Annotated in this window: 52 protein-coding genes; 28 read left to right on the top strand and 24 right to left on the bottom strand. The window is 68.6% G+C overall.

Features of this window, described 5'->3' with window-relative positions; all coding sequences use genetic code 11:
• The 3 genes from ACH65_RS07640 to pdhA all read right to left on the bottom strand — a co-directional run.
• A partial coding sequence (locus ACH65_RS07640; protein ID WP_049621985.1) for a biotin/lipoyl-containing protein occupies nucleotides 1–548 on the bottom strand: 548 nt, incomplete at its 3' end.
• A 150-nt stretch (nucleotides 549–698) separates the two neighbouring features.
• Entirely contained in the window at nucleotides 699–1679 is a 981-nt protein-coding gene (locus ACH65_RS07635; protein ID WP_049621984.1) for an alpha-ketoacid dehydrogenase subunit beta, read from the bottom strand.
• A gap of 13 nt (nucleotides 1680–1692) precedes the next feature.
• Nucleotides 1693–2772 (bottom strand): pyruvate dehydrogenase (acetyl-transferring) E1 component subunit alpha, encoded by a 1080-nt coding sequence (gene pdhA / locus ACH65_RS07630; RefSeq protein ID WP_049621983.1) that lies wholly within the window; start codon nucleotides 2770–2772, stop codon nucleotides 1693–1695.
• A gap of 200 nt (nucleotides 2773–2972) precedes the next feature.
• Between pdhA and ACH65_RS07625 the strand changes: the two genes are divergently transcribed.
• Nucleotides 2973–3821: a tryptophan 2,3-dioxygenase gene (locus ACH65_RS07625; protein ID WP_082190192.1), complete on the top strand. Its 849-nt coding sequence runs from the start codon at nucleotides 2973–2975 to the stop codon at nucleotides 3819–3821.
• Between the two features lie 113 nt (nucleotides 3822–3934).
• Nucleotides 3935–5443, top strand: coding sequence for a peptide MFS transporter (locus ACH65_RS07620; protein WP_049621981.1), 1509 nt, complete (start codon nucleotides 3935–3937; stop codon nucleotides 5441–5443).
• Between the two features lie 60 nt (nucleotides 5444–5503).
• Here ACH65_RS07620 and ACH65_RS07615 read toward each other — a convergent pair whose 3' ends face one another.
• Nucleotides 5504–5983, bottom strand: coding sequence for a MarR family winged helix-turn-helix transcriptional regulator (locus ACH65_RS07615; RefSeq protein ID WP_237561471.1), 480 nt, complete (start codon nucleotides 5981–5983; stop codon nucleotides 5504–5506).
• Between the two features lie 111 nt (nucleotides 5984–6094).
• Here ACH65_RS07615 and hppD point away from each other — a divergent pair, with 111 nt between their 5' ends.
• The 6 genes from hppD to tpx all read left to right on the top strand — a co-directional run bounded on the left by hppD (nucleotide 6095) and on the right by tpx (nucleotide 12263).
• Nucleotides 6095–7189, top strand: a complete 1095-nt coding sequence (gene hppD, locus ACH65_RS07610; RefSeq protein ID WP_049621979.1) for a 4-hydroxyphenylpyruvate dioxygenase — start codon at nucleotides 6095–6097, stop codon at nucleotides 7187–7189.
• Nucleotides 7190–7259: 70 nt separating this feature from the next.
• Nucleotides 7260–8561, top strand: a complete 1302-nt coding sequence (gene hmgA, locus ACH65_RS07605) for a homogentisate 1,2-dioxygenase (protein ID WP_425478271.1) — start codon at nucleotides 7260–7262, stop codon at nucleotides 8559–8561.
• Between the two features lie 5 nt (nucleotides 8562–8566).
• Nucleotides 8567–9136, top strand: a complete 570-nt coding sequence (locus ACH65_RS07600) for a lectin (RefSeq protein WP_237561470.1) — start codon at nucleotides 8567–8569, stop codon at nucleotides 9134–9136.
• A 22-nt stretch (nucleotides 9137–9158) separates the two neighbouring features.
• Entirely contained in the window at nucleotides 9159–10142 is a 984-nt protein-coding gene (locus ACH65_RS07595; RefSeq protein ID WP_049621977.1) for a fumarylacetoacetate hydrolase family protein, read from the top strand.
• A 138-nt stretch (nucleotides 10143–10280) separates the two neighbouring features.
• Nucleotides 10281–11678, top strand: a complete 1398-nt coding sequence (hemN, locus tag ACH65_RS07590) for an oxygen-independent coproporphyrinogen III oxidase (protein ID WP_049621976.1) — start codon at nucleotides 10281–10283, stop codon at nucleotides 11676–11678.
• Between the two features lie 84 nt (nucleotides 11679–11762).
• The gene (gene tpx / locus ACH65_RS07585; RefSeq protein ID WP_049621975.1) at nucleotides 11763–12263 is read left to right on the top strand and encodes a thiol peroxidase; all 501 of its coding nucleotides are present in this window, start codon (nucleotides 11763–11765) and stop codon (nucleotides 12261–12263) included.
• 147 nt (nucleotides 12264–12410) lie between these two features.
• Here the strand turns inward: tpx and gap are convergent, their stop codons facing one another.
• Entirely contained in the window at nucleotides 12411–13415 is a 1005-nt protein-coding gene (gap, locus tag ACH65_RS07580; protein WP_049621974.1) for a type I glyceraldehyde-3-phosphate dehydrogenase, read from the bottom strand.
• Between the two features lie 196 nt (nucleotides 13416–13611).
• Here gap and ACH65_RS07575 point away from each other — a divergent pair, with 196 nt between their 5' ends.
• Both ACH65_RS07575 and ACH65_RS07570 read left to right on the top strand, forming a co-directional pair.
• Nucleotides 13612–14487 (top strand): S1/P1 nuclease, encoded by an 876-nt coding sequence (locus tag ACH65_RS07575; RefSeq protein ID WP_064504832.1) that lies wholly within the window; start codon nucleotides 13612–13614, stop codon nucleotides 14485–14487.
• Between the two features lie 239 nt (nucleotides 14488–14726).
• Complete coding sequence (locus ACH65_RS07570; RefSeq protein WP_153242512.1) at nucleotides 14727–15602, top strand: hypothetical protein; 876 nt, start codon at nucleotides 14727–14729, stop codon at nucleotides 15600–15602.
• Nucleotides 15603–15718: 116 nt separating this feature from the next.
• Here ACH65_RS07570 and ACH65_RS07565 read toward each other — a convergent pair whose 3' ends face one another.
• On the bottom strand, nucleotides 15719–17209 hold the full coding sequence (locus tag ACH65_RS07565; protein WP_049621971.1) for a mannitol dehydrogenase family protein: 1491 nt from the start codon (nucleotides 17207–17209) through the stop codon (nucleotides 15719–15721).
• A gap of 201 nt (nucleotides 17210–17410) precedes the next feature.
• Between ACH65_RS07565 and pyk the strand changes: the two genes are divergently transcribed.
• From pyk to ACH65_RS07550, 3 genes are all read left to right on the top strand, one after another.
• Nucleotides 17411–18886 carry a pyruvate kinase gene (pyk, locus tag ACH65_RS07560; protein ID WP_049621970.1) on the top strand — a complete coding sequence of 492 codons (1476 nt, stop codon included), beginning with the start codon at nucleotides 17411–17413 and terminating at the stop codon, nucleotides 18884–18886.
• A gap of 76 nt (nucleotides 18887–18962) precedes the next feature.
• Nucleotides 18963–19400, top strand: coding sequence for an energy transducer TonB (locus ACH65_RS07555; RefSeq protein ID WP_049621969.1), 438 nt, complete (start codon nucleotides 18963–18965; stop codon nucleotides 19398–19400).
• A 125-nt stretch (nucleotides 19401–19525) separates the two neighbouring features.
• Nucleotides 19526–20533 carry a class I fructose-bisphosphate aldolase gene (locus ACH65_RS07550; protein WP_049621968.1) on the top strand — a complete coding sequence of 336 codons (1008 nt, stop codon included), beginning with the start codon at nucleotides 19526–19528 and terminating at the stop codon, nucleotides 20531–20533.
• Between the two features lie 76 nt (nucleotides 20534–20609).
• Here the strand turns inward: ACH65_RS07550 and ACH65_RS07545 are convergent, their stop codons facing one another.
• Entirely contained in the window at nucleotides 20610–21200 is a 591-nt protein-coding gene (locus tag ACH65_RS07545) for a porin family protein (protein WP_049621967.1), read from the bottom strand.
• 228 nt (nucleotides 21201–21428) lie between these two features.
• Nucleotides 21429–22085: an outer membrane protein gene (locus ACH65_RS07540; RefSeq protein WP_082190190.1), complete on the bottom strand. Its 657-nt coding sequence runs from the start codon at nucleotides 22083–22085 to the stop codon at nucleotides 21429–21431.
• A gap of 259 nt (nucleotides 22086–22344) precedes the next feature.
• On the opposite strand from ACH65_RS07540, the gene tkt reads away from it, so the two are divergent.
• Entirely contained in the window at nucleotides 22345–24345 is a 2001-nt protein-coding gene (gene tkt / locus ACH65_RS07535; protein ID WP_049621965.1) for a transketolase, read from the top strand.
• Nucleotides 24346–24785: 440 nt separating this feature from the next.
• On the opposite strand, the gene ACH65_RS07530 is transcribed toward tkt, so the two are convergent.
• Both ACH65_RS07530 and ACH65_RS07525 read right to left on the bottom strand, forming a co-directional pair.
• On the bottom strand, nucleotides 24786–25424 hold the full coding sequence (locus ACH65_RS07530) for an HAD hydrolase-like protein (RefSeq protein WP_049621964.1): 639 nt from the start codon (nucleotides 25422–25424) through the stop codon (nucleotides 24786–24788).
• Between the two features lie 11 nt (nucleotides 25425–25435).
• The gene (locus tag ACH65_RS07525; protein ID WP_049621963.1) at nucleotides 25436–26614 is read right to left on the bottom strand and encodes a phosphoglycerate kinase; all 1179 of its coding nucleotides are present in this window, start codon (nucleotides 26612–26614) and stop codon (nucleotides 25436–25438) included.
• A gap of 147 nt (nucleotides 26615–26761) precedes the next feature.
• Here ACH65_RS07525 and maiA point away from each other — a divergent pair, with 147 nt between their 5' ends.
• Nucleotides 26762–27439 (top strand): maleylacetoacetate isomerase, encoded by a 678-nt coding sequence (gene maiA / locus ACH65_RS07520; protein ID WP_049621962.1) that lies wholly within the window; start codon nucleotides 26762–26764, stop codon nucleotides 27437–27439.
• Between the two features lie 198 nt (nucleotides 27440–27637).
• On the opposite strand, the gene ACH65_RS07515 is transcribed toward maiA, so the two are convergent.
• Entirely contained in the window at nucleotides 27638–28753 is a 1116-nt protein-coding gene (locus tag ACH65_RS07515) for a PilT/PilU family type 4a pilus ATPase (protein ID WP_049621961.1), read from the bottom strand.
• Nucleotides 28754–28883: 130 nt separating this feature from the next.
• Here ACH65_RS07515 and ACH65_RS07510 point away from each other — a divergent pair, with 130 nt between their 5' ends.
• The 6 genes from ACH65_RS07510 (at nucleotide 28884) to ACH65_RS07485 (ending at nucleotide 35195) form a co-directional block, all read left to right on the top strand.
• Complete coding sequence (locus tag ACH65_RS07510; protein WP_237561469.1) at nucleotides 28884–29411, top strand: DUF4398 domain-containing protein; 528 nt, start codon at nucleotides 28884–28886, stop codon at nucleotides 29409–29411.
• Complete coding sequence (locus tag ACH65_RS07505) at nucleotides 29408–30055, top strand: hypothetical protein (protein WP_049621960.1); 648 nt, start codon at nucleotides 29408–29410, stop codon at nucleotides 30053–30055. Before ACH65_RS07510 ends, ACH65_RS07505 begins: the two co-directional genes overlap by 4 nt.
• A 317-nt stretch (nucleotides 30056–30372) precedes the next feature.
• A complete protein-coding gene (locus ACH65_RS07500; protein WP_049621959.1) occupies nucleotides 30373–30606 on the top strand; it encodes an HP1242/YdcH family protein in 234 nt (77 codons plus the stop codon).
• A gap of 153 nt (nucleotides 30607–30759) precedes the next feature.
• Nucleotides 30760–32130: a pyridoxal-phosphate dependent enzyme gene (locus tag ACH65_RS07495; RefSeq protein WP_049621958.1), complete on the top strand. Its 1371-nt coding sequence runs from the start codon at nucleotides 30760–30762 to the stop codon at nucleotides 32128–32130.
• Nucleotides 32131–32360: 230 nt separating this feature from the next.
• Complete coding sequence (gene glmS / locus ACH65_RS07490) at nucleotides 32361–34193, top strand: glutamine--fructose-6-phosphate transaminase (isomerizing) (RefSeq protein ID WP_049621957.1); 1833 nt, start codon at nucleotides 32361–32363, stop codon at nucleotides 34191–34193.
• A gap of 288 nt (nucleotides 34194–34481) precedes the next feature.
• Nucleotides 34482–35195, top strand: coding sequence for a hypothetical protein (locus ACH65_RS07485; protein ID WP_153242511.1), 714 nt, complete (start codon nucleotides 34482–34484; stop codon nucleotides 35193–35195).
• Between the two features lie 270 nt (nucleotides 35196–35465).
• Here the strand turns inward: ACH65_RS07485 and ACH65_RS19735 are convergent, their stop codons facing one another.
• The 7 genes from ACH65_RS19735 to ACH65_RS07460 all read right to left on the bottom strand — a co-directional run bounded on the left by ACH65_RS19735 (nucleotide 35466) and on the right by ACH65_RS07460 (nucleotide 38798).
• Entirely contained in the window at nucleotides 35466–35618 is a 153-nt protein-coding gene (locus ACH65_RS19735; RefSeq protein WP_049621993.1) for an antibiotic biosynthesis monooxygenase, read from the bottom strand.
• A gap of 13 nt (nucleotides 35619–35631) precedes the next feature.
• Nucleotides 35632–35814: a hypothetical protein gene (locus ACH65_RS20545; RefSeq protein ID WP_202594161.1), complete on the bottom strand. Its 183-nt coding sequence runs from the start codon at nucleotides 35812–35814 to the stop codon at nucleotides 35632–35634.
• Nucleotides 35811–36173: an SDR family NAD(P)-dependent oxidoreductase gene (locus tag ACH65_RS21000; RefSeq protein ID WP_272913763.1), complete on the bottom strand. Its 363-nt coding sequence runs from the start codon at nucleotides 36171–36173 to the stop codon at nucleotides 35811–35813. Before ACH65_RS21000 ends, ACH65_RS20545 begins: the two co-directional genes overlap by 4 nt.
• 23 nt (nucleotides 36174–36196) lie before the next feature.
• Entirely contained in the window at nucleotides 36197–36424 is a 228-nt protein-coding gene (locus tag ACH65_RS20995; protein WP_202594160.1) for an SDR family NAD(P)-dependent oxidoreductase, read from the bottom strand.
• Between the two features lie 152 nt (nucleotides 36425–36576).
• The gene (locus ACH65_RS07470; RefSeq protein ID WP_049621955.1) at nucleotides 36577–37293 is read right to left on the bottom strand and encodes a type 1 glutamine amidotransferase domain-containing protein; all 717 of its coding nucleotides are present in this window, start codon (nucleotides 37291–37293) and stop codon (nucleotides 36577–36579) included.
• Between the two features lie 282 nt (nucleotides 37294–37575).
• Entirely contained in the window at nucleotides 37576–37758 is a 183-nt protein-coding gene (locus tag ACH65_RS07465; protein ID WP_049621954.1) for a hypothetical protein, read from the bottom strand.
• A gap of 89 nt (nucleotides 37759–37847) precedes the next feature.
• The gene (locus ACH65_RS07460) at nucleotides 37848–38798 is read right to left on the bottom strand and encodes a LysR family transcriptional regulator (protein ID WP_049621992.1); all 951 of its coding nucleotides are present in this window, start codon (nucleotides 38796–38798) and stop codon (nucleotides 37848–37850) included.
• A 99-nt stretch (nucleotides 38799–38897) separates the two neighbouring features.
• Here ACH65_RS07460 and ACH65_RS07455 point away from each other — a divergent pair, with 99 nt between their 5' ends.
• From ACH65_RS07455 to ACH65_RS07445, 3 genes are read left to right on the top strand one after another with little or no spacing between them, the layout of a single operon-like run.
• Entirely contained in the window at nucleotides 38898–39911 is a 1014-nt protein-coding gene (locus ACH65_RS07455) for a zinc-binding alcohol dehydrogenase family protein (protein ID WP_049621953.1), read from the top strand.
• Nucleotides 39912–39914: 3 nt separating this feature from the next.
• Nucleotides 39915–41054 (top strand): L-dopachrome tautomerase-related protein, encoded by a 1140-nt coding sequence (locus ACH65_RS07450; protein WP_053096201.1) that lies wholly within the window; start codon nucleotides 39915–39917, stop codon nucleotides 41052–41054.
• Nucleotides 41051–41833, top strand: coding sequence for a glycine betaine ABC transporter substrate-binding protein (locus tag ACH65_RS07445; RefSeq protein ID WP_082190188.1), 783 nt, complete (start codon nucleotides 41051–41053; stop codon nucleotides 41831–41833). Before ACH65_RS07450 ends, ACH65_RS07445 begins: the two co-directional genes overlap by 4 nt.
• A gap of 405 nt (nucleotides 41834–42238) precedes the next feature.
• On the opposite strand, the gene ACH65_RS07440 is transcribed toward ACH65_RS07445, so the two are convergent.
• The 6 genes from ACH65_RS07440 to rfbB form a co-directional block, all read right to left on the bottom strand.
• A complete protein-coding gene (locus ACH65_RS07440; protein ID WP_049621951.1) occupies nucleotides 42239–43801 on the bottom strand; it encodes a methyl-accepting chemotaxis protein in 1563 nt (520 codons plus the stop codon).
• Between the two features lie 125 nt (nucleotides 43802–43926).
• The gene (locus ACH65_RS07435) at nucleotides 43927–45339 is read right to left on the bottom strand and encodes a mannose-1-phosphate guanylyltransferase/mannose-6-phosphate isomerase (RefSeq protein WP_049621950.1); all 1413 of its coding nucleotides are present in this window, start codon (nucleotides 45337–45339) and stop codon (nucleotides 43927–43929) included.
• A 2-nt stretch (nucleotides 45340–45341) separates the two neighbouring features.
• Nucleotides 45342–46277: a dTDP-4-dehydrorhamnose reductase gene (rfbD, locus tag ACH65_RS07430; protein WP_049621949.1), complete on the bottom strand. Its 936-nt coding sequence runs from the start codon at nucleotides 46275–46277 to the stop codon at nucleotides 45342–45344.
• The gene (gene rfbC / locus ACH65_RS07425) at nucleotides 46274–46831 is read right to left on the bottom strand and encodes a dTDP-4-dehydrorhamnose 3,5-epimerase (protein ID WP_049621948.1); all 558 of its coding nucleotides are present in this window, start codon (nucleotides 46829–46831) and stop codon (nucleotides 46274–46276) included. The genes rfbD and rfbC overlap by 4 nt, the downstream gene beginning before the upstream one ends.
• A complete protein-coding gene (gene rfbA, locus ACH65_RS07420) occupies nucleotides 46828–47715 on the bottom strand; it encodes a glucose-1-phosphate thymidylyltransferase RfbA (RefSeq protein ID WP_049621947.1) in 888 nt (295 codons plus the stop codon). Before rfbA ends, rfbC begins: the two co-directional genes overlap by 4 nt.
• On the bottom strand, nucleotides 47712–48761 hold the full coding sequence (rfbB, locus tag ACH65_RS07415; protein WP_082190186.1) for a dTDP-glucose 4,6-dehydratase: 1050 nt from the start codon (nucleotides 48759–48761) through the stop codon (nucleotides 47712–47714). The genes rfbA and rfbB overlap by 4 nt, the downstream gene beginning before the upstream one ends.
• 212 nt (nucleotides 48762–48973) lie before the next feature.
• Here rfbB and ACH65_RS07410 point away from each other — a divergent pair, with 212 nt between their 5' ends.
• The 4 genes from ACH65_RS07410 to ACH65_RS07395 are packed head-to-tail and all read left to right on the top strand — an operon-like array spanning nucleotide 48974 to nucleotide 55136.
• On the top strand, nucleotides 48974–50158 hold the full coding sequence (locus ACH65_RS07410) for a cystathionine gamma-synthase (protein WP_049621945.1): 1185 nt from the start codon (nucleotides 48974–48976) through the stop codon (nucleotides 50156–50158).
• A 43-nt stretch (nucleotides 50159–50201) separates the two neighbouring features.
• Nucleotides 50202–51047 (top strand): ABC transporter permease, encoded by an 846-nt coding sequence (locus ACH65_RS07405; RefSeq protein ID WP_153242510.1) that lies wholly within the window; start codon nucleotides 50202–50204, stop codon nucleotides 51045–51047.
• Nucleotides 51037–52410, top strand: a complete 1374-nt coding sequence (locus tag ACH65_RS07400; protein WP_049621944.1) for an ABC transporter ATP-binding protein — start codon at nucleotides 51037–51039, stop codon at nucleotides 52408–52410. The genes ACH65_RS07405 and ACH65_RS07400 overlap by 11 nt, the downstream gene beginning before the upstream one ends.
• A 44-nt stretch (nucleotides 52411–52454) precedes the next feature.
• Nucleotides 52455–55136, top strand: coding sequence for a methyltransferase domain-containing protein (locus tag ACH65_RS07395; protein ID WP_161805598.1), 2682 nt, complete (start codon nucleotides 52455–52457; stop codon nucleotides 55134–55136).
• Nucleotides 55137–55253: the final 117 nt, after the last annotated feature.

The raw sequence follows: 55253 nt of genomic DNA, 5'->3' as shown, positions 1-55253 counted from the left end.
ACGCCGCCGGCGCCGCTCGGCGCCACGCGGGCGAGGTCCACCTTGAGCTTCTTCGCCAGCGCGCGCACGGCGGGCACGGCCTTCACGCCGCCGGCGGTGCTCACCTGCTCGGTGTGCACGTGGTTGCCGCTGACCATGGCGCCGACCACGGTGCCCTCGTCCGCGCGCTCGGCGGCCTGCTCGTCGCGGAGCTCGCCGCCCTCGTCGGAGGCGACCACCTTGTCGGCGGCCACCGGTGCGCCGGTCTTCTTCGGCGCGTGGTGGTGACCGGTGGACTCCGCCTCGGCGCGCTGGCGCGCCTTGGGGTCGGGCGCGAAGTCGGCCAGCGGCGCGCCGGTGTCGATCACGTCGCCGGCGGCGCCGTAGAGCTTCACCACCTTGCCGGTGTAGGGCGAGGGCACGTCGACCACGGCCTTGGCGGTTTCCATCGAGGCCAGCGGCGCGTCGAGCTTGATGTCGTCGCCTTCCTTGACGTGCCACTCGACGATGGTGGCGTCGGGCAGGCCTTCGCCGAGGTCGGGCAGGTGGAAGGTTTTGATGTTGGCCATGGGGGTGGAGTCCGGAAAGGGTGGGAAATTTTTGGGGCGGAGAATCGGGAATGGGGAATCGGGAATAGTGATAGAGCGTCGCCAGTGCACCGTGCGCTGCTTTTCCTATTCACCCTTCCCGATTCCCTCGGCCAGCTTCAGCTGGCCGCCTCAGCTGACCGCCAGCGTCCGCTTGGCCGCGTCGACCACGCGCTGCACGCTCGGCAGGTATTTCATCTCCAGCCGGAACAGCGGGATGTGCACGTCGTAGCCGGTGACGCGCTCGACCGGCGCCAGCAGCTCGTACAGGCATTCCTCGGCCAGGCGCGCGGCGATCTCGGCGCCGAAGCCGGCGGTCTTGGGCGCCTCGTGCACGATCACGCAGCGGCCGGTCTTGGTCACGGATTCGGCGATGGTGTCGAAGTCGAGCGGGGTCAGCGTGGCCACGTCGATCACCTCGGCGCTGATGCCCTCCTCGGCCAGCGCGTCGGCGGCCTCCAGGCATTCCTTCACCTGCGCGCCCCAGGTCACCAGGGTGACGTCGGTGCCGTCGCGCAGCACGAAGCACACGTCCAGCGGCAGCGCCTCGCCGTCGTCGGGCACTTCTTCCTTGTACTGGCGGTAGATGCGCTTGGGCTCGAAGAACACCACCGGGTCCGGGTCGCGGATCGCCGCCAGCAGCAGGCCGTAGGCGCGCGCCGGGGAGGAGGGCAGCACCACGCGCAGGCCGGGGATGTTGGTGAACAGGTGCTCGTTGGCCTCCGAGTGGTGCTCGGGCGCGCGGATGCCGCCGCCCCACGGCGCGCGGAACACCGCCGGCACCGTCAGGCGCCCGCGCGTGCGGGTGCGCATGCGCGCGGCGTGGCAGGCGATCTGCTCCATCATCGGGTAGATGAAGCCCTCGAACTGCGCCTCGGCCACCGGCTTCATGCCCTGCGTGGCGAGGCCCACGGTGACGCCGGCGATGGTGGTCTCGTCCAGCGGCGTGTCGAGCACGCGCAGCGGGCCGAACTTCTCCTGCAGGCCCACGGTGGCGCGGAACACGCCGCCGTTGACGCCCACGTCCTCGCCCAGCACCACGACGCTGTCGTCGTGCGCCATCTCGTAGGCGAGCGCCTGGGTCACGGCCTCGATAAGAGTGATTTGTGCCATGTGAGTGGAAGCCTTACTTGGATTCGAGCGAGAGCGCGTAGTCGCGCTGCTTGGCGAGGTCGGCGGGGACTTCGGCGTAGGTGTAGTCGAACATCGCCGTGACCGGCTGCGAGCGGGTCTGGAGGTAGGCGTTCACCTCGTTGTCCATCCACTCGTCGCACTCGGCCTTCCAGGCCTCTTCCCTGGCGTCGTCCCACACGCCCTTGGCCACCAGCCAGGCGCGCAGGCGCTTCACCGGCTCCTTGGCCCAGGCTTCCTTCACCTCGGCCTCGTCGCGGTAGCGGCGGGCGTCGTCGGCGGTGGTGTGGTCGGAGAGGCGGTAGGTGACGGCCTCGATCACGCTGCCGCCCTGGCCGCTGCGGGCACGCTCGAGCGCGTCCTCCATCGCCTTGCGCACGGCGATGATGTCGTTGCCGTCCACCTGGATGCAGTACAGGCCCGCGGCCAGGCCCTTCTGGGCCAGCGTGGGCGCGCCGCTCTGGATCTTGCGCGGCACCGAGATGGCCCACTGGTTGTTCACGATCACCGCCACCAGCGGCAGGTTCTGCGCGCCGGCGATGTTGATGGCGCCGTAGAAGTCGCCCTTGGAGGAGCCGCCGTCGCCGATGCAGCACACCGCCACGCGCGGCTCGTTGCGGATCTTGAACGCCAGCGCGGAACCGGCCGCGTGCAGGCACTGCGTGCCGATCGGCACCGACCAGGCGAAGTCGTGGCGGGCGGGCTCGTTCTGGTAGTCGTTGCCGCGCTCGTCGCCGCCCCAGTACATGTACACCTCGCGCGGCTGCACGCCGCGGTAGAGCTGGGCGCCGTACTCGCGGTAGCTGAGCGCGAGCACGTCCTCCGGCTTCATGGCGCTGCCGATGCCCACGTGGGCGGCCTCGTGGCCGAGGCAACTGGCGTAGGTGCCGAGCTTGCCGGTGCGCTGCATGGCCACCGACTTGGCGTCGAACACGCGGGTGGAGATCATCAGCTTGTACAGCTCGACCATGTGCTCCAGGTTCTTGGCGAACTCGGGCAGGGCGTCACGGACCTGCTGGCCCTCGGCATCGAGGTATTGCAGGTATTCGATCTCGAACTTGGCGGCGATGGACACAACTCGCTCCGCAATGGGGAAGGGGGAAAGTGGGTGCGCAGGCTCGTCGGACAAGGGCTGGCGCGCACGGTTCCAAAAGAAAGCTGCACTTGGTAGCAGGCGCCTATGTTAGGCCACAAGGCGGCGCGCAGCATGCGCGGGCGTAGGGCGCCAGCCGCCAGTGGGGCTAACATATGGATTTTGCAGGTTGGCGAACGACCATGAGCGACAACCAGCGCGACCTCGAAGCCGGCATCCAGACGGACCTCGCGGGGCGCCTGACCTACAGCGGCTACCTCAGGCTCGACGTGCTGCTGACCGCGCAGCAGCCGCTGAGCCAGCCGCCCAACCACGACGAGATGCTGTTCATCGTGCAGCACCAGGTGGCCGAGCTGTGGATGAAGCTGATGATCCACGAGCTGGGCGCGGCGATCGGCTTCCTGCGCCGCGACCAGGTGTGGCAGACGCGCAAGGTGCTGGCGCGCTGCAAGGTGGTGATGAACCAGCTCACCGACCAGTGGTCGGTGCTGGAGACGCTCACGCCGGCGGAGTACCTGGAGTTCCGCCAGGTGCTCGGCCCCTCGTCCGGCTTCCAGTCCCTGCAGTACCGCATCATCGAGTTCCTGCTCGGCAACAAGAACGCCGCCATGCTCAAGGTGTTCGAGCACGATGCGGCAGGCCTGGCCTCGCTGCGCGAGGTGCTGGAGTCGCCGAGCCTGTACGACGAGTTCCTGCGCTACCTCGCGCGCTTCGGCCACGCCGTGCCCGCGGCGCACCTGGAGCGCGACTGGTCGCGCGCGCACGTGTCCGACGCCGCGCTGCTGCCGGTGTTCGAGCGCATCTACGGCGACACCGACCGCTACTGGCGCGAGTACGCGCTGTGCGAGGACCTGGTGGACCTGGAGACGCAGTTCCAGCTGTGGCGCTTCCGCCACCTGCGCACGGTGCAGCGGATCATCGGCTTCCGCCCCGGCACCGGCGGCTCCTCCGGCGTGTCGTTCCTGAAGAAGGCGCTGGACCTGGAGTTCTTCCCCGAACTGTTCGAGGTGCGCACCACGCTCGGCCATTGAGCGCGCCGTGGCCTGCTGCGGCGTGTTTGACGGCGCGTGGGGCGAGCGGGTACATCACGCCATTCGGATCCGCGCGCGACGTGCCGATCCCGACGCCCAAGGGGACCCCCTGCATGACCCGAACCTCCGACCCGACGCCGGCCGCCGTGCCCGACTACCCGCAGACCCTCGGCCATCCGCGCCCGCTGTGGATGTTGTTCATGACCGAGTTCTGGGAGCGCTTCGCCTTCTACAGCGTGAGCTGGGCACTGGCGCTCTACGTGGTGGCGCAGTTCTACCACGGCGATCCGGCGGGGCAGGGTTGGGCCAGCGGCATCTACGGCGCCTACACCGCGCTGATCTACGCCACCGGCATCTTCGGCGGCTACGTGGCGGACAAGCTGATCGGCTACCAGCGCTCGATCCTGCTCGGCGCGGCGGTGATGGCCGCGGGCCTGTTCGTGATCGCGGTGCCCGAGCGCACCACCTTCCTGTTCGGCCTGGCGCTGGTGATCGTGGGCGACGGGCTGTTCAAGCCCAACATCTCCTCCATGGTGGGCCAGCTCTACGGTCGCGACGACCCGCGCCGCGACCGCGGCTTCACCCTGTTCTACATGGGCATCAACGCCGGCAGCTTCCTGGCGCCGCTGGTCACCGGCTGGATGGCCGCCACCTTCACCCGCACGCCGCTGGAGCAGAACTACCGCGTGGTGTTCTTCGCCGCGGGGGTGGGCATGGTGCTCAGCCTGCTGTGGTTCTGGTTCGGCCGGCGCGGGTTGCGCGGCGTGGGCCGCCCGGCGCCGGGCGCGGAAGGCCGCGGGCGCGTGGCCTGGGTGCTGCTGGGCATGGCGGCGGGGGTGCCGCTGATCTATCTGCTGCTGTCGCGGATCGGTGCGACCGGCCTGCAGTGGCTGCTGGGGCTGCTGTTCGTGGGCGTGGCGGCGATGCTGCTGGTGGAGGCGCTGCGCGTCGGGCAGGTGCCGTTCCACCGCGTGGTGGCGATGCTGATCATCTTCGCCTTCAACATCCTGTTCTGGATGTTCTACTTCCAGCTCGGCACCTCGTTCAATTTCCTGGCCGCGAACCTGGTGGACAGGAAGATGTTCGGCGGCTGGACGTTCCCGGTGGGCTGGTTCCAGTCGGTGAGCCCGCTGTCGATCCTGCTGCTGGCGCCGCTGCTGACCCTGGTGTGGGCGTGGCTGGACCGGCGCCGGGCGGAGCCCTCGATCCCGCGCAAGTTCGGGCTCGGCCTGGTCTTCAACGGGCTCGGTTTCCTGGTGCTGATGTACGGCCTGTCGCGGCTGCTCGACGCGCGCGGGCTGATCCCGTTCTGGCCGCTGACCGTGTGCTACGTCATGCAGACCGTGGGTGAGCTGTGCCTGTCGCCGATCGGCCTGTCGATGGTGACCAAGCTGGCGCCGCCGCGCCTGGTCGGCGTGGCGATGGGCGGCTGGTTCCTCTCGCTGGCCGAGGGCGGCAACCTGTCGGGCCTACTGGCCAGCCGCATCAGCGGCGAGCACGGCATGACGGCGGTCTCGGCGCTGTCGGGCTTCAGCTTCGGCTTCTGGCTGCTGGCCGGCGCCGGCGTGCTGCTGCTGCTGATCGCGCCGCTGGTGAACCGGTTGATGCATGGGGTTCGTTGAACCCCCGGGAGTCGGGAATAGGGAATAGGGCGGTGTGTGCTTTGCCGATTCCTTTATTCCTTATTCCCTATTCCCTAATCCCTGCTCCAACTTGTCGAGGATGCGCACCAGCCAGGCGCGTTCCTCGGCGTCGAGCTTCTTCAGCACCGCGCGCTCGTGCGAGCGGGCCATCGGGGCGACCGCGTCGTGCACCGCCCAGCCGGCCTCGGTGAGGCTGAGCACGGAGCGGCGCTTGTCGCCGTGGTGGGTGGCCCGGTGCACCCGGCCGGCGGCGACCAGCCGCGCCAGCGCGCGGCTCACCGCGACCTTGTCCATCGCGGTGCGCTCGGAGACTTCGCGCGCGGAGAGGCCGTGGAAGCGCGCCAGCACCGCCATCACGCGCCACTCGGTCACCGAGAGGTCGTAGTGGCGCTGGTAGTCGTCGGCGATCGCCTGGCTGATGGTGTTGGAGAGGATTGACAGCCGGTACGGCAGGAAGCGCTCCAGTTCCAGGGGCGCGTGCTCGGCATCGGCGGGGGCGGGACGACGTGGGGGCGACACTGCTGCGGTGTTCCTTGCAATAGGTTTCATTTGAAACTATAACGCTGCGCACATCCGGATGATGGCACGCTCCGCAGCCTGCCATCGCACGTCGATCGACAGGAGCGCGCCATGAACGCCCAACCCAACCTCGGCATGCAGGTCACCACCTTCGAGAACCCGACCGGCATCGACGGCTTCGAGTTCGTCGAGTTCGCCGCCCCGCCCGGGCGCGCGGGCGAGCTGCACGCCCTGTTCGAAGCCATGGGTTTCGGCGCCGTGCTGCGGCACCGCTCGCGGCCGATCACCGTGTACCGCCAGGGCGAGGTCAACTTCCTCGTCAACGAAGACCCGCAGGGCTTCGCCGCCGACTTCGCCGCCGCCCACGGCCCCTGCGCCTGCGGCTTCGCCATCCGCTTCAGGAAGCCGGCCGCCGAGGTGTACCAGGCGGTGCTCGCCAAGGGCGCCGAGCCGGTGACGGCCAAGCCCGAGAGCCGTGCGGTGGACGCGCCGATCATCCAGGGCATCGGCGGCTGCATGCTCTACCTGGTGGACCGCTACGGCGAGCAGGGCTCGGTGTACGAGGGCGACTACCTGCCGCTGCCGGGCGCCGCGCCGCACCCACCGGGCTTCGGCCTCACCTTCATCGACCATCTCACCCACAACCTCTACCTCGGCCACATGGGGCAGTGGGCGGACTACTACGAGCGGCTGTTCAACTTCCGCGAGATCCGCTACTTCGACATCAAGGGCGCCAAGACCGGCCTGGTGTCCAAGGCGATGACCGCGCCGGACGGCATCGTGCGCATCCCGCTCAACGAGTCGGCCGACCCCAAGTCGCAGATCAACGAGTACCTCGACCAGTACCACGGCGAGGGCATCCAGCACATCGCCTGCTTCACCGACGACATCTACGCCACGGTGGAGGCGATGCGCGCGAAGGGCGTGGCCTTCCTCGACACGCCGGAGACCTACTACGAGGTGATCGACCAGCGCATCCCCGGCCACGGCGAGGACGTGCCGCGGCTGAAGAAGAACAAGCTGCTGATCGACGCCGACCGCGAGACCGGCAAGAAGCTGCTGCTGCAGATCTTCACCCAGAACGCGATCGGGCCGATCTTCTTCGAGATCATCCAGCGCAAGGGCAACGAGGGTTTCGGCGAGGGCAACTTCCAGGCCCTGTTCGAATCCATCGAGCGCGACCAGATGCGTCGCGGCGTGCTGTAGCCCCAGGCCCTTTTCCCATCCCGGCCCGCTTCGCGCGAAGCGGGCCCAGCGGCGGACGACGATGAGCGCGATGGCATCCCGCGGTTACCAATCCGGCTTCGGCAACGAGTTCGCCAGCGAGGCGCTGTCCGGCGTGCTGCCCACCGGGCAGAACTCGCCGCAGCGCGTGGCGCACGGGCTCTATGCCGAGCAGCTCTCGGGCACCGCCTTCACCGCGCCGCGCCACGCCAACCGGCGCAGCTGGCTCTACCGCATCCGCCCGGCGGCGGTGCACCAGCCGTTCCAGCCGCTGGCGCCGGCGCGCTTGCACAACCGCTTCGAGGAGGCGCCGGCCACGCCCAACCAGCTGCGCTGGGACCCGTGGCCGCTGCCCGAGCGGTCCACCGACTTCATCGAAGGGCTGGTGACGCTGGCCGGCAACGGCGGCCCCGCCGAGCAGGCCGGCTGCGGCATCCACCTCTACGCCGCCAACCGCGCCATGGAAGGGCGCTACTTCTACGACGCCGACGGCGAGCTGCTGATCGTGCCGCAGCAGGGGCGGCTGGAGATCGCCACCGAACTGGGCGTGCTGGGGCTGGCGCCGCGGGAGATCGCGGTGATCCCGCGCGGCGTGCGCTTTCGCGTGGCGCTGCCCGACGGCGCCGCGCGCGGCTATGTGGCGGAGAACTTCGGCGCGCTGCTGCGGCTGCCGGACCTGGGGCCCATCGGCGCCAACTCGATGGCACTGCCGCGCGACTTCCTCGCGCCGCACGCGGCCTACGAGGACGCGGAGGGCGAGTTCGAACTGATCGCCAAGTTCCAGGGCGCGCTGTGGCGCGCGGCCATCGACCACTCGCCGCTGGACGTGGTGGCCTGGCACGGCAACTACGCGCCGTACAAGTACGACCTTGCGCGCTTCAACACGGTGGGCTCGATCAGCGTGGACCACCCGGACCCCTCGATCTTCACCGTGCTCACCTCGCCCAGCGACACGGCGGGCACGGCCAACCTGGATTTCGTGATCTTCCCGCCGCGCTGGCTGGTGGCCGAGCACAGCTTCCGCCCGCCGTACTTCCACCGCAACGTGGCGAGCGAGTTCATGGGCCTGATCGAGGGCGCCTACGACGCCAAGGCCGGCGGCTTCGCGCCGGGCGGCGCCTCGCTGCACAACTGCATGAGCGGCCACGGGCCGGACGCGGCCAGCTTCGAGAAGGCCAGCGCGGCCGACACTTCGCGTCCCGACCACCTGGTGGATACGCTCGCCTTCATGTTCGAGACGCGCAAGGTGATCCGCCCCACGCGGCAGGCACTGGAAGCGCCGCAGCTGCAGGCGGACTACTACACGTGCTGGCAGGGGCTGGCCAGGCACTTCGACGCGGGCCCCGGCGCGTGAGGCGCGTGGCACTCGCGCTTGGCCTGCTCGGGCTCGCGGGGTGCGGCGAGCATGCGCCGTCCGCCATTGCCGCCGCGCAGGCCGACCGGCCGGCGGCGCCGGCCGGTGTGCCGGCGGAAGCCGCCGCACCGGCGCGCTACGACGGCTACGGCGACATGCGTTTCGGCATGGACGAGCGGGCCTTCGCCCGGGCCTGGGGCGGGGAACTGAAGGGCGCGCCGTCGCCGGGCTCGAGCTGCCACTACAAGACGCCGGCGTGGGCGGCCTCGCCGCCCGCGCTCGCCTTCCTGTTCGAGCACGGCCGCTTCGTGCGCTACGACGTACGCACGGTCAGGGAAACCGCCCCGGGCGGCGGGCGGATCGGCATGGATGCGGCGCGGCTCCACGCCCTGTACGGTGCGGCGGCGACCGAGCAGCCGCACAAGTACCTGGCCGGCGCCAGGATGCTGCGCGTGGCCGCGCCGCAGGGGGCGGGCGTGCTGGTGTTCGAGCTTGGCGCGGACGGCAACGCGACGGTGACGGCCTGGCGCGTCGGCGTGCCGCCGCAGATCGACTATGTGGAAGGCTGCGGATGAGCGCGGCCGACGGAGCGGATGCATGAAACTGGGCAGTCTCAAGGAAGGCGGCCGCGACGGCACGCTGGTGGTGGTGAGCCGCGACCTCGCGCGGGCGACGAAGGCCGCGGGCATCGCGCCCACGCTGCAGGCGGCGCTGGACGACTGGTCCAGCGCGGCGCCGCGCCTCAAGGCGCTGTACGGGGACTTGAACGCCGGCCGCGCGCCGGGCGCCTTCGCGCTCGACCTGGCCGCGCTGGCCGCGCCGCTGCCGCGCGCCTACGAGTTCGTCGACGGCTCGGCCTACCTGCCCCACGTGGAGCGCGTGCGCCGCGCGCGCGGCGCCGAGGTGCCGGCGAGCTTCTACACCGACCCGCTGATGTACCAGGCCACCAGTGCCGGTTTCCTGGGCCCCCGCGACCCGGTGGTGGTGCCGAGCGAGGAGTACGGCATCGACCTGGAAGCCGAGGTGGTGGTGGTGACCGACGACGTGCCGATGGCGGTGACGCCGGCGCAGGCGGCGCGCCACATCCGGCTCGTGGGGCTGGTCAACGACGTGAGCCTGCGCAACCTGATCCCCGCCGAACTCGCCAAGGGCTTCGGGTTCCTGCAGAGCAAGCCGCGCTCGGCGCTCTCGCCGGTGCTGGTCACGCCCGACGAACTGGGCGAGGCGTGGCGCGGCGAGAAGCTCCACCTGCCGATGCGCACCTGGTTGAACGGCGCCTGGTTCGGCGAGGCCGAGTGCGGCGTGGACATGCAGTTCAGCTTCGCCGAGCTGGTTGCCCACGCGGCCAGGACGCGCCCGCTCACCGCCGGCACCCTGGTCGGCTCCGGCACCATCGCCAACGCGGACACCGGCAAGGGCGCCTCCTGCCTGGCCGAGCAGCGCACGGTGGAGACGCTGCGCGACGGCCAGCCGTCCACGCCGTTCCTGAAGTACGGCGACACGCTGCGCATCGACGTCACCGACGCGCTCGGCGCCTCGATCTTCGGCGCCATCGAGCAGCGGGTGGTGCCGCTGCGCTAGGCGCGGTGGCGCGCCCGTGGGCCATGCGCCAGGGCGGTGCGTCTGGGCGGTGGGGCGCATCGCCGCACGGAGCGCGACGGCGGCGCCGGCTTGACCGCGGTCAAGACCCGGCGCCGCGCGGGTGCCCACACTCGCGCCATGAACGCCGCCTTCGCCGCCCCCGAATTCGATCCCGCCCTGGTCGCCCGCTACGACGTCGACGGCCCGCGCTACACCAGCTACCCCACCGCGCCGCACTTCCACGCCGGCTTCGACGAAGCGGCGCTGTGCGAGGCGATCCGCGCCTCCAACGAGGAGCCGATCCCGCGCGACCTGTCGCTCTACCTGCACGTGCCCTTCTGCGCCAGCCCGTGCTTCTACTGCGGCTGCAACCGGGTGATCACGCGCGACCCGGGCAAGGCGGACGCCTACCTGGGACACCTGTGCCGCGAGATTGCGCTGACCGCGCCGCTGTTCGACCGCGACCGGCGCGTGCGCCAGCTGCACTTGGGCGGCGGCACGCCCAACTTCCTCGACCTGCCGCGCCTGCGCGTGCTGATGACGAACCTGGCGCGCCACTTCACGCTGGCGGGCGAGGGCGGGCGCGAGTTCGGCATCGAGCTGGACCCGCGCTACGCCGACGGTGACTATGTGCGCGGCCTGGCCGGGCTCGGCTTCAACCGCCTCTCGGTCGGCATCCAGGATTTCGACCCGGCCGTGCAGCGCGCGGTGAACCGCGAGCAGAGCGTGGGCGAGACCTACGCGGTGATCGACGCGGCGCGCGACGCGGGCTTCGCCTCGGTCAGCGTGGACCTGATCTACGGCCTGCCGAAGCAGTCGCCGGTAGGCTTCGGGCGCACGCTGAGCGCGGTGCTGGCGCTCACGCCCGACCGCATTGCGGTGTACGGCTACGCGCATCTGCCGGCGATGTTCAAGGCGCAGCGGCAGATCCACGCGGCGGACCTGCCCGACGCGGCCACCCGCCTGGCGCTGTTCGGCCAGGCGCTGGAGCGGCTCACCGGCGCGGGCTACGTCTACGTCGGCATGGACCACTTCGCGCGCGCCGACGACGAACTGGTGCGCGCGCAGCGCGCGGGCCGGCTGCAGCGCAACTTCCAGGGCTACTCCACCCACGGCGACACCGACATCGTGGGGCTCGGCGCCAGCGCCATCGGCCGCATCGGCGACAGCTACAGCCAGAACGCGCGCGACCTGCCCGCCTACTACGCGGCGCTGGACGCCGGCCGGCTGCCGGTGACGCGCGGCCGGCGGCTGAGCGAGGACGACCTGCTGCGGCGCGAGGCCATCGGCCAGCTGATGTGCCACGGCGAGCTCGACACCGGCGCCTTCGGCCGCCGCCACGGCCTCATCTTCGCCTGCCATTTCGCCACCGCGCTGGCGCGGCTGCGCCCGCTGGCCGACGACGGGCTGGTGACGTTCGAGCGCGGCGTCATCCGCGTCACGCCGCGCGGACGGCTGCTGCTGCGTATCGTCGCCATGTGCTTCGACGCCTACCTCGACGCGCCGGCCGCGGCGCGGTATTCGCGGGCGATCTGAGGCGCGCGCGGCCGGCACCGTTTCGTCATCGCCGCCGGGCGTGGTCTACTGGCCGCTCCCGACTTCAGGCAACGAGGTTGTTTCATGTCGCAGATCACGCTCAAGGGCCAGCCGATCGCCGTCGACGGCCGCTTCCCCGCCGTCGGCGAGCCGGCGCCGGCCTTCACCCTGGTCGGCAAGGACCTGGCCGACGTCGCGCTGGCCAGCTTCGGCGGCAAGCGCAAAGTGCTCAACATCTTCCCCAGCGTAGACACCAGCGTGTGCGCCACCTCGGTGCGCCGCTTCAACGAGCTGGCCGGCCAGCCCGCCGACACCGTGGTGCTGTGCATCTCGGCGGACCTGCCCTTCGCGCAGGCGCGCTTCTGCGGCGCCGAAGGGCTGGACCACGTGGTCACGCTCTCCACCCTGCGCGGCCGCGACTTCCTCGAACGCTACGGCGTGGCGATCGCCAGCGGGCCGCTGGCCGGCCTCGCCGCGCGCGCGGTGGTGGTGCTGGACGAGCACGACAAGGTGCTCCACGCGCAATTGGTGGATGAGATCACCCACGAGCCGGACTACGACGCGGCGCTGGCCGCGCTCGGCTGAGACCGCGCGCGGTCGCGGTCGCGGCGGGCGGTTCCGCCGCCGGCGGCGCGGTACACGCGGCACCGGGCCGGCACCGACGAAGCCAAAAGAAAAGGCGCCCGAGCGGGCGCCTAGTCTTCGATGCGATGGAAGGCGTCGCGCCGCGGCTTACTTCGCCGCCACCACGCGCACCATCTCCAGGCACTTGTTGGAGTAGCCCCACTCGTTGTCGTACCAGGACACCAGCTTGATGAAGGTGGGGTCGAGCGCGATGCCGGCATCGGCGTCGAACACCGAGGTGCGGGTCTCGCCGCGGAAGTCGGTGGCCACCACCTTGTCCTCGGTGTAGCCCAGGATGCCCTTCAGCGCACCCTCGCTCTGCGCCTTCATCTCCGCGCAGATCTCCTCGTAGGTGGCGGGCTTCTCCAGCTCCACCGTCAGGTCCACCACCGACACGTCGGAGGTCGGCACGCGCAAAGACATGCCGGTGAGCTTCTTGTTGAGCTCCGGGATCACCTTGCCCACCGCCTTGGCCGCGCCGGTGGAGGAGGGGATGATGTTCTCCAGGATGCCGCGGCCGCCGCGCCAGTCCTTGTTGGACGGGCCGTCCACGGTCTTCTGCGTGGCGGTGGTGGCGTGCACCGTGGTCATCAGGCCGCGCTTGATACCCCACTTGTCGTTGACGACCTTGGCCAGCGGCGCCAGGCAGTTGGTAGTGCACGAGGCGTTGGAGATGATGGCCTCGCCGGCGTAGCTCTTGTCGTTGACGCCGTAGACGAACATCGGCGTGTCGTCCTTGGACGGGGCCGACAGGATCACCTTCTTGGCGCCCGCGTCGAGATGCTTCTGCGCGGTCTCCTTGGTAAGGAAGATACCGGTGGACTCGATCACCACCGCGGCGCCGACCTCGTCCCACTTCAGCGCGGACGGATCGCGCTCGGCGGTGAGGCGGATCTTCTTGCCGTTGACGATCAGGGTGGAACCATCGACCGCGATGCTGCCCTTGAAGTGGCCGTGCACCGAGTCGTACTGCAGCATGTACGCCAGGTAATCGGGCTCGAGCAGATCGTTGATGGCCACGATCTCGATGTCGTCGCCGAAGTTCTGCACGGCGGCGCGGAACACGTTGCGTCCGATGCGGCCAAAGCCGTTGATGCCTACCTTGATGGTCATTGCGGGGGACTCCTGCATGCAGCACAGCTTGTTGAATGAGCGCTCGATTCTAGCAGGCGCGGTGCGGCAGGACAGGGGCCGGCGGCGGGCATGCGCGCACGGCGGGGCCCGACGGGGCACGGAAGAACCTGCGGGTCGAGCGCGCCGCCGGCCTATGGCAGACTCCCTCGCCTCCCCGCAGCCGAAGCCGATGTCCATGCGCGCACGCTCGCACCGCCTGACCGCCGCGATCCTCGCCGGCGCCCTGTCGCTCGCCCCGCCGCTGGCGATGGCCTGGGGGCCGCAGGGCCACGCCATCGTGGCCGACATCGCCCAGTCGCACCTCGACCCCGCCGCCGCCGCGCAGGTGGCGGCGCTGCTCGGGCTGGAGGGCGACACGCGCCTCGACCAGATCGCCTCCTGGGCCGACGGCAACCGCAAGCAACACCCCGGCACCGGCCCCTGGCACTACGTGGACATCCCGCTCGACGCTGCCGGCTACGACGCCGCGCGCGACTGCCGCGAGGCGGATTGCGTGGTGGCGAAGATCGGCCACTTCACCCAGGTGCTGGCCGACCCGCGGCAAGCGCCGGCGGCGCGCCTGGAGGCGCTGAAGTGGGTGGTGCATTTCGTCGCCGACGTGCACCAGCCGCTGCACGCCAGCGACCACGGCGACAAGGGCGGCAATACCGTGCAGGAGGTCTACTTCGGCCGCGGCACCAACCTGCATGCGATGTGGGACGGACGCATCATCGAGCACGCGCTCGGCCTGCCGCTCGGCCCGAACTACAGCTTCAACCACGTCGCCGTCGGCGACGCCGCCGCGCAACTGGACGCGGCCATCACCCCGGCCGAACGCCAGGCCTGGGCGCCGCCCGGCCTGCTGCCGGGCATCGACCGGGCCGCGGCCGCCTGGGCGGACGAGTCGCACGCCCTGGCCCGCACCGTCGCCTACGGCGACCTGCCGGAGAAGCCGCAGGGCCGCTGGGCCTACACCTACCAGGCCGAGGCCTGGCCGGTGGTGCAGCAGCGCCTGCAGCAGGCCGGCGTGCGGCTGGCGGAGCTGCTCAACGAGGCGCTGGCGGGGCGTTGACATGGGCGAAGGCGTAATGGGGCGGCAGATGCCCGTGCCGCGTCCCGGGCGTCCCCATCCAAACGCCGCTAGCCTTTCATGTGGATGACACTTCCATAAAAAGGACGTCTGGATGTCCTTTTGGTGCTTCGGCGGCGAGGTGGGTCTGAGCGGATTGCAGGCCTGCATGGGCCAGCTTGAATGGCATGGCGGTAGAAGATTGGCTAGTGTTGCACTGGTTCCGACGACGGGAGAGGCTCATGCTGCAACGTCCCTGGGTCTGGCTGGTATGCGCGCTGGTCGCTTTGCCCCTGACTGCCTGTTCTGCCGGTTCTGCCGGCGGCCACGACTCCGCAGATGACTCTGTTGGAGCCACCAGGAATGCGGCCGCTTCGACGCCTCCGATCCATGTCAGCCAGATCATGGTTGTGCTGCGCGATGGCCAGTCGGCCCGCGAACGAGACTATCGCAAGGTCCTGGCCGATTGCCGCAAGGGGACGCTGCCGACGCAGCCCTTGAGCGATGAAGTCGCCGGCAAGCTGGGGCGGACCTTCTACGACATTTGGTACGAAGGCCCCCGCATGGCCGAGCGGGCCGAGCGCTGGGATTTCGAGATCACGGGCGCGTGCCAGTTCAGACCTGTGCACGAGTCCACGCTGGCCATCATCAAGCCGGGTGAGGCGGTGACGCTCGACTTGATCGGCAAGACCGGAACGCGCCAGCCTTCCGAGGGCGTGGTGCGTGAAGTGCGGGAAGCCGCTGCGCCGATGGCCGACGACGACGACGCGCAATTGCGTGCCGCCGTGGCCGCGCAGTTGGGGCAGCAAGGACAGTCCCATCTGATGGCGCAATCCGCAGGCCTCGGCAGCGCAGCGGGTCAGCCCTGCCAGAAGCTCGACCAGGCCGGACTTGGTGAGGCCTGCGTATGGAGTGGCGGTGGGCAATGGGGCTTCTCGACCGAGGTCGTGGACGACGGCGAGGGGCTCAATGGCCGCATGGATAGCATCCTATTGTGGCGTCACCCGCCCCAGGGCACGGGCAAGGCGTGGGACACGCTGAAGATGACCGTGGGCGAGGCCATCGATGGCAAGGTGTTCGAGATTCCGTCCGGCGTGGCGGTGACAGTTACGAACTGACGCGCGTTGCGGGAGAGGCTCCAGAGGGCCGGATACGAGGGGATATCGATAAGGCGCTGCGGCGCGGGCCAGTGTTGGACCTGCGCCGCAACGCGTTGCGAAAGCGCGCTACGCCCTCAACCCGCCGTCGCCGCCAGCAGCGTCTCGAGCGTGGCGCGGGTGCCGTCCTGGGCCAGGGCGCGGCGATAGGCTTCGAAGGCCGCCACGAAGTCCGCATGCTCCGCCACGCCGCTCGCGCGCAGCGGCTCGATCCGCAGTGCCTCGTCGGGTTCGGCTGCCGCCAGTTGTCGGCGTTCGGGCTCGTCCATTCGCGGCTCGATCACCTCGAACGTCTCGCCGGCGTCGTCCTTGCCCTGCACCACGCGGCTCCAGGCGGCCAGGGTGAAGGCGGGGATGCGGTGGTCCACGCCGTGCGCCAGCATCGCCTTGAGCGTGGCGGTGAAGTACACCGGCACCTTCGAGGCACTGTCGGAGGCGATGCGGGTGAGCTGGTCGTGCATGGCCTCGTTGGAGAAGCGCTCGAGCACGGTGTTCTTGTAGTCCGCGAGGTCCACGCCGCGCGGCGCCTCCAGCAGCGGCAGCACGACGCGGTCGAGGAAGCGCTCCAGCAGCACCGGCACCTGTGGATCGCGCATCGCCTCGGCTGCCTCGCGGCAGCCCAGCAGCAGGGCCGGATAGGCCATGGTGAGGTGGCCGGCGTTGAGCACGCGCACCTTCACCTGCTCCCACAGCTTCACCTCGTCGCTGAGCTGCACGCCCGCCTGCTCCAGCGCGGGGCGGCCGTCGGTGAAACGGTCCTCGATCACCCACTGGGTGAAGTCCTCGGCCACCAGCGGGATGCGGTCGTCCAGGCCGCTGGCGGCGTTGAGACGTGCGGCGTCCTCCGCCGTCACCGTGGGCGTGATGCGGTCGACCAGGGAGTTGGGGAAGCTCACGTTGGCGTCGATCCACGCGCCCAGCTCCGGGTCGCGTGCCTTGGCGAAGCCGACGAAGGCGGTGCGCGCCACCTCGCCGTTGTGGCGGAGGTTGTCGCAGGAGACCACGGTGAACGGCTTGAGGCCGGCCGCGCGCCGCCGTGCCAGCGCCTCGACGACGAAGCCGAACACCGTGCGCGGCGCGCCTTCGCCGGCCAGGTCGTGGGCCACGTCCGGGTGGCCGGTGACGAAGGCGCGGGTGTGCGGGTCGACGTGGTAGCCGCCCTCGGTGATGGTCAGCGTGACGATGCGCAGCGCCGGGCTGGACAGCAGCGCCAGCACCTCGTCCGGCTGCTCGGGCGCGAGCAGGTAGTCGAGCTGCGCGCCGATCACGCGCACGCTGTTCTCCCGGCGCGGTGGCGCGATGGTGAGCGAATAGAGGCAGTCCTGCGCGCGGAACTGCTCGGCCTTCCGCCGGGCGCGTTCGCCGCCGGAGAGGCCGATGCCGACGATGCCCCAATCCTCCTGGCCGGGCAGGGCGAGGCAGCGGTCGATGTAGAAGGCCTGGTGGGCGCGATGGAAGTTGCCCACCCCGAAATGCGCGATCCCGCGCTTGAGCCGGCTGCGGTCGTAGGACGGCGCCGCCACCTTGGGCGGCAGCTGCGACAGCGTGCCGGCGTTGAGTTCGGTCATGCTCGACTCTCCTTTCACAACAATGCCAACGCCCGAAGATAACCCGAATCGCCGAAGCGGGTTCCGCTGCGGGCGGCGAGGGGGAGCGTGGTCGGCATGCGGTGGCGGCGTGCGAAGGCAAGGGCGCGCGAGTGCCGGCGGGGAGAAAAATAGACCAAGGTGACCGTGGCGAGAGGGCCGTCATCTGCTAGCCTGCGCGCCATGAACGATACCGACAGCAACCTGCGACGCACCCGCATCGTCGCCACCCTGGGCCCCGCCACCGACGCGCCGGGCATGCTCGAACGCATCATCGCCGAGGGCGTGGACGTGGTGCGCCTCAACCTCTCGCACGGCCAGCCGCAGGACCACCGCGCCCGCGCCATGGCGGTGCGCGAGGCGGCGCGCGCGGCCGGCCGCGAGGTCGGCATCCTGGCCGACCTGCAGGGCCCGAAGATCCGCATCGAGCGCTTCGCCAACGGGCCGGTGGAACTGGTGCCCGGCGAGCCCTTCGTGCTCGAGTGCCGCCCCGACGCCGCCGCCGGCGACCGCCACCGCGTCGGCGTGAGCTACTACGGCCTGCCGCAGGACGTGCGTGCCGGCGACGTGCTGCTGCTCGACGACGGCCTGGTCGCGCTGACGGTGCAGGACGTGGTCGGCGCCGACATCCACTGCACGGTGCTGGTCGGCGGCACGCTCTCCGACCGCAAGGGCCTCAACCGCCAGGGCGGCGGCCTTTCGGTGTCGGCGCTGTCGGACAAGGACCGGGCGGACATCCGCCTCGCCGCCGAGATCGGCGCGGATTTCCTCGCCGTGTCCTTCGTGCGCTCGGCCGAGGACATGCACGAGGCGCGGCGCCTGCTCAACGAGGCCGGCGGCAACGCCTCGCTGGTGTCCAAGATCGAACGCGCCGACGCCATCCCGCGGCTGGGCGAGATCATCGACGCCTCCGACGTGGTGATGGTGGCGCGCGGCGACCTGGGCGTGGAGATCGGCGATGCCGAGCTGCCGGGCCTGCAGAAGAAGATCATCCGCGAGAGCGTGCAGCGCAACCGCGCGGTGATCACCGCCACCCAGATGCTGCAGTCGATGGTGACGGCGCCCATCCCCACCCGCGCCGAGGTGTTGGACGTCGCCAACGCGGTGATCGACGGCACCGACGCGGTGATGCTCTCGCAGGAAACCGCGGCCGGCGCCCACCCGGACAAGGCAGTGGCCGCGATGCGTCGCATCTGCCTCGGCGCCGAGCGCCAGTTCGAGCCGAAGGAGAATCTGGCCGAGATCGGCCACCGGCTCGACCGCACCGACCAGGCCATCGCGCTGGCGGCGATGCTGCTGGCCAGCCAGCTCGGCGTGCGCGCGATCGTGGCGCTCACCGAATCCGGCGCCACCGCGCAGTGGCTCTCGCGCTACCGCAGCGCGGTGCCGATCTACGCGCTGTCGCCGTTCGACGACTCGCGCCGGCGCATGCTGGTGCTGCGCGACGTGCGGCCGGTGGCCTTCCACCAGGACACGCTGAGCCCGGCGGTGGCCGCACGCGAGGCGGTGCGCCTCTTGTTCGCGCAGGGCCACCTGGCCGCGGGCGACCGCGTGGTGCTCACCCACGGCGACCGCGTGGGGCAGGGCGGCGGCACCAACACGCTCAAGCTCCTTTCGGTGGGCGACGACGGTGTGGTGGAGAGCCTGCGCGACCTGTAGCCGCGGCCGCGCTGCCCGATCGCGCGCGGCGGATTACACTGGCCGCGACTCCTTATCGCCCGGCGAGGTCATCCCCATGAACGTTTTCCGCCTGCTCCGCCCGCTGCTGCCGCTGGCCGCGCTGGCCGCGGCCGCGCCGGCCCTGGCGCAGTCCGCGCAGAAGATCGGCCCGCAGCAGATCAACCGCCACTGGATCCTGCTCAACCAGTCGGTGGACATCGACATTCCCAACAGCGCCCGCAACATCGACAAGCCGGGCTGCGCCGCGGTGAGCTTCACCATCGGCTCGGACGGCGTGCCGCGCAACCTCAAGGTGGAGAAGGCGACGCCGGGGGGGGACTTCGGCACCATCGCGGTCAACGCGGTGTCGCGTTTTCGCTACGGCCCGTCGCTCGGCAACCACGACGGCAACCCGGTCGCCACCTACTACATCGTGCCGTTCAACGCCCCCGACGGCCCGCAGGGCCAGCAGCAGGTGATGGCGCCGTGCAGCCTGCCGGGCTACGCCGGTTGAGCCGACCCGGGGCGTCGCTTCGGGCGAAACGGCTATAATCGCGTCCTTTCGTCTGGCCGGTCCGGTGTTCGGGGCGGCGTTCGTCCTTGCGCGGCCGCGGCCGCACTCGTCTGTACGGAGTCGTCATGAGCATCGAAGATCTTGAAAGCATCGCCCTGGCGATGGTTGCCCCCGGCAAGGGCATCATCGCCATCGACGAATCGACCACCACGATCCGCAAGCGCTTCGAGGCGGTCGGCATCGAGAACGTCGAGGAGAGCCGCCGCGCCTACCGCGAGCTGCTGCTGACCGCGCCGAACCTGGGCGAGCACATCTCCGGCGCCATCCTCTACGACGAGACCATCCGCCAGTCCACCAAGGACGGCGTGCCCTTCACCGAGGTGATGAAGAAGGCCGGCATCATCCCCGGCATCAAGGTCGACAAGGGCCCGGTGCCGCTGGCCGGCTTCCCCGGCGACGTGGTCACCGAAGGCCTGGACGGGCTGCGCGAGCGCCTGGCCGAGTACGTCAAGCTGGGCGCGCAGTTCGCCAAGTGGCGCGCGGTGATCAACATCAGCGAGAACAACCCGAGCTCCACCGCCATCGAGGCCAACACCCACGCGCTGGCGCGCTACGCCGCGCTGTGCCAGGAGGCCGGCCTGGTGCCGATGGTCGAGCCGGAAGTGATCATGGACGGCGACCACAGCATCGAGGTGAGCTACGAGGTGCACGAGGCCGTGCTGCGCAGCCTGTTCAACGCGCTGTACGAGCAGAACGTGATGCTCGAGGGCACCATCCTCAAGGTCAGCATGGTGATCCCGGGCAAGGACTCGCCCGAGCAGGCCGAGATCGAGGAGGTGGCCGACGCCACCGTGCGCGTGCTCAAGAGCACCGTGCCGGCCTCGCTGCCGGGCATCGTGTTCCTCTCCGGCGGCCAGAACGACGAGCAGGCCACCGCGCACCTGAACGCCATGAACCGGATGGGGCCGCATCCGTGGCCGCTGTCCTTCTCCTACGGCCGCGCCATGCAGCAGGCGGCGCTCAAGCTGTGGTCCAAGGACATGAAGGCCAACTACGCCGAGGCGCAGAAGACCGTCTCCCAGCGGGCCAAGGAGAACGGCCTGGCCGCGCTGGGGCAGTGGCACGGCAAGTAAGCCGTACCTCGCCTGGGCGATGCAAAAAGAACGGGCGCCGCGAGGCGCCCGTTCTGCTTTGCGCGGCCCGCGTGGCTCAGAAGCGGTATTCCGCGCTCACCGAGACCATCTCGGTGCCCAGGTCGATGCGGTCCTTCTTGGCGCGGTAGTAGTCGTAGTTGAGGCCCACGCTCATGTTGTTGCTGAAGTCGTAGCCCACGCCCGCGCCGGCGTACCAGCTGGTCTTGTCGAGGCTGCGGCGCACCGGGTTGTCCTCGCTGGTGCCGTGGCCCTTCCAGGCGTACAGGCCGGTGCGGCCGCTCAGGTACCAGTTCGGGGAGAGGTTGAAGTGGCCGTTGACGCCGGCGGTCCAGCCGTGCAGCTCCGAGCGGCCCCGCTGCACCACGTCGCGGTCGTTGAAGACGTTCTTGAGGTGGATGTTGCCGAGGTCGTTGTAGCCGGCCTCCACGCCCAGCGCGACCGAGGGGGTCAGCGACCAGCGGTAGCCGCCGCCCAGGCCGTAGCCGGTGTCGTGGCCGTCGTAGGGGCCCTTGTCGAGGGTGGTGCGGCCCACGTTGCCGTTGATGAACCAGCCGCCGTTGTCGGGCGTGGCGCTCTGCGCGAAGGCGGCGGGCACGGCGGCGAGACCGGTGGCGGCGAGGGCGAGGGCAAACAGCGTCTTTTTCATGGAGATTCTCCTGTTATCGGGGGCGGACGCCGGCCGGTCGGGGGAAAGGGCGCGGTGCCGGTGGCCGGGCATGGGCCTGGCCACGGAACTTGGAGGGCATCCGTATCGAAAGATTCCGCGTTTGTAAGTGATGGATTAAGAAAGAATTAAGTTCTGTGATCCTGGCGTGCGCGCAAAAAGAAACGGGCGCCGAAGCGCCCGTTTCGTTTCCAGCCTGGCCGGTACCGATCAGAAGCGGTATTCGGCGCTGGCGGTCAGGGTCTGCGTGTCCATGTGCACGCGGGTGCCCTCGCGCTGGCCGCTGGCGACTGTCTTCAGGCCGCGGTTGACCTGGTAGTAGTTGTAGTTCACGCCCACGCTCCAGTGGTCGTTGATGTCCCAGCCCGTGCCGACGCCGGCGTAGTAGCCGAGGTTGTTGCTGAAGCTGCGGCGCACCGGCTGGTCGCTCGAGTCGGAGAGGCCCGAGCCGTGGGCGTCGAACAGGCCGCCGCGCAGGGTGATGTACCACGCCGGCACGAAGTTCCAGCGCAGCGCGCCGCCGAGGGTGGCACCGCGCAGCTTGGAGTGGGTCTCGCCGACCTGGTTGTTGTTGTTGTAGAACGCGTTGCGGTAGCTGTTGCGGGCCTCCTGCTGGCCCAGGTAGACGTAGCCGAGCTCCGCGCCCACCGACAGTTCGGGGCTGACCGCCCAGCGGTAGCCGCCGGTCAGGCCGCCGGCGTAGTCGGAGCCGTTGTAGGGGCCCTTGTTGGTGTAGCTCACGCCGAGGTCGCCGTCGAGGTACCAGCCGGACTTGGCCTTCTGCACGGGCGCCTGGTCCTGCGCGAAGGCGGGGACGGCCACGGCAGCGGCGGCGACAAGAGCCATAGCGAGAATCGTCTTTTTCATGGGGGAGTGCTCCTCTTTGTTTTTTCTGGATCCAGGACGCGGGCCCTCGGGGATAGGGTGGCCGCGACTTGGCAACTGCCGGGGAAGCAGCGCCGGGTTATTGGATGGGGGAACGCCTGAAGGGTTTCAATACCGCCTCGTACAGAATTAAGGCAGCGTTAATGTCAAGGCTGCCAAGGCAGGTTTCGACCCGGCACGGCGACAGATCGCCCGCAATGGGCGACAATGTGCACTTTTCCACGCAATTCCGGAGCGCACGATGACCACCCGCCGTGAACTCGCCAATGCCGTGCGAGCCCTTGCCATGGATGCCGTGGAAGCGGCCAAGTCTGGCCACCCCGGCATGCCGATGGGCATGGCCGACATTGCCGAGGTGCTGTGGAACGACTTCCTCAAGCACAACCCGGCCAACCCGAAATGGGCCGACCGCGACCGTTTCGTGCTGTCCAACGGCCACGGCTCGATGCTGCAGTACGCCCTGCTGCACCTGACCGGCTACGACCTGCCGCTCGACGAGCTCAAGCGCTTCCGCCAGCTGCATTCGAAGACCGCCGGCCACCCCGAGGCCAGCGAGACCCCCGGCGTGGAGACCACCACCGGCCCGCTCGGCCAGGGCCTGGCCAACGCGGTCGGCTTCGCGCTGGCGGAGAAGCTGCTGGCGGCCCACTTCAACCGCCCCGGCCACGCCATCGTCGACCACCACACCTACGTGTTCATGGGCGACGGCTGCATGATGGAGGGCGTCTCCCACGAGGTCGCCGCGCTGGCCGGCACCTGGAGGCTGGGCAAACTGGTGGCGGTGTACGACGACAACGGCATCTCCATCGACGGCGAGGTGCACGACTGGTTCACCGACGACACGCCCAAGCGCTTCGAGGCCTACGGCTGGAACGTGATCCGCAACGTGGACGGCCACGACGCCGAGGCGATCAAGGCCGCGCTGGCGCAGGCCACCGCGCCGGGCAACGACAAGCCTACCCTGGTCTGCTGCAAGACCATCATCGGCTTCGGTGCGCCGCACAAGCAGGGCAAGGAAGAGGCCCACGGCGCGCCGCTGGGCAAGGACGAAGTGGCCGCCGCGCGCGACGAGCTGGACTGGCGCCACGCGCCGTTCGAGATCCCCGCCGAGCTCTACGCCGCCTGGGACCACAAGCCCTCCGGCGCCGAGCGCGAGCAGATCTGGAACGAGCGCTTCGGCGCCTATGCCGCGGCCTACCCGGAGCTGGCTGCCGAATTCAATCGCCGCCTCGCCGGCGAGCTGCCGGCCGACTGGGCGGAGGCCTCGCAGGCCTACGTCGCCAAGATGCAGCAGGAAGGCCCGGAAGTGGCCTCGCGCAAGGCCTCGCAGATGGCGCTGGAAGCCTTCGGCCCGCTGCTGCCCGAGCTGTTCGGCGGCTCGGCGGACCTCGCGCCCTCCAACCTCACCATCTGGAAGGGCTCGCGCAGCGTGGGCAAGGCGGCGGACGCCAACTACGCCCACTACGGCGTGCGCGAGTTCGGCATGAGCGCGATCGCCAATGGCCTCGCCCTGCACGGCGGTTTCCTGCCCTACGACGCCACCTTCCTGGTGTTCTCCGACTACGCCCGCAACGCGGTGCGCATGAGCGCGCTGATCCCGGCCCACGTCGTCCACGTCTACACCCACGACTCGATTGGCCTGGGCGAGGACGGCCCCACCCACCAGCCGGTGGAGCACATGGCCGCACTGCGCTACATCCCCAACAACCACCTGTGGCGCCCGTGCGACGCGGTGGAGTCGGCGGTGGCGTGGAAGGCGGCGATCGAACGCAAGGGCGCGCCCTCGTGCCTGGTGTTCTCGCGCCAGAACCTGAAGCACCAGCAGCGCACGGCGCAGCAGCTGGCCGACGTCGCGCGCGGCGGCTACGTGCTGACCGATCCGCTGGACATGAGCTTCAAGGCCATCCTGATCGCCACCGGCTCGGAAGTGGAGCTGGCGATGGAAGCCTCGCGCGCGCTCGCCCAGCAGGGCGTGCCGGTGCGCGTGGTGTCGATGCCCTGCGCCGAGGTGTTCGACGCGCAGCCGCTGGAATACCGCGAAGGCGTGCTGCCCGGCTGGTGCCGCGCCCGCGTGGCGGTGGAGGCGGGCATCGCCGACTACTGGCGCAAGTACGTGGGCCTGGACGGCGAGGTGGTCGGCATGACCAGCTTCGGCGCCTCCGCGCCGGCGGCGAAGCTGTACGAGTACTTCGGCATCACCACCACGCACGTGATCGACGCGGCCAGGCGCGTGATCGGCTGAGTCGGCCCTTCGCTGCCGTGACGAAAAAGCCGCGCCTCGTGCGCGGCTTTTTCGTGTGTGCGTGTGTGGGATGAGTCGTAAAGCGCAAGCCGAGCCGCAAGGTACGAACGGCTGGCGGTGTGCGATTTCCCCACTGGAGAGAGGTCGGCGCAAGGGGCGGGTATCGCGACAGCGCAGCTATCGCGCTCGTGGCTTTCCCGTCTTGCCTCAGAGCCTGTTCAAAGTCTCTCCTCCCTGCACCCTCCCCTGCGTGCAGGGAGGGTTGGGGAGGGGTAAACCCTTGCCTCGAGGCCAGACTTCACCCCCCCTCCCAGCCTCCCCATGCGAGCAATGCGAGCAGGGGGAGGAGCCACGCCGCGTCAACGGCAAGACTTTGAACGGGCTCTCAGACGCGCCGCGCAACGGTCGCAAGCGACGCCGAAAAGCAGCGGAACCGCCGCTCAAGCCACCAGCAAGGCCGCCAGCTGCGCCGGACTCTCGGCCACCGCATGCGCGCCGGCCGCTTCCAACTCCTCCCGGCTGCCGAAGCCCCACAGCACGCCGATGCCGGCGACCGCGTTGGCGCGGGCGCCCTCGATGTCGAAGCGGCGGTCGCCGATCATCACCGTGTCCCCGGGGCGGGCGCCGAAGTCGGCGAGGGCGGCGGCGATCATCGTCGCCTTCTCGCTGTGCGCGCTGCGCGGGTCGGGCCCGTACAGGCGGGCGAAGGCGTCGCCGAAAGGCAGGCTGGCGAGGATCGGCGCGGCGTGGTGGTGCGGCTTGCTGGTGACGACGGCGAGCCGGTGCCCGGCCGCCAGCAGGCCGGCGACCAGCGCCTCGATGCCGGGGTAGACGGTGTGCTCGCGCCAGCCTTCGGTGTGGAAGCGCTGGTGGTAATGCTCCACCGCGGCCTCGATGCGCACGGGGTCATGGTCGAGCAGCGGCGCGAAGCTCGGCCGCAGCGGCGGGCCGATCCAGCCGCGCAGCGTCTCGTGCGCGGGCACCGGCACCTGCATCTTCGCCAGCGCGTGCTTCACGCAGGCGAGGATGCCGAGTTCGGAGTCGATCAGCGTGCCGTCGAGGTCGAACAGGCAGAGCATCGCCGCGCCGCTCAGCGCGCCGCGCGGGCTTTCAGCGCGGCGACCGCCGGCAGTTCCTTGCCTTCGAGGAACTCGAGGAAGGCGCCGCCGCCGGTGGAGATGTAGGAGACGTCCTTCTCGATGCCGAACTTGTCCACCGCCGCCAGCGTGTCGCCGCCGCCGGCGATGGAGAACGCCTTGGAGCCGGCGATGGCGCGCGCCAGCACCTCGGTGCCCTTGGCGAAGGCGTCGAACTCGAACACGCCCACCGGACCGTTCCACACCACGGTGCCGGCCTTGGCGATCAGCTCGGCGTAGGCCTTGGCGGTCTCCGGGCCGATGTCGAGGATCATCTCGCCGTCCTTCACCGCGTCCACCGGCTTGACGATGGCCGGTGCGTGGGCGGAGAACTCCGGCGCCACCACCACGTCCACCGGCATCGGCACGTCGGCGCCGCGGCGCCTGGCGTCCTCGATCACCTTGCGCGCGGCGCCGAGCAGGTCCGGCTCGTAGAGCGAATTGCCGACGCCGTAGCCGGCGGCGGCGATGAAGGTGTTGGCGATGCCGCCGCCCACGATCAGCTGGTCCACTTTGCCGATCAGGTTCTCCAGCAGGGTGAGCTTGGTGGAGACCTTCGAGCCGGCCACGATCGCCAGCAGCGGATGGGCCGGGTGCTCCAGCGCCTTGCCCAGCGCGTCCAGCTCGGCGGTGAGCAGCGGGCCGGCGGCGGCCACCGGGGCGTACTTGATCACGCCGTGGGTGGAGGCCTGGGCGCGGTGCGCGGTGCCGAAGGCGTCCATCACGAACACGTCGCACAGCGCGGCGTACTTCTTCGACAGGGCCTCGTCGTCCTTGCCCTCGCCGACGTTCATGCGGCAGTTCTCCAGCACCACCACCTCGCCCTCGGCCACCTCGACGCCGCCGAGGTAGTCGGCGACCAGGCGCACCGGCTTGCCGAGCTTGGCGCCCAGCCACTGCGCCACCGGCGCCAGCGAGGATTCGGGATCGAACTGGCCTTCCTTCGGGCGGCCCAGGTGCGAGATCACCATCACCCGCGCGCCGGCGTCGCGGGCGGCGCGGATGGTGGGCAGCGAGGCATCCAGGCGCTGGGTGGAGGTGATGCGGCCGTTCTCGATCGGCACGTTGAGGTCTTCGCGGATCAGCACGCGCTTGCCGCGCAGATCGAGATCGCTCATGCGGAGGATGGACACGGCGCAACTCCCGGGTAATGGATGGATGACGGCGCCACCGGCGTGGCGACGCGAGCGGGGCATTGTCCGGCCGCACCGGCGGCGTGTAAACCGCGCGGGCACGGGCGCTGCTCTATGCTTCGCGCTTTCCGTCGCGGAGGGGCGGCCATGGTCGGTGAGCAGGCGCTGCACGATTACGTGCTGTACGACTACTGGCGCTCCAGCGCCGCCTACCGCGTGCGCATCGCGCTCAACCTCAAGGGCCTGGCCTACGAATCACGGCCGGTGCACCTGCTGCGCGAGGGCGGCGAGCAGCACGCGCCGGCCTACCGCGCACTCAACCCGCAGGAGCTGGTGCCCTGCCTGTGCGAGGGCGGGCGGGTGCTGACGCAGTCGATGGCGATCGTCGAATATTTGGAGGAAACCCACCCCGCGCCGCCCCTGCTGCCCGCCGACGCCGCCGGCCGGGCGCGCGTGCGCGCGCTGGCGCAGCTGATCGCCTGCGACGTGCATCCGCTCGGCAACCTGCGCGTGCTGCAACGGCTGGAGACGCAGTTCGGCGCCGACCCGGCGGCGCGCGGCGAGTGGATGCGGCACTGGATCGCCGCCGGCCTCCAGGCGTTCGAGGCGCATCTGGCCGACGGCGCCGCCGGCCGCTACTGCCACGGCGATGCGCCGGGGCTGGCCGACGTGCTGCTGGTGCCGCAGGTGTACAACGCGCTGCGCTGGCAGCTGCCGCTCGAGGACTACCCGCGCCTCCACGGCATCCATGCCGCCTGCAACGAACTGGAGGCGTTCCGGCGCGCCGCGCCGGAGCGGCAGCCGGATGCGCCGCCGCCTGCCTGAAAACCTGCTCATGATCGGCCTGTAGGAGCGCGCCTTGCGCGCGACCGGGGAGCCACGATGCCCCCGCTGCGTAGGCTTGTCGCGCGCAAGGCGCGCTCCTTACAGGTGGTGGCGCGTGCTTCGTCTCTGGGGGCGCGGGGCGATGCTTTGCGGGGAAGGTTGCGGCCGCGCGCGGGGCTTCCTGCGCACGGCCTCTCGTCAGTAGTTCAGCCCGTAGGGGTCGTTCCCCATCAGCTCCGCGCCTTCCTCGCTGGCGCCCTCGGACAGGCGCACCTTGAGCGCGAGGCCGTCGCGCGAGTCGGCCTTGTTGAGCGCCTCGTCCAGCTCGATGCGGCCGCTCTTGTAGAGCTTGTACAGCGACTGGTCGAAGGTCTGCATGCCTTCCTGCAGGCTGCGCTCCATCGCCTCCTTCACCTCGTGGATCTGGCCGCGGCGGATCATGTCGCGGATCAGTGGCGTGTTGAGCAGCACCTCCACCGCCGGCAGCCGGCGACCGTCCTTGCCCACCACCAGGCGCTGGCTGATCACCGCGCGCAGGTTGAGCGCGAGGTTCATCAGCACGTTCTTGTGCGCCGACTCGGGGAAGAAGTTGAGGATGCGCTCCAGTGTCTGGTCGGCGTTGTTGGAGTGCAGCGTGGCCAGGCACAGGTGGCCGGTCTCGGAGAAGGAGATCGCCGCCTCCATGGTGTCGGTGTCGCGGATCTCGCCGATCATGATCACGTCGGGCGCCTCGCGCATCGCGTTCTTCAGCGCCTCGTGGTAGGTGTGCGTGTCCAGCCCCACCTCGCGCTGGTTGACGATCGACTTCTTGTGCCGGTGCAGGTATTCGATCGGGTCCTCGATGGTGAGGATGTGGCCGGAGGTGCTCTGGTTGCGGTGGTCGAGCATCGCCGCCAGCGTGGTGGACTTGCCCGAGCCGGTGGCGCCCACCACCAGGATCAGCCCGCGCGGCTCCATGATCAGCTCGCGGAAGATCGCCGGCAGCTGCAGCTGGTCGATGCCGGGGATCTCGCTCTTGATCGCGCGGATCACCATGCCGACCTCGCCGCGCTGCTTGAACACGTTGATGCGGAAGCGGCCGGCCTCCTTCACCGCCAGCGCCATGTTGAGCTCCAGGTCGCGCTCGAACTGCGGCACCTGGCCCTCGTCCATCAGCGAGTAGGCGATCTTCTTGACCATGCCCGCGGGCAGCCCGGTGTTGCCGAGCGGGTAGAGCTTGCCCTCGACCTTGATGTTCACCGGGGCGCCGGTGGTCAGGAACATGTCCGACGCGCCCTTGTCTACCATCAGCTTGAGGAAGTAACCGATATCCACGAAAGACCCCTGAATCTCACGCATTGCCAAGACGATTTAGGCCCGCCCACAATAAGCGGTGAAGCTCCGAGAGGAATGAGTGATGGTGCACATCTTTTCCCGGCCGGCTGGGCGCTCCCGCCATATCGGCATGGCGGTCTCCAGCTTTACTCTGGCCGGGGTCCTGTTGCTGGCCGGCTGCGCCAGCGTGCCGCCCCCCGACGGCGCGATGAACCAGGCCCAGTCGCAATTGCAGGCCGCCCGCGACGCCGGCGCCGGCGATTATGCGCCGGTCGACCTGGGCTTTGCGCAGGACAAGTTCCAGCAGGCCCAGGCGGCGATGGCCGGCCGCAAGTACGAGCAGGCCGCGGCCCTGGCCTCGGAGGCGCAGGCGGACGCGGAGCTGGCGCAGGCGAAGGCCCGGCTGGGCAGCGCGCGCTCGCAGATCCAGTCCAGGACGGACGAGAACGGCCGGTTGCGCGCGCAGCTGGAGCAGGCCCGGCAGGACGCCCAGAACGCCGCCAACGCGGCGACCCCGGCGCCGGCCGGCAGCAGCAGCGCGCCGGAGACCTTGCAGGACATGCCGGCGCCGTCCTCCTCGGTGCTGGGGGCGCCGCTGCCGCCGCCGAGCGACCAGCCGGTACCGGCATCGAGCATTCCGCAGGGAGACCAGCCATGAAGCGTCCAGCCATCCTTTTCGCCGCGCTGGCGCTCGCGCTCGCCCCGCTGGCCCATGCCGCGCGGGACGACATGGACGTGAGCCGCCTGTCCTCCAGCCTCGACCAGCTCGCCCGCGACCCGGCCCTGGGCCAGTACGCCCAGGCCGAGCAGGCGCGCGCCCGCGACGCCATCGGCCGGCTGGCGCAGGCCAGCTCGCACGACCGCCCGCATGCGCTGTACATCGCCGAGCGGCGGGTGGACCTCGCCAAGGCCGCCGCCCAGTTGCAGGACGCCCAGGGCCGGCTGGCCCAGCTCGACCGCGAGCACGACCAGATCCTGATCGAGACCAGCCGCCAGGAAGTCGAGTCCGCCCGCCGCGAGTTGGAGCGCCAGCGCCTGCAGTACCAGCTGGCGCAGGAGGAGGCCGCGCGTCTGCAGCAGCAGGGCCAGGAGGCCGCCGCCGCCGCCGAGCAGGCGCGCGCCGAGGCGGATCGGGCGCACAAGCTGGCCGCGGCGCAGAGCCGCCTGGCCAACGCCGCGCGCCGCCAGGCGGACCTGGCCACCCAGGCCGCCAAGGCGATGCGTTCGCGCATGACCGGCGGCGGCAGCAGCGGCGGCGGCGCCGAGGCGACACCCACGCCGTCGAAGTCCAAGGGCAAGTGAAGGCCGCGCGGCGGGGCGCCCGCGCGCCCGCCGCGCATCATGCGCCTGCCGCGTAATAGGTTGCCTGGGCAGGCTTTTTTCCTCCCGATGGTCCGCTTTCCTGGGCGTTCCGGCGGCTTGAAGCCGCCGTGGCGGGGGAGTAGGGTCGAGCTTGCCCGGGCAGTGTTCCGCCGGCCGGGCACCGACCGGACCATGCGCTACCCGATTCGTCCTGCGGCACCCCACTCCCGGCACGGGCACGGCTCGCGCGGGTCCGTCTGTGTTTTTGCGGGCACGCCCGCTGCCCGCTCCTGTTCTCGCCAGTAGGAGGTCGGATCATGTTCGAAAACCAGCAGCGCGAAGACGTCGAGGCCTTGATGAAGTCCGATGCGGAATTCCGCCGGCTCTACCAACGGCACAAGCAGCTCGACAGCAAGGTGCACGACGCCGAGATTGGCGTGCTTCCCATCGACGACCTGACCCTGGCCGGCATGAAGAAGGAAAAGCTCCAGGCCAAGGAACGGCTGCAACGGATGTGGCAGGCCAGGGCGCCGCAGTCCGAGCTCAACTGAAGCCTGCGGGTTTTCCCGATTCGGCCCCGGGCCTTCTGCGGAAGGTGCCGGGGCCGTCGCACATGGGCCGCGCGAAACGGCGGGGCAGGGCGCTCGGCTATCATGTCCGTTTCGGCCGGCGCGATGCGCGGCCCCCGCCACCACGGAGCTTCCATGACGGTCTCTGCCAATGTCCTCGCGTTGATCGGCCGCACGCCGATGGTCCGTGCGCAACGCCTCGAGGCCGGGCCGTGCGAGCTGTTCCTGAAACTGGAGAGCGTGAACCCCGGCGGCTCGATCAAGGACCGCATCGGCCTGTCGATGATCGAGGGCGCGGAGAAGGCGGGCCGGATCAGGCCCGGCGCCACCCTGGTGGAAGGCACCGCCGGCAACACCGGCCTCGGCCTCGCGCTGGTGGCGCAGGCCAAGGGCTACCGCCTGATCCTGGTGGTGCCCGACAAGATGAGCCGCGAGAAGATCTTCAACCTCAAGGCGATGGGTGCCGAGGTGCTGCTGACCCGCTCGGACGTCGCCAAGGGCCACCCGGAGTACTACCAGGACATGGCCGAGCGCATCGCGCGCGAGACGCCGGGCGCCTATTTCATCAACCAGTTCGGCAACCCCGACAACCCGCGCGCGCACTACGAGACCACCGGCCCGGAGATCTTCGAGCAGATGGACGGCCGCGTGGACGCGGTGGTGGTGGGCTGTGGCTCCTCCGGCACCATGACCGGCCTGTCGCGTTACTTCGCCGAAGTCTCCCCGGGCACCGAGATCGTGCTGGCCGACCCGGTGGGCTCGATCCTGGCGCAGTACATCAACGAGGGCGTGCTCTCGACCAAGTCGGGCAGCTGGATGGTGGAGGGCATCGGCGAGGACTTCCTCCCCGGCATCAGCGACTTCTCGCGGGTGAAGAAGGCCTACGCCATCTCCGACCGGGAGAGCTTCCTCACCGCCCGCGAGCTGCTGGCGAAGGAGGGCGTGCTGGGCGGCTCCTCCACCGGCACCCTGCTGGCCGCGGCGCTGCGCTACTGCCGTGAGCAGACCGGCCCGAAGCGGGTGGTGACGCTGGTGTGCGACACCGGCAACAAGTACCTCTCGAAGATGTACAACGACTACTGGATGCTGGACAACGGTTTCATCGAGCGCGAGCGGCACGGCGACCTGCGCGACCTGCTGCTGCGCCCCTTCGCCCGGCGCGACACCGTGGTGATCGGCCCCAACGAACTGCTGATGACCGCCTACAACCGCATGAAGCTCTACGACGTCTCCCAGCTGCCGGTGATGGACGGCGACAAGCTGGTGGGCATCATCGACGAGTCGGACGTGCTGATGCACGTGCACGCCGACGAGACGCGCTTCCGCGACACGGTGTCCACCGCCATGATCACCAAGCTGCAGATGCTCGACGTGCACGCGCCGATCGAGTCGCTGCTGCCGGTGTTCGAGCGCGGCCACGTGGCGATCGTGATGGACGGCGAGCAGTTCATGGGTCTCATCACCCGCATAGACCTTTTGAACTACTTGCGCCGCAAGGTGCACTAAGCGGGGCCGCCGGCCGCGCCGGCGTGCGCCGCGGCCGCGGCCTCGCCTCTGACGTAAGGCCACTGGTCGCCGGTGGCGGCGGGCGCGACGATGACTGCTACGGCATTCATCGCCCGCGTCTGGCCCGATCGGGAGGCACCGGGCGGCCATGAAAGCCCGCTGCAATGTGCGGCGGCAAGCATGACTGATCGCGGAGCGTGCTCCGCACGAAACTGGAAAGGAAGTTCGCCATGTGCGGAATTGTCGCTGCCGTTGCCCAGCGTGATGTGGCCCCCCTGCTGATCGCCGGTCTCAAGGCCCTCGAATACCGCGGCTACGACTCCGCCGGCCTGGCCGTGCTGGAGCCGGGCGCCATCCGCCGCGTGCGCGCCAAGGGCAAGGTGCGCGAGATGGAGGCGCGCTACCTCGCCGAGCCGTTTCCCGGCGGCACCGGCATCGCGCACACGCGCTGGGCCACCCACGGCGTGCCGAACGAGGTCAACGCGCACCCGCACGTGGTCGGCCGCGTGGCGCTGGTGCACAACGGCATCATCGAGAACTACGCCGAGCTGCGCCGCGCGCTGCAGGCGCGCGGCCACCAGTTCGCCTCCGAGACCGACACCGAGGTGATGACCGCGCTGATCAACGAGCGCATCGAGGCGGGCCTCGGCCTGCGCGAGGCGGTGCTCGCCACCGTGCGCGAGCTGGACGGCGCCTACGCCATCGCGGTGATCGACCGCGACGAGCCCGGCCACGTGGTCGGCGCCCGCCGCGGCGCGCCGCTGCTGGTGGGCGTGGGCATCGGCGAGAACTTCCTCGGCTCCGACGCGCAGGCACTGGTGCAGGTCACCAACAAGGTGATCTACCTGGACGAGAACGACGTGGTGGAGATCACCCGCGACCAGGTGCAGGTCTACACCCTGGACGGCGCCCCGGCCGAGCGCGCGACGCACGAGAGCGAGGTCTCCGCCGACGCCGTCGAGCGTGGCGAATACCGCCACTACATGCAGAAGGAAATCTTCGAGCAGCCGCGCGCCGTGGCCGACACGCTGGAGGCGCGCATCGGCCCGCACGGCGTGCTGCCCAACATCTTCGGCGTCGCCGGCGACGCCGTGCTGGCGAAGGTCAAGGGCCTGCACATCATCGCCTGCGGCACCAGCTACCACGCCGGCCTGGTGGCCAAGTACTGGATCGAGCAGCACGCGCGGCTGCCGGTGAGCGTGGAGGTGGCCAGCGAATACCGCTACCGCGAGGCGGTGGTGCCGGAGGACACGCTGTTCGTCGCCATCTCCCAGTCCGGCGAAACCGCCGACACGCTGGCGGCGATGCGCGAGTCGAAGCAGCGCGGCTACCTCGCCACGCTGGCGATCTGCAACGTGCCCGAGTCCTCGGTGGTGCGCGAGGCCGACCTCAAGCTGATGACTCGCGCCGGCCCCGAGATCGGGGTGGCCTCCACCAAGGCCTTCACCACCCAGCTCGCGGCCCTGGGCCTGCTCACCCTGCAGCTGGCCCGCCAGCGCGGGCTGGACGAGGCGCGCTACCTGGCGCTGTGCGAGCAGCTCGCGCACCTGCCGCGCGCGATCGAGGACGCGCTGGCGCTGGAGCCGCAGATCGCCGAGCTGGCCGCGCGCTTCATCCACCGCCAGCACGCGCTGTTCCTCGGCCGCGGCGCCAACTATCCGGTAGCACTGGAGGGCGCGCTCAAGCTCAAGGAAATCTCCTACATCCACGCCGAGGCCTACCCGGCGGGCGAGCTCAAGCACGGCCCGCTGGCGCTGGTGGACGAGTCGATGCCGGTGGTCGCCGTGGCGCCCAGCGGCCCGCTGCTGGAGAAGCTCAAGTCCAACCTGCAGGAAGTGCGGGCCCGCGGCGGCGAGCTGATCGTGTTCGCCGACGACGGCGCCACCAGTCTGGACGGCTATGCGGCCAAAGGCGCGGCGCTGAGCTTCGAGTCCGGCGGCGACTTCATCGCCCCGGCGGTGTTCACCGTGCCGCTGCAGCTCCTCGCCTACCACGTCGCCGTGCTGCGCGGCACCGACGTGGACCAGCCGCGCAACCTGGCGAAGTCGGTTACGGTGGAGTGAGCGGTTTCGGCGGCGCGCTGGGATTTGTAGGTGGCGATGCCCGGTGGGGATTGTCCGTGCGGGAATGGAACGAATTGCGGAGATGGTATGGGAGAGGCACGAAGACGCCGGAAGGCAGAAGCCGTCCATGCCCCCACATTGCCGCAGGTGAGGTCGGCACGCATTGCCATCATCGAATGGTTGGCTGAGGACGAGAGGCGTACCGGCGCAGAACTCAAGGTTAGGCTCGAGCGGCGTCCAGGCCACGCGCTGCCTATAGAGCTTTACCCGTGTCGCACGAAGCAGGACGTGTTCGATGCGCTGGCCTCCATCACGCGCAGCGTACCGATGAAGGGCACGCCTATCTTGCACATCGAGGCGCACGGTAGCGTGGAGTACACGGGCTTTATTGGCCCATCCAGCGAGGAATTGACTTGGGAGGAACTGGGCGACCCTTTGCGTGTCTTGAATACCGCAACGCGATTTAATCTGGTGGTAGTCGCGGCGGCTTGCCTGAGCGAGGCGATCCTGTTCGCCGTGCAGATGCCCAAACCGATCCCTTACTTGGCCGCAGTCTGTTTCCGCACGGAAGTGGTGCCTGGCCGGTTGCTCGATTCCATGCTGGAGTTGTACCGCGCGCTGGTGATCGATGGCCGATCCTTGCAAGAGGCGGCGGAAAGAGCGGACAGGGAGTTGTCTGGCTCGGAACTGCTCCGGTTCACGTCGGTGCCCTTGCTTATGCGCAATGCGGCTGCCTATGTCATGGATGATCTCGGTGCCTGCAACTTCGACAACTATTACGCAAGCATGGCGGCGAAGGTACAAATCCGCACAGGCCGGCCCCTGCAATACACGCCAGCTGCTTTCAAAAAAGTGATGCGCGATGCAGCCATCGAGGCCGTTGAGTCGGCGTTGCGACTCAGCCTCGACTACGAGCATTTCCCGGAAAACCGGCTGCGGTTCGGGTTCGACCCAAAGCAGTTCGTCGACGACATGCTTCGCGCAGAACTACGGACGCGGTGAGTTTTTGCCGAAAGCGGCGCCAGCGACAGCTGCTCCGGCGCTGTGTCCGTGTAGGTGGCTGGTAATCCGTTCTCGCTTAATGACAAGACGGTGTCGAACGAGAAGACGGTGTTTGATCACCTGCCGGTGCCGCGGCTGGGCCCCGCGCCGCTGCATACAGGTCGGCCGCTACGGCGGGTGCCAAGAAGGCCACTCTCCCCGGATCATCCGGCAAACTATAGCCGCGTCCGCCCAGAGCATCGCCGGCTGGATAAGGATCGGCCCGGCCCTTCAGGCCGCCTCGTAAGCGGCGTAGTCGGTATAGCTGATGCAGCCGGGCTGCTGCTGGCGCGACACGGCGACCAGCTCGGCCTGCGCCTTGACGAGGGCGGCTTCGTGGCCGGGCCGGGCCTGGACGAGGGCGACGACGACGAGATCGGACATGGCGGTTCTCCGCTCAGAGGATCGAACGGAAAGTGCCGCCTTCCACCCGCACCGCCGCGCCGTTGGAGGCGGCGCCGAGCGGGCTGGCGAGCAGGGCGACCATCGCCGCGATCTCGTCCGCCTCGATCATGCGGGCGATCAGCGAGCTGGGGCGGTAGGTCTCGAAGAAGTGGGCCTCGATCTCGGCGTCGCTCATGCTGGGGCGCGGCGCGGTCTGGCGCAGGTAGTCCACGATGCCGTCGGAGCGGGTGGCCGAGGCAGCACGCTGTTGACGGTGACGCCGGTGCCCTTCGTCAGCTCCGCCATGCCGCGCGAGACGGCCAGCTGCGCCGACTTGCTGACGCCGTAGTGCACCATGTCCGGCGGCGTGAACGCGCCGACCTCGCTGGAGACGAAGATCACCCGGCCCCAGTTCTGCGCCAGCACGCGCGGGAAGTAGTGGCGCGACAGGCGCACGCCGGACATCACGTTGACGTCGAGCATGCGCAGCCAGTCCTCGTCGGTGATCTCGGCGAAGGGCTTGGCTTCGTAGTAGCCGAGGTTGTTGACGAGGATGTCGGTGTCCGGCTGCGCGGCGGTCAGCGCGGCCGCGCCTTCGCGCTGCCGAGGTCGGCGACGATCGTGCTGAAGCGGCTGCCGGGCGCGGCCGCCGCGATCTCGGCCGCCGCGGCGTCCAGCCTGGCCTGGCTGCGGCCGGTGAGGGCGACGGCCACGCCTTCGCGCGCCAGGGTGCGGGCGACGGCGAGGCCGATGCCGGCGGTGGCGCCGGTGACCAGGGCGGTCTTGCCCTGCAATCGAAGGTCCATGGGGATTCCTTGGGGTGAGCTGGGCCGTGGCGCCCGGCCTGCCGGTCGCCTGCGATGTTTGATTTGGTACGTATGGACGTATGGACGTCTGAACGATTCGACGGCCGCCGAGGCGGAAAGCCCGGCGGTCGGCGCCCGCGTGGTGCGGAGGGTCAGGCCTGCGCCGGCCGGCCCAGCAGCAGGTCGCGCAGCGCCGCGCCGACGCCGGCGGCGGACTGCGGGTTCTGGCCGGTGACCAGGCGGCCGTCGACCACGACCTTGGCCGTCCAGTCCGGCGCCGGGTGGTGGTGCGCGCCGCACTGCACCAGCGTGCTGGCGAGCAGGAAGGGCACCACCTGGTCGAGCTTCACGGCGCGCTCTTCGTCGTCGGTGAAGGCGCTCAGGTTCTTGCCGGCCACCAGGTAGCTGCCGTCGCCCAGCGTGACGTTGACCAGCGCTGCGGGGCCGTGGCACACCGCGCCGACGAGGCCGCCGGCCTCATAGACGGCGCGGGTCACACGCTGCACGTCGGGGCTGGTGGGGAAGTCCCACATCGCGCCGTGGCCGCCGGCGAAGAAGATGGCCGAGTACTTCGACGGATCGACGTCGCCCAGGCGCCGCGTGTGGCGGATGGCGTCGCGGAAGGCGGCGTCGTTCCAGTAGCGCGCGTTCACCGCGTCGTCGAGGTTGAGGCCGTCCACCGGCGGCTCGCCGCCTTGGATGGAGGCGAACTCGGTGGGGATGCCGGCCTCCTGGAGTTCGGCCAGCGGATGGGTCAGCTCGCCGAGGAAGAAGCCGGTGGGCTCGCCGGTGCTGCCCTTGGTGCCGTGGCTGGTGAGCACCATCAGGACGGGTTTGATCGGGGTGGCGGGGAAGGCGGTGGAGGTCATGGGAGCAGTTCCGTGGCAGGAAGGGCGTATGCCCGATGACACGAATGTATTGGTCGCCAAGACGGCTATAAATCGGCCATGGAGGAAATGACTTGTTCTCCAATGGCAAGGATGGCCGAGGTTGCGGCCTTCCCTGATCGTTCGCTCGTGTGCGGAGCGTGGGCCGCCGCGCGCACGGAAGGCGCACAGCCATGCACTCGCCGGCATGCCGGCGAGCGGGAGCGGGGATCGGGTTCGCGTGACGGGAGGCGACCGCCGCGTTCGGCGGCGGCCCGGGGGCGCTCAGCGCGGCGGGCGCAGTGCCGATTCGCGCAGCGCGCTCTCGTGCAGGACTTCGTCGGCGGCAGCGATCTCGATGGTGTCCAGCGCGCTGTGCGGCGGATGGCGCATGGTCTTCGGGGGGAGGTCGGCTTCCGGCAGATCGTTCGGGTCGAGTTCGGAATCCGGGGCAAACGTCTGGGACATGAGCGGTTCCTTGTGGGGGAGTGACCTGCGGCCGGCGGGGCGGAGGGGGGGCGCCCGCCGGCCGCGGGCATTCTAGACCCGCAGCGGGCTCATGGGGTTGCGAATTCGGCGCAGCGCTCGCGCAGGAAATCGCGCAGCCGCTGGATGGCCGGCGAGAGCAGCGAGCGGTGCGCGCAGACCAGGTTGAGCGGCGCGGGCTCGCCGTAGCCGGGCGGGAACACTTCCACCAGCCGGCCCGCGCGCAGATCCTCCAGCACGTCCAGGCGCGACTTGTAGACCAGGCCGTGGCCGGCCACCGCCCAGCGGCGCACCACGTCGGCATCGTCGCTGACGCGGCGGCCGCTCACGGTGACGGTCTGCACGCCCTGCGGCAGGTGGAAGTTCCAGCGCTCGTGCACGCTGTCGGCGAGCACGTAGCGCAGGCATTCGTGCCGGCGCAGCTCGTCGGGCCGGCGCGGGTGCCCGTGCCGCGCCAGGTAGGCCGGCGCGGCGCACAGCACGCGGCGGTTGTCCGGCGCCAGCGGCTGCGCCACCAGGCTGGAATCGGCCGGCGGCGCGCCGTAGCGGATGCCGGCGTCCAGCGGCTGGCGGTAGAGGTCGGCCACGCGGTCGCCGATGCGCAGGTGCAGGGCGAGCTTCGGGTGCGCCTGCTGGAAGGCGTCCAGCCACGGCAGCAGCACGTTGCGGCCCAGGTCCGAGGGCGCCGACAGGCGCAGCCGGCCGGCGATCTCGCCGCGCGCCTGGTCCAGCGCCAGGCGGCCGTCCTCCAAGGCTTGCAGGGCGGTGCGGGCGTGGGCGAGGTAGCGCTCGCCGTCCTCGGACAGGCGCAGGCTGCGGGTGGAGCGCACGAACAGGCGGATGCCCAGCGAACGCTCCAGCCGCTGCACGGCGCTGCTGGCCACCGCGGGGGTGAGGCCACGCCGGCGGGCGGCCTCGGAAAAGCTGCCGGCGTCGGCGGCCTGCACGAACAGGGCGAGATCCTCGAAGCGGATCGGCGGTGCCGGCTCGTTTTCGCCTTTGGCAGGAAAGTGTTTGCTCATGGCGGCCATTTTTCGCCTTGCGAAGGATGGTCAGCATAGTCCGGTCCCCGCATCCGGCCCAGCCGGCTGCGCCGTTTCTATCTTTCCGGAGTGCCCGCCATGAAAGCCGTCGCCTACCGCCACGCCCTGCCCATCGACCAGGCCGAGAGCCTGATCGATCTCGAACTGCCCGAGCCGGTCGCCGCCGGCCGCGACCTGCTGGTGAAGGTCGAGGCGGTGTCGGTGAACCCGGTGGATGTGAAGATCCGCGCCAACGCCGCCCCCCAGGGCGAGCCCCGCGTGCTTGGCTGGGACGCCGCCGGCACCGTGGTGGCCGTGGGCCCCGAGGCCAGCCTGTTCAAGCCGGGCGACACCGTGTACTACGCCGGCGCGCTGGACCGCCCCGGCAGCAACGCCGAGCTGCAAGTGGTGGACGAGCGCCTGGTCGGGCGCAAGCCGCGCTCGCTTGGCTTCGCCGAAGCGGCGGCGCTGCCGCTCACCGCCATCACCGCGTGGGAGCTGCTGTTCGACCGCCTCGGCGTGCGCCTGGGCAAGCCGGCCGGCGCCGGCGCGCTGCTGATCGTGGGTGGGGCCGGCGGCGTGGGCTCCATCGCCACCCAGCTGGCGCGCCGCCTCACCGGGCTCACCGTGATCGCCACCGCCTCCACGCCGGCCAGCCGCGAGTGGACGCTGTCGATGGGCGCGCACCACGTCATCGACCACAGCCGGCCGTTGGCCGAGCAGGTCAAGGCGATCGTGCCGGGCGGCGTGGACTACGTGCTCGGCCTCACCCACACCGGGCAGCACTTCGACGCCATCGCCGAGGCGCTGGCGCCGCAGGGCAAGCTGGCGGTGATCGACGACCCGGAGACGCCGCCGGACGTGCGCAAGCTCAAGACCAAGAGCGCTTCCTTCCACTGGGAGTTCATGTTCACCCGCTCGCGCTTCCAGACCGCGGACATGATCGCCCAGCACCAGCTGCTCAACGAGGTGGCGGACCTGATCGACGCCGGCCTGCTGCGCACCACCTTCAACAAGGACTTCGGCGCCCTCAACGCGGCGAACCTGAAGCGCGCGCACGCCTTGATCGAGAGCGGCCGCACCACCGGCAAAGCCGTGCTGAGCGGGTTCTGAGCCATGCGGACGTCATTCCCGAAAACGCCGGCCGGCAAGGCCGCGCCGAAGCTGGCCGCGCTGTTCGCCGGCCTCGCACTGGCCTTGGCGATCGCGCCCCGCACGCAGGCGGCCGAGGCGCCCCGCCTGGCGGTGGCCGCCGAAAGCCGCGACCTGATCTGGAACGCGGTGGCGGTGGGCGACGACGGCGGCGTCTACGTTGCCGGCCCGCGCTGGACCGGCTCGCGCGGCTCCGCGCTGGCGCGGCTCGATGCGCAGCGCCGGCCGCAGCCGTTTCCCGATGCCGCCTGGAACGCCTGGCGACCGGGTCAGGATGCGCGCACGGCCTTCGTCAACATCAACGCCATCCATCGCGACGGCGAGGGCGGCCTGTGGGTGGTGGACACCGGCGCGCCCGACTTCGGCGGCACGCCGCTGCCGGGCGGCGCCAAGCTGGTGCGCATCGACCTCGCCAGCGGCAAGGTGCAGCGCGTCTACCCGTTCGGGCCGGAAGCGCTCGGCGCGCACAGCTACGTGGACGACGTGCGCTTCCACGGCCGCCACGCCTACCTTACCGACGCCGGCCAGCCGGGCCTGATCGTGCTCGACCTCGACAGCGGCCGGGCCCGCCGCGTGCTCGACGGCAGCCGCTACACCACGGCGCGGGCCGGCCGGCCCATCGTGGTCGAGGGCGAGACCGTGCTCGCGCCCGACGGCAAGCCGCTCGCGGTGAACGCCGATCCGTTGGAGGTGAGCCCCGACGGCCGCTGGTTCTACTTCGCCCCGCTCAACGGGCCGATGTGGCGCATCGCCACCCGTTGGCTGGACGATGCGGGCGTGGACGCCAAGACGCTGGCCGGCCACGTCGAGCCCTGGTTCGACCTGCCGCCGGTGGGCGGCACGGTGATGGACCGCGACGGCACGCTGTACTTCACCGTGCTGGCCGACAGCTCGCTGCGCCGGCGCCTGCCGGACGGCCGTGTCGAGACGGTGATCCGCGACCCGCGCCTGCACTGGGTGGATGCGCCCTACATCGACGGCACCGGCACCCTGTGGTTGCCGGTGCCGCAGATGGATCGCGTGGCGCTGTTCCACGGCGGGCAGTCGCGCACGGCGTGGCCGGTGCAGCTGTTCACCCTGCCGCTGCACGGAGGCCGGCCGTGAGCGCGCCGATCCGCCTGGGTCACATCGATCTCTCCTTCCATGCCGCCAGCGCCGCGGTGGTACAGGCGATCCTGGAGGACCGCGGCCACCAGGTCGTGGTCAGCAGCGCCCCGCATGAGGCGATGTTCCAGCACTTTGGCGCGCACGAGGTGGATATGCTGGTCTCGGCCTGGCTGCCCGCCAGCCACGAGGCCTACCTCGCGCCGCACCTGGAGCGCACCATCAAGCTCGGCGTGCTGTACCAGCCGTTCTGCCTGTGGGGCGTGCCCGACTACGTGCCGCTCGAACGGGTCGGTAGCGTGTCCGACCTGCTCAAGCCCGAGGTGCTGGCGCGGATGGAGCGGCGCATCCAGGGCATCAACCCCGGCGCCGGCATCAGCCGCTTCTCGCAGGCCATCGTGCGCGAATACGGCCTCGATGCGGCGGGCTACCACTTCGAGCCGGGCAGCGAGGCCGATTGCTTCGACGGCTTCGAGCGCGCGGTGGCCGAGCGGCGCTGGCGGGTGCTGCCGCTGTGGCAGCCGCAGTACCTGCACCACCGCTACCGCATCCGGCCGCTCGACGAGCCGCGCGGCCTGCTGGGCGGCGTCGACCAGGCCACGCTGATCATGCGCAAGGAACTCGAACCGGTGCTGGCGCCGGAGCTGGTCGCCATGCTGGCCGGGCTGCAACTGGGCAACGCCGCCGTCACCGAGCTGGACTACCGCATCCGCGTCGAGGGCATCGCGCCGCTGGCCGCGGCGCGGGCGTGGCTGGCCAAGCGCGCCGCCTGCCCATGATCACCCCCGAGGCGTTGCCGCTGTTGTAAGGAGCGCGCCTTGCGCGCGACCAGCCAGCGCAGCGGTAACGCCGCGATGCCGCGGTCGCGCGCAAGGCGCGCTCCTTACACGGCCGGTGCGTTCCGGCGGCAAGGTCGTGGATGGGTTCCGCGGCGGTGGCGCCGCACCCGGCGGAGGCCATGCCATGGCTGCGCCAGGGATGTGGGAATCAAGGCCCGCATGGCATCGATAAGTGCCGCCCTTGAAAAGGGAAAGCCTCGAACCGCCAACGTGCGTCCTGCCGGCGAAAGCGACGGGGCGAGTCGAGGCGGCGCAGTGCTGCGGCCCGGAGCGACGCGGTACCTCGCCGCCGTTGACGGCACCGGGCCGGACAAGCGGCGCCCGTGTACGGCCGCCGCGTACCTTTTACGCCGCCCGCGCGCCGCCCAGATCCACGATGCTGATGGTGCCTTCCAGCGCCTGCACGCTGTGCTCCACGTCGCCGGCGGTGGCGGCGAAGGACTCCACCATCGCGGCGTGGCCCTGCGTGTGCTGGTCCAGCCGGCCCACCTCGTCGGCGACCTGGCCGATGGCGCGCTGCTGCTCGGCCGACACGCTGGAGATCTGCGCGACCGCGTGCAGCACCGCCTGCATGCCGCGCTGCGTGCCGCCCATCACGGCGGCGGTCTGCTCCGCCTGGCCGAGCCCGCTCTCGACCTTGCCCTGGATGTCGCCCACCAGGCCGCGGATAGAGCGCGACGCCTGCATGGTGCGCTGGGACAGTGCGCGCACCTCGCCGGCCACCACCGCGAAGCCGCGCCCGGCCTCGCCGGCGCGGGCGGCCTCGACCGCGGCGTTGAGGGCGAGCAGGTTGGTCTGGAAGGCGATGGCGTCGATCTCGCCGGAGATCTCGCCGATGCTGTGCGTGGCGCCGCGGATCAGCCCGATCTGGTCGAGCAGCGCCGCCGCCGCGGAGCCGGCCTCGGTGGCCTGCGTATCGACCTGCGAGGTGCGTGCCGCCGCATCGTGCGCGCTCTGCATGTTGCCGGTGGCGGCGGCTGCCAGTTCTTCCATGGTGGCGGCCGTTTCCTCCAGGCTGGCCGCCTGGTTGCTCGCCTGCTGCGCCAGCCGCTCGCTCTGCGCGGTGAGCGTGCCGGCCGCACCCTGCATGCGAACGACCTCGCGGCCGATGTCGCCGACGATCGCGCGCAGGTTGATCAGGGCCTGGCGCAAGGCGAGCCGCGCCTCGGCGCCGAACCCACTGCTTTCGGCCGCGGTGTCGCCGCCGAGGTCGCCGGCGGCCAGCCGGCGGGCGATGGCCGCGATCGACGCCACCGGCCGCACCACCCGCAGGGCCAGCACCCATGCGGTGACGACGGCGGCGAGCAGGGCGACGGCCGTGGTGAACAGGGCCGGCGCCCACGGCGCCAGCAGCGCCACCACCAGCAGCGAGAGCGGGCCGGCGCTCAAGGCATGCAGCGTCGGCGCCTTGCGCCACAGCTGTTGCGCAAGGCCGGCAGCGCCCGCGCGGTAGGCGATGCCCTGCTCGAACCGATGGGGCAGGGCGCGCTCGCCGGTCTCGGCGCCGCGCAGCGCCGCGTACAGCTGCGCGGCCTCGGCCACCTCCTCGCGCGTGGGGCAGGTGCGCACGGAGACGAAGCCGGTGACCTTGCCCTCGGCGACCACCGGGGTCACGTTGGCGCGTACCCAGTAGTGGTCGCCGTTCCTGCGGCGGTTCTTGATCAGCGCGGTCCAGGTTCGCCCGGCCTGGATGCACGCCCACATGTCGCGGAACGCCTCGCGCGGCATGTCCGGATGGCGGATCAGGTTGTGCGGCTGGCCCAGCAGTTCCTCGCGCGCGTAGCCGCTGGCCTCCACGAAGGTGTCGTTGCAGTAGAGGATGGTGCCGCGCAGGTCGGTGCGCGAGACCAGCGCCCAGTCCGAGGGGTAGCGGTATTCCTGCTGGGTGACGGGCAGATTGGTACGCACGGCGGCGCTCCTGGCTGGGCGGTACGCCTGTATCGCTCGGCCGGGGCGCAACTTGAGGCGATAAAAAAAAGACGCCGCGCAGGGTGTGCGCGGCGTCTCATCCCCGCGGGGCGGGCTGGCTTGGCTCAGGAGCGGCCGTACACGTCGTCGAAGCGCACGATGTCGTCCTCGCCCAGGTAGCTGCCCGACTGCACCTCGATCAGCTCCAGCGGCACCTTGCCTGGGTTGCGCAGGCGATGCACGCTGCCCAGCGGGATGTAGGTGCTCTGGTTCTCGCTGAGCAGGAACACCTTGTCGTCGCAGGTGACCTCGGCCGTGCCCGACACCACGATCCAGTGCTCGGCGCGGTGGTGGTGCTTCTGCAGGCTCAAGGATGCGTTCGGCTTCACCACGATGCGCTTGACCTGGAAGCGGCCGCCCGCCTCCAGCGAGTCGTAGCTGCCCCACGGGCGGTACACCACGCGGTGGAAGGAATGCTCGCTGCGGCCGTCGGCCTTGAGCTGGTCCACCACCTTCTTCACGTCCTGCGCGGCGTCGCGGTGCGCGACCAGGGTGGCGTCCGGCGTGGTCACCACGATCAGGTCGTCCACGCCCACCGTGGCCACCATGTGGCGCTCGTGCGTGCGCACCAGGCTGTTGCGGGTGTTCACGGCCAGCGTGTCGCCCTCGCGCAGGTTGCCCTCGGCGTCCTTCTCGCCGGTGAGCCACAGCGCCGACCACGAACCGATGTCGCTCCACGCGCAATCCACCGGCACCACCGCGGCGCGGCGGGTCTTCTCCATCACCGCGTAGTCGATGGAGTCTTCCGGCACCTTGGCGAAGGCCTCCTTGCCGATGCGCACGAAATCCAGGTCGCGCGTGGCCGCCGCATAGGCCTCGCGCACCGCCGCCAGCATCGCCGGCGCGTGCTCGCCCAGCTCCTCCAGGTAGCGCGACGCCTTGAACAGGAACATGCCGGAGTTCCAGCTGTAGCCGCCATCGGCGAGGTAGCCCTCGGCGGTGGCGAGGTCCGGCTTCTCCACGAAGCGCTCGACGCGGTAGGCGCCTGCGCCGACGGACTCGGCACGACGGATGTAGCCGAAGCCGGTTTCCGGCCGGTCGGGCTTGATGCCGAAGGTGACGAGCCAGCCGTCGCGGGCGGCGGGGAGGGCGTGTTCGACGGCGGCGCTGAAGGTCTCGGGCGCGCCGATCAGGTGATCGGCCGGCAGCACCAGCAACAGCGCTTCGGGGTCCTGCTCGAGTGCCTTCAGCGCGCCCAGCGCGATCGCTGGCGCGGTGTTGCGCGCCAGGGGCTCGAGCACGATGGTGGCGTTCTCGACGCCGGCTTCAATCAACTGATCGGCAGCGAGGAAGCGGTGGTCGTCGCTGGCGACGACGATGGGGGAGGCTACATCCGACAACAAGCGGGTGCGCGTCACGGTCTGCTGGAACAGCGTGCCCTCACCGCTGAGGCACAGGAACTGCTTCGGCAGGTTGCGTCGCGATACAGGCCAGAGGCGCGTGCCGCTGCCTCCGCTAAGAATCAGGGGGATGAGCATTTTCAAGAGCTTCGTGTTGAAAGAACGCGGATAATATCGTGAAGACCCTGTTTCCAGGATGGCAAAGCGTGATTGAAAGCTGACTGGAACCCCCGATTGTCCAATACCGACCAGGCTGGACGCTTGGCCGAGGTCGGGAATTCCGTTGTGGCAATGGCCGATACGCGCGGGGCGCGGGGCAACAGCCGCAGCTCCAGCGCCTGCTCGAAAATCGCCGTGGCGAAGCCGTGCCAGGTGGTTTGGCCGCTGGCAACCAGGTGATGCGTGCCGCGCAGCGTGTCGCGCCCAGCAGGCGCAGCCTTTTGCCAAGCGTCCAGCGCAGCAAGGCTGGCCTGTACAATCAGGTCGGTCGTGGTGGGCGTGCCGTACTGATCCGCCACCACGCGTAGTTCTTCGCGTTCGGCGCCTAGGCGCAGCATGGTCCGCAGGAAGTTATGGCCATGGGGAGCGTAGACCCAGGCAGTGCGGAAGATCAGCTGATCGGCCTCGCTGGCGCGCAAGGCCAGTTCGCCAGCCAGCTTGCTGCGGCCATAGGCACCGAGCGGGGCCGTGGGCGCATCGACGGAGTAGGGCTGTGTGCCCTGTCCATCGAAAACATAATCGGTGGAATAATGCACGACCAGCGCCCCATGCCGTGCGGCCCAGTTGCCGAGCACGCCGACCGCATCACCGTTGACGCGGGTGGCGAGGGCCTCTTCCTGCTCTGCCCGATCGACGGCCGTGTAGGCCGCGGCGTTGATAATCCAGTGAGGCCGGATGCGCTCTAGCAACGCAGGCAAGGACTCCGGGGTGGTGAGGTCGGCGGCCTCGCCCATGCCGCCACCTGTCAGCCTTCCATCTCGGCTCGCGACCACCAACTCCCCGCGTTCCGCCAGGCCGCCTTGCTCGACAAAGGTGCGGCCGAGCTGGCCATTGGCACCGAGCAGCAGAATTTTCACGGCGTGAAGACCGGCAGGCGGTCGGCGGCGATATCGCGCAAGAACGGGGTCCTGTTGTCCTTGCCGGACAGCAGCGGGTCGCTGACCGGCCAGTCGATGCCGATATCGGCATCGTTCCAGCGCACGCCGGCATCCGCCTTGGCGTCGTACAACGCCGTGCATTGATAGGTGAAGGTCGCAACGTCCGAGAGCACGCAGAAGCCGTGGGCGAAGCCTTCCGGTATCCAGAAGTGCCGATGGTTCTCGGCACTCAGCAGGGCGCCGACCCACTGGCCAAACGTGGGCGAGCCGTGGCGGATGTCCACCGCCACGTCGTACACCTCGCCCTCCAGCACGCTGACCAGCTTGCCTTGCGGGTTTGGCCACTGATAGTGCAGGCCGCGCAGCACGCCCTTGGCCGAGCGCGAGACATTGGTCTGCACGAAGTCGGCATCGATGCCTGCTTCGCGGTACTTGGCCTGGTTGTAGCTCTCGTAGAAAAAGCCTCTCGAGTCGCCGAATACCTGTGGCTCGATGACCAGCAGGCCGGGCAGGCGTGTCGTTGTGACCTTCATGGCGCGTATCGCTGGTCCACCAGTTTTTTCAGGTATTCGCCGTAGCCGGTCTTGGCCAGCGGCGCGGCGAGGCGCAACACTTGTTCGGCGTCAATCCAGCCTTGGAGGAAGGCGATTTCCTCCGGACAGCACACCTTCAGCCCTTGGCGGTTCTCGATCGTCTCGATGTAGTTGCCCGCCTCCATCAGCGACTCGTGGGTGCCGGTATCGAGCCAGGCGTAGCCGCGGCCGAGGCGTTCCAGGTGCAGCGAGCCGTCTTCCAGGTAACGGCGATTGAGGTCGGTGATTTCCAGTTCGCCACGCGCGGAAGGTTTGATCTGGGCGGCGTAGTCGCAAGCGCGGCCGTCGTAGAAGTAGAGGCCGGTGACCGCATAGTTCGATTTAGGGTGCGACGGCTTCTCTTCCAGCCCGATCACCCGGCCTTCGGTATCGAACTCGGCTACGCCATACCGCTCCGGGTCCCTGACCCAGTAGCCGAATACGGTGGCGCCCTGTTCGCGCTCGACCGCACGCTTGAGGCGTTCGGTGAGACCTACGCCGTAAAAGATGTTGTCGCCCAGCACCAAGCAACTCGGGGCGCCGCCTAGAAAGTCGCGGCCGATCACGAACGCCTGCGCCAGGCCGTCCGGCGAAGGTTGCACGGCATACTGGATGTCGATGCCCCACTGCGAGCCGTCGCCAAGCAGACGCTGGAACATGGCCTGCTCGTGAGGCGTGTTGATCATGAGCACCTGCTGGATACCGGCCAGCATCAAGGTGGCCAGCGGGTAGTAGATCATCGGCTTGTCGTACACCGGCAGCAACTGCTTGCTGATGGCCTGGGTGATCGGATACAGCCGTGTGCCGGAACCTCCAGCGAGGATGATGCCCTTGCGTTTGCTCATGTGCCCAGTCGCTCCATGCGGTAGCTGCCGTCCAAGACGCGCTGCACCCATTCGTGGTTGTCCAGATACCAGTCCACCGTCTGCGCGATGCCGCTCTCGAAGGTCTGCGTCGGCGTCCAGCCCAGCTCGTTCTTGAGCTTGCTGGCATCGATGGCGTAACGGCGATCGTGGCCGGGGCGATCCTTCACGAAGGTGATCAGCGACTCGCGCCTGCGGCCGTCGACCAGCGGCCGGCGCTCGTCGAGCAGGGCACAAATGGTCTTGACCACGCTGATGTTCTCTCGCTCGGCATTGCCGCCAACGTTGTACGTCTCGCCCACGCGGCCGGCCTCCAGCACCCGCCGGATGGCGCGGCAGTGATCGCCCACGAACAGCCAGTCGCGGATGTTCTTGCCGTCGCCGTAGACCGGTAGCTCATCGCCCCTCAGCGCCTTCTGGATGGTCAGCGGAATCAGTTTTTCGGGAAACTGATATGGGCCATAGTTGTTGGAGCAGTTCGTGGTGAGAACCGGCAATCCGTACGTGTGATGAAACGCACGTACCAGATGATCCGATGCAGCCTTGGAGGCGGAATAGGGGGAGTTCGGGGCATAAGCCGTGGTTTCGGTAAACAGCCCTTCTGCCCCCAACGAACCATAGACTTCATCGGTGGAGATGTGTAGGAAGCGGAAGGTCTGTTTGGCGTCGCCCTTGGTCGCACGCCAGTACTCGCGGGCGCATTCAAGCAGGCTGAGCGTGCCGACTACATTGGTCTGCACGAACTCGGCCGGCCCATCGATCGAACGATCCACATGCGATTCTGCGGCGAAGTTGACTATGGCATCTGGGCGATGTTCGTCGAGAAGTGCCCTCACCAGAGCACGGTCACCGATGTCTCCCTGCACGAAGATGTGCGAGGGGTTGCCACTTAGCGACTCCAGCGAATCCACGTTGCCCGCATAGGTAAGCTTGTCCAGGTTGATGACCCGCAGGCCATCAGCGACGGCACCAGGCACAAAATTGGCACCGATGAAACCAGCTCCGCCAGTCACCAACAGGGTATTCATAAAGCATCGTCCGCGATCCATGTATCTTTGGATTGTTGCACGGGGGGCATGCCCACAAAAGCGGGCAAATAGGCAGCCCCTATCAAAGGCCGACGCAGGTCTGCCCAAGGCCAGCCGAGGGGGTGATAGGGCCGGGGTTTGCCGGTATTATTCCTTGCTGATTTGTGACCCATGCATGTCGCCGGGTCGGTCCTCTTTCCCCCTAGGTCGTCATGATCAAAACACCTTCCAAGACACCGTTAGCCGCTCTGGGGCTTGGTACGCGCGCTATCCATGCGGGCCAGCATCCCGATCCGAGTACCGGCGCCGTCATGACGCCGATCTATGCCACTTCGACCTATGTGCAGCAGAGTCCTGGCGAGCACAAGGGTTATGAGTACTCACGTACGCAGAATCCGACGCGCATGGCCTATGAGCGCTGCGTTGCAGACCTCGAGGGGGGGGGGGCAGGCTTCGCGTTTGCCTCGGGGATGGCCGCGATCAGCACGGTCTTGGATCTGCTCGACACCGGTAGCCACATCATTGCGATGGATGATCTTTACGGCGGCACATACCGCCTATTCGAGCGCGTGCGCAGGCGCTCGGCCGGTCTTGATTTTTCTTTTGTTGATCTCAACGACGCGGCTGTGCTGAAGGCGGCGTTGACGCCGCGGACCCGCATGATCTGGGTCGAAACGCCGACCAATCCCATGTTGAAGCTGGTTGACCTAGCCCAGGTCGCCGCTTTCGCGAAGAAGCATGGGTTGATCCTGGTCGTGGACAATACTTTCGCGTCGCCGATGCTGCAGCGTCCGCTGGAGCTGGGTGCGGACATCGTGGTGCATTCGGCCACCAAGTACCTCAATGGCCACTCGGACATAGTTGGTGGCGTCGCCGTGGTCGGTGACGATGCCGAGATGGGCGAGCGACTGGCATTCCTGCAGAACTCCGTTGGCGCCGTGCAGGGGCCGTTCGATAGTTTTCTGGCCTTGCGCGGCCTCAAGACCCTGCATCTGCGTATGAGGGCGCACTGCGACAACGCCTTGGCGCTAGCACAATGGCTGCAGGAGCACCCGGCGATCAAGAAGGTAATCTACCCGGGTCTAGCCTCGCACCCGCAGCACGCGCTGGCCGCGCGCCAGATGCCCGGCTTCGGAGGCATCGTCTCGCTTGAACTCAAGGGTGGAGCCGGCGCAGCCAAGGCACTCTGCGAGCGCACCCGCCTGTTCGCCCTGGCCGAATCCCTCGGTGGTGTGGAAAGCCTGATCAATGTCCCCGCGGTCATGACCCACGCCTCGGTGCCGGTCGAGCGCCGTGAGCGGCTCGGCATTAGCGACTCGCTGGTGCGGTTGAGCGTGGGCGTAGAGGAGTATGGGGATCTCCGGGAGGATTTGGCCTGCGCGCTGGTGCAGTCATGACCTGCGCGTGCGCATTTCTCTTCGCCCGCTCATGAAGCCGAACATGTCAGTTCAACGCATTGATGCCTATTCCAGGGCGTCCGCCAGCCCGCTAGGCATGGTCCGTTCGCTCTTGGTCAATCGCCAATTACTGCAGCAGTTAGTCAAGCGTGAGGTCATCGGTCGTTATCGCGGCTCCTTCCTGGGCACAGCCTGGTCCTTTTTCAATCCGTTACTCATGCTGTCGGTCTACACGTTTGTGTTCACCAGCATCATGAAGGTGCGCTGGGTGGGCGAGGGTGCCGTGGACAAGGTCAATTTTGCAGTCTTGGCGTTCGTCGGACTAGCGGTGCACGGATTCTTCGCCGAGTGCCTGAACAAGGCGCCTTCTCTGATCATCTCCAACGTCAATTTCGTCAAGAAGGTTGTCTTTCCGCTCGATTCGCTCGTTTGGGTGCTGCTTGGCTCGGCGCTGTTCCACCTGACGATTAGCGTGGCCGTGCTGCTTGTCGCGCAGGTAGTTCTTGCGGTTGGCGTTCCCTGGACGGCGGTTTTCTTCCCGCTGGTGTTGTTGCCGCTGGTGCTGCAGATGGCGGGAGTGGCCTGGTTGCTTTCATCGTCCGGCGTCTACCTGCGCGATATCTCTCAGGTGACCGGAGTGCTCTCCAGCATCATGTTGTTCCTGTCGCCGGTCTTCTATCCAGCATCTTCGCTGCCGGTTTGGGTTCGACCCTGGATGAATCTCAATCCACTTACCTACATCATTGAGGAAAGTCGCAACGTGCTTGTTTTCGGGGAATTGCCCAGGCTGCTGCCGTGGTGCACTTCCATGGTCATCGGCATCGTGGTGATTATGCTGGGCTATGCCTGGTTCCAGAAGACGCGCAAGGGTTTTGCCGATGTCCTCTGAGGAAGTGGCCGTCCACGTCGAGTCGGTCTCGAAGCGTTACGAGATGTATGAGACTCCCCGCGATCGCATGAAACAGTTCGTGCTGCCGCGCCTGCGGCGCGCCCTGGGCATGTTCGAGCGTGAGTATTTCAAGGAATTCTGGGCGTTGCGCGATGTCTCGTTCGACGTCAAGCGCGGCGAATCGGTCGGTATCCTTGGTCGCAATGGCAGCGGCAAGAGTACCTTACTGCAGATCGTGACTGGGACGCTGGCACCGACGCTGGGCAGGGCGGTGGTCAAAGGACGGGTTGCTGCACTGCTGGAGCTGGGCTCCGGATTCAATCCGGAGTTCACTGGGCGCGAGAACGTTTATCTCAATGCCGCGCTGCTGGGTTTCTCGCGCGAGGAGATCGATCGCAAGTTCGATACCATTGCCGCTTTCGCCGACATCGGCAATCACCTCGATCAACCAGTGAAGACATATTCCAGCGGCATGTTGGTCCGGCTGGCGTTCGCCGTCCAGGTTCAGGTGGAGCCGGACATACTCATCGTCGACGAAGCCCTTGCGGTGGGCGATGCGCTGTTCCAGAAGCGTTGCTTCCAGCGCATCGAAAAGCTTGTGTCTGACGGAATGTCCCTGTTGTTCGTCTCGCATGATCAGGAAAGCATCCGCACCTTGACGAACCGTTGCCTGCTCTTGAGCAATGGCAGCCAGCGTGACTGGGGCCCCTCCTCGAATGTCGTGCTTCACTACCGCAGGTTGCTCCACGACGAGGAGGCGGCATACTTCAGCAGTCTCACCGAGATGTTGAAGAGCGAGGCAGCGGCAGACGCCGGCGAGGAGCCGGTGGTCGAGACGCCGCTGGCTGCCGCGACCGCGATGTCGGGCTCGGACCGTCTTGCCTTCGGTGACGGTGGTGTGCACATCGTCAGCGTTACCATCCGCAATGCGGATGACGAAACGACTAGCGTCTTCTATCCGGGTGATCGCCTGCGCATCAAAGTCGTCTGCGAATCGCAGATCTCCACGCGCAAGCTTTCGGTGGGGGTGCGGATCCGCAACAAGGAGGGCGTAAAGCTCTATTCCTGGGGCACGCTCAATCAGGACATGCAGCGGATGGCCGAATCCAGTTCGGCGGAAAAATTCTGGGACCGCACGATCAGCAAGGGCGAGCGCTTCGAGGTAGTGCTGGAGTGCGACTGCAATCTAGGAGTCAATCTCTATGAGGTCCAGGCATCGGTTTCCTATGAGGATACGCCTGATTATCTCGCCCAGCGCATGCTTCATTGGGTCGACGAGGCTGCGTTCTTTCAGGTGCTCATGAAGAATGATGAATATTTCTTCGGTGGTGCGCTCGATCTGAGGATGAAGGCGCACTGGTAACGCGTTTGGATAGATGACGAGCAGTTAGTATGGTGGAGAGCACGATGAAAACACGTGAGCGCTATCCTGGCCAGGCGCTTAAAGAGAGCGACGTGGTTGCGATGGCCGATGCCATCGTCTTGGCTTGTGGTCTGGGTAATGTCCTGGATGTGGGATCAGGCGAGGGTTGTCTCGTCGCCGCCTTGCTGCGGCGGGATATCGATGCCTTCGGGCTGGACTCGGACCACGCTCTAGTTGAACGCGCCAATGTGCGCATGCCTGGTCGTTTCCGGGAAGGTGACGCGATGGCCATGCCATTCGCGGACAGCTCTTTCGATGTGGTGGTTTCCAATGGTTGTCTGGAGTGGTTGGATCAGGCCCAGATCGTAAGCGCACTAGCCGAAATGCGACGTGTCACAAAACGCCATGTCGTGCTGGAGGTTGACGTGGCTGCTCCGCTGAAGGACGCGGCCACGGCCGGCTCCTGGGGGAAGTCGCGCGCCTGGTGGGAGCGGTTGTGCTTTGCTGCCGGCTTCCGCAAGCATCCGCGTTACTATCGTCTCAATCCATATGAGTCGCTCAATCACGACGGCGAACGCGTACTAATCGCCCTCGAGCGCATCCCGGATGCTGCTCTGGAAGAATATCCGTTGTCCGCGCTCGAGGAAGAGCGAGGCCTGCACATGGATATGTTGCGGGATACGGGCGAGCGTTCCGATGCACATGTGATCCGCTACCAGTGGGCCTGCGAGTTCGTCCGGCCGCATGACCGCGTGCTGGATGCGGCATGCGGTCTGGGTTACGGTGCACATGTAGTGCGCTCGCTGACGCGTGCATCCTGCGTGATCGGTATTGACGGTAGCCCTTACGCGGTGGACTACGCCAATCGTTGCTACGCCGAGGGAAGCCAGCGTGGAGAATATGTTTGCGGCTTCCTGCCGGAGGCACTTCGGAATTATCCCGATGCCAGCTTCGATACCATCATCTCGTTCGAAACGCTTGAGCATGTCGAAGACCCGCGTGGCCTGCTGAAGGAGTTCCATCGCGTGCTGACACCCGGCGGAAGGGTCATCGTCAGCGTGCCGAATGACTGGAGCGACGAGAGCGGCGAAGATCCGAATCCCTATCACCTGCAGGTGTACGATCTGGATCGACTGAGAGCCGAGATCGCATCGGACTTCGATGTCGAGGCGGCGTACGTGCAATCGGCCAGCCAGGCCAAGGTCATCGGCCAGCGCTTCGTCTGGGAGCGCAAGCAGCGCGAGCTCTATCCCGTCGATCCGGCTACGCAGCGTGCGCACAGCGCTGAGTGGTGGCTGATGGTGGGTATGAAGTCGCCCTTCGTGCAGGCGGAATACAGCGAGCGAGTGTTCGGGAACGTTGCGCCATCCGGCCACCCGTCGGTGCGGTATGCCGACGAGTACGCCAATCCCTGGCTTGGGCTTGCGATGATAACCATCGGGCAGCGGGCGTCGTTACCTTCACTGCGTAACAAGTATGTGTCCCGCGTACTGCAAGAATCCCCGCGCGACGCCGCCGACTATGGAGCCGCACTGTGCGTGAGGGCGTACGCTCTGCTGGAGTCGTCGTTGCCGGATGCGAGTGCCATCGATGCATTGCTGGATGAGCTGGACTGTTACCCGATGGTGGGCGGCGAGAATCGGATGGTGTTGCGTTGGCGCGTCTCGCTCGCGTACGTGAAGGCGCTCCTGTTGCGTGCACGAGGGCGACTGCAGGAAGCGCTCGAGGCCTTTGTCGCCTGTGCTGGTATCGACGCTCGCCGCTTCGGCGTTCATCTGTTGACCAAGACCACGGCGTCCTGGTACGAGGCTGGTCGGCTGGCGTTGGCGCTTGGCCGGCCCGAGCAAGCTCGTGAGCACTGGAGCACTGGCCTTGGTGTGGGGCGGACGCTGCTGTCAGCTCGGGTCGAGGACATCGTGCTCCGTCCGGAACACCCGAATCTCTTCAACCACGGTGATGGCGTGCGTGAATACACGTTGGCTTGGGATAATATCGCCCGCTGCGCTAACGGGCTGCACCTGCTGGCAGACGGCCTGGATGTCGACGTCCAGGCGCTGGAGACCAACTTTACGGGCGAGTACGAGGTGGTCACGCGTGATCTCAATCGTGCGCGTGAACAACTCAAGGACCGCATCGACGACCTGGTCGAGCTACGTGCCGAGTTCCATGGCCGTACCCAGCGGCTCGAGGCGGCTACCCGCGACCTACTTGACAGGACTAACGAACTGGTCGAGGTCCGCGAGACTCTGATTGAGCGCACTCGCGCTCTGGAAAACATCAGTGTGCAGCTTGAGGAACGGACTAGGCTACTCGAAGCTTCCAATACGCTGCTCGTGCAGACTCAGAAGGAAGTCGGTGATCTGCAGGCTTTGCTCAGTGAGAGGACAGCAGGTCTGGACGAAGCGCCGTCGGATCTGCAGGATAGGCTCTCGCGCCAGGGGGGCGCGTGTGATCAGCAGGCTGGGCTTCGGGAGCGGCTAGGGGAGGTGTGCGCCTTGCTCGTAGAGCGCACCTCTGCTCTTCAGCTTGCAGGGGATCAACTGGTTGATCGCACCAGGCGGCTGGAGTCGGCGCAGGCCGAACTGGCTGAGGCGAGGCATATGCTTGAGGTGAGCCAGCTGACCCTGGTCGAGCGCACTCAGGTGCTCGATCAAGTCGCGGCCGAGTTGGAGGATCGGACGCGCCGGCTTGAGGCGCTGACCGAACTGACCGGGCGGGCCTCATAGCGGGCTCGATATGTACCTGGTTCCTCGAAGATGCGAGCCGGCCTTCTCCCAAGCTTGCTGACATTGTTGCGTGCTCCTCCTAGAGATGAGGGCAGTTCTTTTTACTTGCGAGTTAGA

The organism is Frateuria defendens, from assembly GCF_001182895.1.
Taxonomy (GTDB): domain Bacteria; phylum Pseudomonadota; class Gammaproteobacteria; order Xanthomonadales; family Rhodanobacteraceae; genus Frateuria_B; species Frateuria_B defendens.
This window is presented reverse-complemented; position numbering and strand designations above follow the sequence as displayed.

Coding starts and splice junctions, on each gene's coding strand:
- ACH65_RS07635 (WP_049621984.1), bottom strand. CDS start 1,679: ATGGCACAAATCACTCTTATCGAGGCCGTGACCCAGGCGCTCGCCTAC.
- ACH65_RS07625 (WP_082190192.1), top strand. CDS start 2,973: ATGAGCGACAACCAGCGCGACCTCGAAGCCGGCATCCAGACGGACCTC.
- ACH65_RS07620 (WP_049621981.1), top strand. CDS start 3,935: ATGACCCGAACCTCCGACCCGACGCCGGCCGCCGTGCCCGACTACCCG.
- hppD (WP_049621979.1), top strand. CDS start 6,095: ATGAACGCCCAACCCAACCTCGGCATGCAGGTCACCACCTTCGAGAAC.
- hmgA (WP_425478271.1), top strand. CDS start 7,260: ATGGCATCCCGCGGTTACCAATCCGGCTTCGGCAACGAGTTCGCCAGC.
- ACH65_RS07595 (WP_049621977.1), top strand. CDS start 9,159: ATGAAACTGGGCAGTCTCAAGGAAGGCGGCCGCGACGGCACGCTGGTG.
- hemN (WP_049621976.1), top strand. CDS start 10,281: ATGAACGCCGCCTTCGCCGCCCCCGAATTCGATCCCGCCCTGGTCGCC.
- tpx (WP_049621975.1), top strand. CDS start 11,763: ATGTCGCAGATCACGCTCAAGGGCCAGCCGATCGCCGTCGACGGCCGC.
- gap (WP_049621974.1), bottom strand. CDS start 13,415: ATGACCATCAAGGTAGGCATCAACGGCTTTGGCCGCATCGGACGCAAC.
- ACH65_RS07575 (WP_064504832.1), top strand. CDS start 13,612: ATGCGCGCACGCTCGCACCGCCTGACCGCCGCGATCCTCGCCGGCGCC.
- ACH65_RS07570 (WP_153242512.1), top strand. CDS start 14,727: ATGCTGCAACGTCCCTGGGTCTGGCTGGTATGCGCGCTGGTCGCTTTG.
- ACH65_RS07565 (WP_049621971.1), bottom strand. CDS start 17,209: ATGACCGAACTCAACGCCGGCACGCTGTCGCAGCTGCCGCCCAAGGTG.
- pyk (WP_049621970.1), top strand. CDS start 17,411: ATGAACGATACCGACAGCAACCTGCGACGCACCCGCATCGTCGCCACC.
- ACH65_RS07555 (WP_049621969.1), top strand. CDS start 18,963: ATGAACGTTTTCCGCCTGCTCCGCCCGCTGCTGCCGCTGGCCGCGCTG.
- ACH65_RS07550 (WP_049621968.1), top strand. CDS start 19,526: ATGAGCATCGAAGATCTTGAAAGCATCGCCCTGGCGATGGTTGCCCCC.
- ACH65_RS07545 (WP_049621967.1), bottom strand. CDS start 21,200: ATGAAAAAGACGCTGTTTGCCCTCGCCCTCGCCGCCACCGGTCTCGCC.
- ACH65_RS07540 (WP_082190190.1), bottom strand. CDS start 22,085: ATGAAAAAGACGATTCTCGCTATGGCTCTTGTCGCCGCCGCTGCCGTG.
- tkt (WP_049621965.1), top strand. CDS start 22,345: ATGACCACCCGCCGTGAACTCGCCAATGCCGTGCGAGCCCTTGCCATG.
- ACH65_RS07530 (WP_049621964.1), bottom strand. CDS start 25,424: ATGCTCTGCCTGTTCGACCTCGACGGCACGCTGATCGACTCCGAACTC.
- maiA (WP_049621962.1), top strand. CDS start 26,762: ATGGTCGGTGAGCAGGCGCTGCACGATTACGTGCTGTACGACTACTGG.
- ACH65_RS07510 (WP_237561469.1), top strand. CDS start 28,884: ATGGCGGTCTCCAGCTTTACTCTGGCCGGGGTCCTGTTGCTGGCCGGC.
- ACH65_RS07505 (WP_049621960.1), top strand. CDS start 29,408: ATGAAGCGTCCAGCCATCCTTTTCGCCGCGCTGGCGCTCGCGCTCGCC.
- ACH65_RS07500 (WP_049621959.1), top strand. CDS start 30,373: ATGTTCGAAAACCAGCAGCGCGAAGACGTCGAGGCCTTGATGAAGTCC.
- ACH65_RS07495 (WP_049621958.1), top strand. CDS start 30,760: ATGACGGTCTCTGCCAATGTCCTCGCGTTGATCGGCCGCACGCCGATG.
- glmS (WP_049621957.1), top strand. CDS start 32,361: ATGTGCGGAATTGTCGCTGCCGTTGCCCAGCGTGATGTGGCCCCCCTG.
- ACH65_RS19735 (WP_049621993.1), bottom strand. CDS start 35,618: ATGTCCGATCTCGTCGTCGTCGCCCTCGTCCAGGCCCGGCCCGGCCAC.
- ACH65_RS20545 (WP_202594161.1), bottom strand. CDS start 35,814: ATGAGCGACGCCGAGATCGAGGCCCACTTCTTCGAGACCTACCGCCCC.
- ACH65_RS20995 (WP_202594160.1), bottom strand. CDS start 36,424: ATGGACCTTCGATTGCAGGGCAAGACCGCCCTGGTCACCGGCGCCACC.
- ACH65_RS07470 (WP_049621955.1), bottom strand. CDS start 37,293: ATGACCTCCACCGCCTTCCCCGCCACCCCGATCAAACCCGTCCTGATG.
- ACH65_RS07465 (WP_049621954.1), bottom strand. CDS start 37,758: ATGTCCCAGACGTTTGCCCCGGATTCCGAACTCGACCCGAACGATCTG.
- ACH65_RS07460 (WP_049621992.1), bottom strand. CDS start 38,798: ATGAGCAAACACTTTCCTGCCAAAGGCGAAAACGAGCCGGCACCGCCG.
- ACH65_RS07455 (WP_049621953.1), top strand. CDS start 38,898: ATGAAAGCCGTCGCCTACCGCCACGCCCTGCCCATCGACCAGGCCGAG.
- ACH65_RS07450 (WP_053096201.1), top strand. CDS start 39,915: ATGCGGACGTCATTCCCGAAAACGCCGGCCGGCAAGGCCGCGCCGAAG.
- ACH65_RS07435 (WP_049621950.1), bottom strand. CDS start 45,339: ATGCTCATCCCCCTGATTCTTAGCGGAGGCAGCGGCACGCGCCTCTGG.
- rfbC (WP_049621948.1), bottom strand. CDS start 46,831: ATGAAGGTCACAACGACACGCCTGCCCGGCCTGCTGGTCATCGAGCCA.
- rfbA (WP_049621947.1), bottom strand. CDS start 47,715: ATGAGCAAACGCAAGGGCATCATCCTCGCTGGAGGTTCCGGCACACGG.
- rfbB (WP_082190186.1), bottom strand. CDS start 48,761: ATGAATACCCTGTTGGTGACTGGCGGAGCTGGTTTCATCGGTGCCAAT.
- ACH65_RS07410 (WP_049621945.1), top strand. CDS start 48,974: ATGATCAAAACACCTTCCAAGACACCGTTAGCCGCTCTGGGGCTTGGT.
- ACH65_RS07405 (WP_153242510.1), top strand. CDS start 50,202: ATGTCAGTTCAACGCATTGATGCCTATTCCAGGGCGTCCGCCAGCCCG.
- ACH65_RS07400 (WP_049621944.1), top strand. CDS start 51,037: ATGTCCTCTGAGGAAGTGGCCGTCCACGTCGAGTCGGTCTCGAAGCGT.
- ACH65_RS07395 (WP_161805598.1), top strand. CDS start 52,455: ATGAAAACACGTGAGCGCTATCCTGGCCAGGCGCTTAAAGAGAGCGAC.